Origin of the sequence: Bacillus sp. 22190 (assembly GCF_052045575.1) — a bacterium.
Classification (GTDB): domain Bacteria; phylum Bacillota; class Bacilli; order Bacillales; family Bacillaceae; genus Bacillus; species Bacillus altitudinis.
Map to the genome: position 1 here is coordinate 288,104 of NZ_JBQEPF010000003.1, position 57,671 is coordinate 345,774.

Genomic DNA, 57,671 nt, shown 5'->3' on the forward strand with positions numbered 1-57,671 from the left:
GTGCGAACAAACCAGTTCGTGTACAAGGCGCCTTTTTATCAGATGAAGAAGTGGAACATGTCGTTGATCATGTCATCACGCAGCAAAAAGCACAATATCAAGAAGAAATGATCCCGAGTGAAGAAACGCAAGATCAGCTTGGGGCTGTGGACGACGACTTATATGATGAAGCAGTTGAACTGATCATTGGCATGCAGACGGCCTCTGTTTCTATGCTGCAAAGGAGGTTCCGCATCGGTTATACCCGTGCCGCACGTCTTATTGACGCAATGGAAGAACGCGGGGTTGTCGGACCATATGAAGGCAGTAAACCGAGAGAAGTCCTCCTCTCAAAAGAACAACATGACGAGCTCTCTTCATAATTCGAAGAGAGCTTTCCTAACATGAAGTTAACGATATATTGATTATGTTAACTGGATGTCAGACTATTTATTTATTTGCAAAAACGTGATATAGTTATGTTCATCTTATCTCGGAATAGAGATTTCTCATCTTATCATTTGCATTGATTAGACGGAGGGAAAACATGTCGACCAAAACAGACAATCGCCATTTATATTTGAAAGTGATTGACCGTATTAAAGAAGATATTCAAACAGGTGTATATGCCGAAAAAGAAAAGCTCCCTTCTGAGTTTGAGCTCTCAAAGCTTTTAGGCGTGAGCAGAGCGACCCTTCGTGAAGCCCTTCGTATATTAGAAGAAGAGAAGTATTTAATTAGAAGGCATGGTGTGGGAACTTTCGTCAACTCAAGACCGCTTTTTTCTACTGGCATTGAACAGCTGACAAGTGTCACAAAAATGATTGAACAGGTCAATATGACGCCAGGTACCATCTTTTTGTCCTCACAAGAAGGAGAGCCTACAGAGAATGATGTCATTCGTTTTCAGTGTGATGAATCCGAGAAGGTTTTTTCAATGGAACGCGTTCGAACAGCAGATGGACAGCCAGTCGTCTATTGTTTAGATAAAATTCCGGTCAAACATCTTCCCGCTTCTTTTACTCATGAGGAAGAATCGCTTTTTGAGCTGTTTGGCAGAGAACCGCACAGCGGAATTAAATATGCAGTGGCAGACATCGAACCGATTGGTTATCACGATCAGGTTTCACCGATACTAGAATGTGACCCAGAAACAGCCTTACTATTACTGAAACAAATGCACTATGATCAAGATGATCAGCCGGTCTTATACTCGCTCAATTATTTTCGAGCGGATAAATTCAGCTTCCATGTCATACGTAAACGATTTTAACAAAGCAGTCGCTTCCATAGGCGGTTGCTTTTTGTTTGCCCATACATAAAACCCGTGAAACATGCCACACTAATACGTAACAGTATATAGAATTGGGTGAATGATGTTGGGCGAGAAAACTGTCAGTAAAAAGAATATTATTGCATTATCATCAGTGCCTCTAATCATGACACTTGGGAACTCGATGCTAATACCCGTATTACCAGAGATAGAAAAGAAACTCTCAATCACTTCCTTTCAAGTGTCACTCATTATTACGGTATACTCCGTTGTGGCGATTTTGTGTATTCCGATTGCCGGTTATTTATCTGACCGAATTGGGCGGAAAAAGGTACTTTTGCCGTGTCTTTTAATCGCAGGACTTGGAGGAGCTGTGGCAGCTGTTGCCTCAACCATCATGAAAGAACCCTATATGTGGATTCTATTTGGCAGGGTCCTTCAAGGAGTTGGCTCAGCCGGGGCAGCACCTGTCGTCATGCCGTTTATTGGCGATTTGTTTCACGATGATGAAGAGGTAAGTGCGGGACTTGGAGCCATTGAAACTTCTAATACAGCTGGAAAGGTACTAAGTCCTATTATTGGGGCACTTCTCGCTTCTTGGTTTTGGTTTGTACCGTTTTGGTTCATTCCATTCTTTTCAATCATCAGCTTTGTGATGGTACTGTTTATGGTTGAATCCGCAAAGAAAGAGGAAGATCCGCCTACATTTAAAGAGTTTTTAAAATCAACAAAGACGATTTTTAAGCATGAAGGACGCTGGCTTTATGCCATTTTTGCTATTGGCGGTTTTATTATGTTTCTTCTTTTTGGCGTGCTCTTTTATTTGTCAGATAACCTAGAGGCGGCGTATCAAATAACGGGTGTCAAAAAAGGCTTGCTGCTAAGCATCCCGCTCCTTTTTTTATCAATCAGCTCGTACATTGCGGGGAAAACAATTGGAAAAGAAAAGGGGAAAATGAGGATATTTCTCATCGTTGGTATGGCTCTTTTATCACTTTCGTATATATTTTTATGGTGGAATCACAGTTTTTACGTGTTGTTTGTCTGCTTAAGTATTGGCGGCGTAGGGATCGGCATTGTGCTTCCAGCACTTGATGCGTTGATAACAGAAGGTATTGAAAAAGAGCAGTGCGGAACCATTACGTCATTTTATAGTAGCATGCGGTTTATCGGTGTTGCTTTAGGACCTCCAATTTACGCATTTCTTATGGATAAAGGAGACTCCATCGTTTTTATTCTATCGACCATATGTAGTCTCATTTCATTATTTTTGGTCCTCTTTTTCATCCAGCCAGATGAAAAGGATGAAAGTGAACAATTGAAAACGGTTTAAACATAGAAAAAAGACGGTATTTTGCCATCTTTTTTCTTTTTTATAAATTGACATGTAAAATTTTGATAGTTAAACTAATGTATAGTAATATCTTTTAAATTATCCCAAATAGGAGGTGTTCAAAAACATTCATTTTCTGTCTTTGTTTAAGGCAGAAATTGAGCTCGTGGCTGATGATGGATATGCGTTTCTTCAACACGAAAGGACAATTGAATAGGTCATCCTGCCATTAGCACGTTGATGGAGACGAAGTCAGCACTTCAGACACGCTCAAAAACAGCAAATTGATTGATGAACTAGAAGGAGCTTGAAGCAGCTATGTTGCAAATAATTAAAGCAAGATGGATTGTATTAATGGTGTGGATGATAACAGCTGTGATTCTGTTTATTACTGCGCCCAATTTAGAGGAATTAACAAGAGAAAAAGGGCAGTTAAAGGTTCCAGAGGGGACACCAACAGCTGAGGCACTTCACTTATTGGATAAGCTTTCAGATCATAATGGGAAAAAAGATACTGGTGTGATTGTATTCTCCGAACAACATTTGTTCCCTGCCAAAGAGCAGGAATTAAAAAAGGCTTTAGCTGCACTCATGACACATGCCCCAGAACTCCACATTGACGGAATTACTTCGTATTTTCATGTAGAACGTGACATTCAAAAACAACTTTTATCAAAGGATAAAAGTACACTTCTTGTTCCATTCAAATTCGACCACTACGAAACAAAAGCTGTGAAGGTTAAAGAACGAATTGAGGAAGTTTTAAAGCCCTACAACGTCTCATATGAAATGACAGGTCAAAAATTTGTGGACTCAGATGTCATTAAAAGCTCTCAACAAGGTCTGAAGAAAACTGAACTTATTACGATGATTTTTATTTTCTTTATTTTAATAATTGTATTCAGATCGATACTGGCACCTGTTGTTCCGCTTATTACGATTGGCATTTCTTATGCTGTCAGCCGGTGTATTGTGGCTTTTCTCGTAGAATATACACCATTTCCTCTGTCTAATTTCACTCAGATTTTTATGGTAGCTATTATGTTCGGTATAGGAACGGATTATTGTATATTACTGTTAAGCCGTTTTAAAGAGGAGATTGGTCAGGGGCGTGATGTCAAAGAATCGATTATCATCACGTATCAATGTGCAGGGAAAACAGTCTTTTTCAGCGGCTTAGCTGTGTTAGTCGGCTTCTCAAGTATTGGTTTCGCAAAATTCCAATTGTACCAATCAGCCGTCAGCGTTGCCGTAGGCGTTGGCATTCTGCTCATTGCACTTGTCACAATCGTTCCCTTTTTTATGTCGGTTTTCGGAAAATCCCTTTTTTGGCCGTCTAAAAGAGAAAACATTCGTCATCCACAAAGTAAGATTTGGGAATGGGCTGGGCGCTTTTCATTTAAAAGACCGCTCATCAGCTTAGGGGTAGTTGCACTCATCACTGTTCCTCCAATTCTGATGTATGACGGCACTCTTTCTTATAATAGTTTAAATGAGATTGGGACAAAGTATGAGTCAGTGTCTGCATTTAATACGATATCTGAGCAATTTGGCTTTGGTGAAGCGCTGCCGCTGAATGTGCTTGTCGAAAGTGACAATGAGCTCGATAATCAAGAAAAGATCGTCATGATTGAAAAACTGACCCGTAAGTTAAGTGACATTGAGGAAGTAAAAGCGGTTCGCAGTGTCACTCGCCCAGTTGGAGATGGGTTGAGTCAGCTCTATGTTACCTCTCAAGCGAAAGAGCTAGGAGGAGAGCTTGGGAAAGGTCATGAGGGCATCGGGAAAATTACAGATGGCTTGACCGAAACAAACTTAGCACTTCTCAAACAAAAACCAAAAATTGAAGAATCCGCTAAAGGGATTGATCAATTGATTGATGGGACAAAAGCCATCAAAGGCGGGATCGGAGAAGTGAGGAAATCACTCATTTCTTTAGAGGATGGTGTGAGGCGCAGTAAAGAGGGCGTAGGAACCATTCGCACTGAAATCAAACAAGCGAAAAAAGAATTAGAGCAAGAATACCGCAGAAGTGAAACCATGATTCAAGACCTTGAACGAGTCGTAAGCACACTCGAAGGTCACGCAACATCAAATGAGCAACTGATGACAACGATTAAGAAAGTGAAACAATCCTATGAAAACGTATCATTTGAAGGGCTTGAAAACCGGCTTCCAGAAATCAAAGATATGAATGAATATAAAGAAATCAAAAAAGTATTCAAAGACACAAAAGGAATGCTCGATCAAGCTGGAGAGCAAATGAGCGTCTATGAAGAGGAAGCATCTGCCTTTAAACAAAAGATCAAGAAAGCAGATCAAGTCATTCAAACGTTCTCAAACAAGCAAAAAGAAATCAAACAACAAGTAAAGGCGCTGATGACAGGTCTAGATCAAATTTATGATGGTCTTGATGAAACGAATAAAGGACAAAAACAGCTCATCAAAGAAATGCCTAAAATTGAAGATGGTGCAGATCAACTGACTGATGGCCAAAAAGCCGTGAAAAAAGGGTTTAACCAGCTATCATCTAAACTCTCACTATTAACAGATGGATTAGATGAAAGTATTTCCGGACTTGAGCAAGTAAAAAGCGGCTTTACCGAGGCGGACAGCTACTTAAAACAGCTTCAGGAAGCACCAGATGAAGAAGTAACGGGCTGGTTTATACCAGAAGAAGTACTGAAACGCCATGAATTTAAGAAAATATTTAATACGTATATGTCCCCAGATCGTAAATTAACAACCTTTGAAGTGATTTTAAATGTAAATCCATACAGCAATGAAGCAATGAAAGGTGTAGCAAAAATTGAAGAAACCCTTGATCAATATTTACCTGTAAGTGGTTTGAAAAACGCCAACTACGGTGTATCTGGTATCTCCAGTTTAAATGTTGACTTAAAAGAAACGTCAGACGGTGACTTTATTAGAACGGTTATTTTCATGTTAATTGGTATCTTTATTATTTTAGTTATATTATTAAGGTCAATCGTCATGCCGATATACTTAACACTGTCACTCATATTAACGTATTTTACATCCATTGGCTTAACAGAATGGATTTTCAAAACATTCTTTGGCTACGATGGTGTCAGCTGGGCTGTTCCATTTTTCAGCTTTGTGATCCTTGTGACCCTCGGCATTGATTATTCGATCTTCCTCATGGATCGTTTTAATGAATGGAAGGGAGAGCATGTTCAAGCATCCATGATATCAGCGATGAGAAATATGGGGTCGGTCATTATTTCAGCAGTTGCTATTTTAGCGGGTACTTTTGCTGCGATGCTGCCCTCGGGTGTATTATCATTAGTTGAAATTGCAACGGTCGTACTCATTGGACTTTTATTATATGCTTTTGTTGTTCTACCACTCTTTATCCCGGTCATGGTTCGCATCTTTGGAAAATGGAATTGGTGGCCGTTTAGAATGAAATAACAACCTGCGTCTCTGCTTTTAGCAGAGGCGTTTTTATTTCCTATCCTTTCCTCTGATTGATATAATGACTATTAAATGGCTGTTTCACGTATATATCAGCTATGTTCTAATACATAATAAATAGGATGAACAAAGGAGGTTTCTCATGACGTACTTACAAGAGAAGACATTTGATACACCTGGTCTTCATACTCATATTGTCAAAACAGAAAAATTTAAAACCGTGACGATCCTTTTTAAAATGCTTGCGCCTTTATCCAAAGATGACGTCACCATGCGTTCTCTTTTCCCGCATGTGCTTTTAAGAGGAACAGAAAAAATGCCGAAAACGGGAGAGCTTCGTGCTTATTTCGACGAGCTCTATGGGGCGACCGTTTCCGCAGACATGGCGAAAAAAGGTGAAAATCACATCATTACCTTTCGTCTAGAAATGGCGAATGAAAAATATTTAAAGGATCAAACCCCTTTACTAGAAAAAGGGATTGCCTTACTTTCTGAACTATTATTCCACCCGTACGTGGAAAACGGGGTATTTCATGAATTGTACGTTGAGCAAGAAAAACGAACATTGAAACAGCGCATTCAAGCCGTTTATGATGACAAAATGCGCTATTCAAACTTAAGACTTGTGCAGGAAATGTGTAAAGGTGAGCCATATGCACTGCACGTCAATGGTGAAATGGAAGACGTCGAAGCGATTACGTCAGAAGCGCTCTTTAAAGCATACGAGCATGCACTTCAGTCAAACCAGCTGGATCTCTATGTTGTGGGAGACGTTGATGAACAAGACATCAATCGAATGGTCTCGCAATACTTTAAAACAAGTGAAAGAGAGCCGGTCAAACAAAATACCGAATCATCAAGATTACAAATAGAGCCAAAAGAAGTCATTGATGAAGAGGACGTAAAACAAGGAAAGCTAAACATTGGTTTTCGCACACATACAACGATAGCGGATAAAGATTATCCGGCGCTGCATTTGTTTAATGGCATATTCGGCGGCTTCTCGCATTCAAAGCTATTTATCAATGTGCGCGAAAAGGCAAGTCTTGCGTACTATGCTGTTTCTAGACTTGAGAGCTTTAAAGGTTTGATGATGGTCATGTCAGGAATTGAAGTCGGCAACTATCAGCAGGCAGTAGACATCATCAAAGAACAATTTGATGCCATGCAAAAAGGCGATTTTTCTGATGAAGCAATTGAACAGACAAAGGCTGTCGTCAAAAACCAGTTGCTCGAAACAATTGATACGTCTTATGGAACAGCGGAATACTTATATCAGCATGCCGTCGTGCCAACAGGGGAGAGCCTCGATTCCTTTTTAGATGCGTTAGACAGAGTGACAAAAGAGGACATCATCAAAGTGGGTCAAAAAATCGAATGGGATACGACCTATTTTCTTAAAGGAACGGAGGGTGCTTCATGACAGTGAAAACAATTCAATTCGATCAGCTGCAAGAGACGGTGTATCACGAAAAAATGGACAGCGGACTAGACGTCTATGTGCTGCCAAAGCAAGGGTTTAACAAAACATATGCAACCTTCACAACAAAATATGGCTCTGTCGACAATGAATTTGTTCCGCTTGGCAAAGAAGACATGATCCGAGTGCCTGATGGAATTGCCCATTTCTTAGAGCATAAGCTGTTTGAAAAAGAAGATGGTGATGTGTTTCATACATTTAGTAAACAGGGAGCAGCCGCAAACGCATTTACGACGTTTACGAGAACGGCATACTTATTTTCAAGCACGGCCAATGTCGAACAGAATCTTGAAACACTCATTGATTTTGTGCAAGAGCCTTATTTTACTGAAAAAACGGTCGAAAAAGAAAAAGGCATCATTGGTCAAGAAATCAACATGTATGATGACAATCCAGATTGGCGTTTATTCTTTGGTCTGATCGAAAACCTCTATCAAGAGCACCCAGTGAGAATTGATATTGCTGGAACCGTTGAAAGCATTGCGCCCATTACGAAAGACCATTTATATGAATGCTACGAAACGTTCTATCACCCAAGCAATATGCTTCTTTTTGTAGTGGGTCCTGTTGATCCGGCGCAAATTTTAGACCAAGTAAGAGCGAATCAGGCAAAAAAACCATTTACCGATCAGCCGGATATTCAGCGGAAAGAGATCAATGAACCTGATCGTGTATACCGAAAAGAATACGAACTGAAAATGAATGTACAAGGTTCTAAATGTATGTTTGGTTTGAAAACGAAAAACCCGCATAAAAAAGGAAAACAGCTCCTCAAACATGAGCTTGGCATGAATCTTATTTTAGAGACATTGTTTGGTAAAAGTTCTCTGCAATATGAGCGTATGTATGAAAAAGGCTTAATTGATGAGACCTTCAGCTACGATTATACGGAAGAAGGCGGTTTTGGCTTCACTTCAGTTGGCGGAGACACAAATGACCCTGATCAACTCGCAGATGAATTAAAAGAAACGCTTCTTCAAGCAAAAAGCCTGATCACAGAAGAAAAGATTGAACTTGCTCGCAAGAAAAAAATTGGCAGCTTTTTAAAAGCGATGAACTCCCCAGAGTACATCGCCAATCAATTCACTCGATACGCATTCTTAGAAATGAGCTTATTTGATGTCGTGCCAGTACTGGAGCAAATCCAATTAACAGATATTCAGGCAATCTTAGACGAAGAAATTGATGAAGAAAGAATGTCAGTTTTCAAAGTCGTGCCGAAAGCAAAATAAATGAAAAAAAGACAAACTCAACGTATAAGAGTTTGTCTTTTTTGTGTCCAGATAAAGAAAGCGCTTTATATGCGAAGATATTGATTGACAATTGTTTCGGTAATTAGTTAAACTCTTTAATAGTTAAACAATCAAACTAAAGGAGCAGCATATGGTACAAAATAAAATTGCCCAACTCATCCAGAGATATGCGGACGTCTATCTCATGATGGAGAAAAAAGTATCGAGTATGATCACGGAAAAGCTCGATAAAGAACTGACACTTGATCAATATTACTCGCTTCGATACATCAATTTACACCCAGGATGTACATCAACAGACCTTGCCATCGAATGTAATGTCAACAAAAGTGCTGTGACATCCATGACCAATCGTCTTTTTAATAAAGATTATATTTATCGTGAGCATGATCAAGCTGATCGAAGAAATGTTCATCTCTATGTGACGCCCGAAGGAAAAGACGTGGTCAGCCGAATGGAAAAGCAGCTTCAGGATCTTGTTCGGTCATATTTAGAAAAGTTTGATGAAAAAGAAATCGAATCATTTATTCAAACATATGAAAAGATTTATCAGATTATCATCGAAGAGGAGGCACAACATAGTAATGAGAGCAATCATAAAGGGTAGATGGCTGATCACGATCCTTTGGGTCGTACTAGCGGCTGTATTATTAATCACCGCTCCTAATATGGCGCAATTAACAAAAGAAAAAGGGCAGATTTCTGTTCCAGATGGTTATCCTTCTTCCTACGCCGATCAATTATTAAAGAACATGTCTGAAAATGGTGATACGGAAAAATCGATCGTCATTGTCTTTCAAGGAAAGGATATCGTTAAAGAAAGAGAAGCCTCTTTAAAGAAAGCGATGGAGATTTTAGAAAAGGATCAAGATCTCCATGTTGAAGACATCACTTCTTATTTTGATGCAAACAAAGATATTAAAAAACAGATGCTCTCTAAAGATCAAACAACACTTCTTGTTCCAGTTACATACGACTCGAACAAAATCAAAGCATCCGATTTTAAAGAAAGAGTCAATGAAAAGCTTAAGAGCCTGAACCTGAAATTTGAAATGACAGGGCAGCCGCTAATCGACGATGATGTCATCACAAGCTCACAAGAAGGTCTGAAAAAAACAGAATTCATTACAATTGGGTTTATTTTAATTGTTCTTGTGCTTGTCTTTAGATCCGCAGTGGCACCGTTCGTTCCTTTAGTGGCCGTAGCGCTTTCCTATTTGGTCAGCCAATCCATTGTGGCTTACCTAGTAAAGTATGTTGATTTTCCGCTCTCGACCTTTACCCAAATTTTTATGGTCGCCATCATGTTTGGGATTGGAACCGACTACTGCATCCTGTTGCTAAGCCGATTTAAAGAAGAACTATCTCACGGAAAAGATAAGGTTGAGGCGATTATTACAACATATAAGACGGCAGGTAAAACCGTTTTATTCAGCGGAATTGCTGTCCTCATTGGTTTTACGTGTATCGGTTTAGCCGAATTCCAACTGTATAAATCAGCTGTCGCCGTGGCGGTTGGTGTTGCCGTGTTAATTGTGGCATTGCTCACTGTCGTTCCATTCTTTATGGCGGTTTTAGGAAAAGTGTTATTTTGGCCGATCAAAGGCGATATTGCCCACCCGCAATCGAAAATGTGGGAAACAGCCGGTCGTTTTTCATTTATGAAACCACTTCTCAGCTTGCTAATCGTTGCAATTATTACCCTTCCAGCGATTCTCATGTATAAAGGAACACTTTCATATAACAACCTAGACGAAATCGGCAATAAATACGAATCCGTCAATGCATTTAATACGATCTCTGACAAATTTGGACCAGGTGAAGCCCTTCCAGCAACCGTTGTCGTGAAATCATCCGATCTTTTAGACAATAACGAAGGTCTGATTGCTGTTGAAAAACTAAGCCGCGCTATTGAACAAACAGATGGCGTGAGTAAAGTAAGAAGTGCCACTCGTCCTGTTGGTAAAGGACTGAATGATCTGTACGTGAAATCTCAAGCCAAAGAGCTAAATAGCGGGCTTGATAAAAGTAACGAAGGGTTGAAAAAGATCCAAGATGCTCTTACAACCATGAGTAAATCCATCGAGGATCAAACACCACAAATTAAAGCATCAGGAAAAGGCATTAACAAATTGATTTCTGGAACTGAATCCGTAAAATCAGGTATTCAAAACGTCGAAAAAACGATGAGAGAACTGCAAACCTATATCGATCAAAACAAAAAAGGTGTTTCTGAAATTAAAGAAAGAATAAAGGGTGCGAAAAAGGAATTAACAGATCAAGTCGCACAAGTGAATCAGCAAGTGGCACTGTATAAAAGCATTTCTAAAGAATTAAAAGCAGCATTGGCACAAGTCGATACGTCATCCTCTGCCGCAGCGGATGTGAAAGCTTTGATCAGTCAAGCGAATAAACAATTCAGTACACTTGAGCAGCAAATTCCGCAGGTGAAAGAAAACCAATCATATCAAGCCATCAAAGCTTCATATAAGGAACTTTCTACTACCTTGCAAGAAGGAGCCAAACAGGCTGACAGCTATGCAAAACAAGCAAAAGAAGCAAAAAAACAGCTTGAAGCAGCAGATGCTTTTATCGCAAAAGCTTCAGAGCAGCAAAAAGTGTTTACAAATCAAATTGATGAGCTGATTGCTGGCTTAGAAGCCATTGAAAACGGGCTAGATCAAACGTCTAAAGGCCAAGGGCAGTTAGCTGATAGTATGCCTAAACTTGCAAATGGAGCCGGCGACATCATTAATGGTCAAAAACAAATGAAAGAAAAAATTGGCGGCTTTGGTGACAATCTGACCAAGCTGACAGATGGTCTAAACAAAAGTGTCGACGGCCTTGAGAAAATTTCAAACGGCTTAATGGGTGCAGGAGACTACTTAGATGAACTGAAAAACGCGCCAGATCAAGACATGGCCGGTTGGTTTATTCCAAAAGATGTCCTGAAAAACAAAGCTTTCAAGCAAGTGTTCGATTCCTATATGTCTGATGACCGCAAAATGACAAAGATTGACGTCATTTTAGAAGACAATCCATATGGAAACGACGCCATGAAAACAATTAAACAAGTAGAAGCTTCGGTCAAACGTGCACTTCCTGAAACAAACCTAAAAGATGTTTCATTTGGCGTATCTGGTGTTTCAAGTATGAACGCTGATTTAAAACAGCTGTCAGACCAAGACTTCAATAAGACGGTTCTTTACATGATGATCGGTATTTTCTTAATACTAGTGATTCTCTTCCGTTCTCTCGTGATGCCGCTTTACTTAGTTGGATCGCTGATTTTAACGTACTTTACCGCCATTGGTGTAACAGAATTTATTTTCACCCATTTCTTCGGATATCCGGGCATCAACTGGGCTGTTCCATTCTTTGGCTTTGTCATCTTAATGGCGCTTGGAGTCGATTATTCGATTTTCTTAATGGAACGGTTCAATGAATACAAAACAAAAGACATCCAGTTTGCCATGACTGAATCAATGAAAAATATGGGATCTGTTATTATGTCTGCTGCCGTCATTTTGGCAGGAACATTTGCAGCGATGCTACCTTCAGGTGTATTGTCACTCTTACAAATTGCAACACTTGTTCTAACTGGACTTTTATTGTATGCACTCGTTGTGCTACCATTGTTCGTACCTGTGATGGTCAAATTGTTCGGATCAGCGAATTGGTTCCCATTTAAACGAAAAGAATAAGGATTCCATAAAGAAAGTAGGAACAAAGTATGAGTCGTTGGGCACTAATTACTGGTGCCAGTGGCGGAATTGGGCAGGCGACAGCCAAAAAGCTTGCCCAAGAAGGCTGCCATCTGATGCTCCATTATCATCAAAATGAACAAGCGGCTAATCGTCTTTCCGCCGATCTCAAAGAAACATATCAAGTAGAAACGTACGTCGTTCAAGCTGATTTAGCGAAAACAGGCGGAGCAGCAGAGCTTGTCAGCCGCCTGCCGCTTGATCCAGATATTCTTGTTTTAAATAGCGGAAAGAGTCATGTTGGTTTAGTGACAGATACTGAAAAAGAAGTTCTAGCCAGCATGGTGCAGCTTCATGTGACAAGTCCATATGAGCTTACCCAATCCATTTTGCCTGCCATGATTCAAAAAAAGTCAGGACATATTATTGCGGTTAGCTCAATATGGGGGGAAACGGGTGCCTCGTGTGAAGTACTGTACAGTATGGTCAAGGGTGCTCAAAATGCCTTCATTAAGGGGCTTGCCAAAGAGCTTGCCCCAAGTGGAATTAGAGCAAATGCAGTCGCACCAGGTGCGGTTCAGACTGATATGATGAAAAGCTTCACACAAGAAGACCTTGCGATGATGGAAGAGGAGATTCCACTAGGCCGTCTTGCCGCACCTGAAGAGATAGCCGATGCCATTTGGTTTCTTGCCTCCAAGCAGTCAAGTTATATCACAGGTCAAATTTTATCTGTCAATGGCGGCTGGTACTGTTAAAAAACGTGTATAATTCGTCTCTCCATGACAAAAGCTATGGCTGTAATTCATCTTTTCGAATGGAGGAATCGACATGTCTGTACTTGAGAGCTGGGACCATTGGAAAAACTTTTTAGGTGACCGTTTAAATCATGCACAGGATAAAGGTTTATCAGATGATACCATCAATAACCTTGCGTATGAAATTGGCGGATACCTGGCTAATGAAGTTGAAGCAAAGAATGAGCAAGAAAGAGTACTTTCTGACCTTTGGAGCGTTGCATCAGAAGATGAGCAGCGTGCCATTGCAAACATGATGGTCAAGCTAGTTGAAAATAATAGCTCGCACTAAACAAAAAGAGAGGTCGTTTGTGCCTCTCTTTTTATTTTAACCGTTTAGCAACATTGTGCTTTCTAAAAATGTGAAAATGCTTTATGATAAAGGAAGGTAAAAATTTGCCACAATGAAGGGGGTAATATCATTTGGCAAAGCTCGAATGGTATTTTGAATATGAGATACAGGTGAACCGTCCCGGACTTTTAGGAGACATTTCTTCTTTAATGGGGATGCTTTCAATTAATATTGTGACAATTAATGGTGTTGATGTATCAAGACGCGGCATGCTTCTTCGATGTGACCACACAGACCAAATTAAGCGGCTTGAATCAATTTTAAATACAATGGAAACGATAAAAGTAACGAAACTAAGACAGCCAAAACTTCGTGACCGTTTAGCTGTTCGTCATGGAAGATACATTCAGCGTGATGCGGATGACAAAAAGACGTTCCGTTTTGAAAGGGACGAGCTTGGTCTACTTGTCGATTTTATGGCTGAATTATTTAAAAAAGAAGGACATAAATTGATTGGAATTCGCGGCATGCCGCGGGTTGGAAAAACAGAATCAATTGTTGCTTCAAGTGTATGTGCAAGTAAGAGGTGGCTGTTTGTATCGTCGACTCTTTTGAAACAGACCATTCGCAGTCAGCTGATTGCAGATGAATACAGCCCAGATAACGTCTTTATTATTGATGGGATTGTGTCGACAAGAAGAGGTTCTGAAAAGCACTTGCAGCTTTTAAGAGAAATTATGAGACTGCCTGCTACAAAGGTGGTAGAGCATCCAGATATCTTTATTCAAAATTCAGAATATACAATGGATGATTTCGACTACATCATTGAATTGCGTAATAGTGCAGACGAAGAAATTACATACGAGCACGCTGAAGAACCACAAGTGTTTGATCATTCTGGTTTTTCTGGCTTCGATTTTTAATATGGTAATGGTAGGTGTTTGTTTTGACTGAATTGGGAAAACGGCTCGTTGAGGCCAGAGAGGAAAAAGGGATGTCGCTGGAGGATTTGATGGCGGCTACCAAAATCCAAAAGCGCTATTTGCTAGCAATAGAACAAGGAAACTATGATATCATTCCAGGTAAATTTTACGTCAGAGCGTTTATTAAACAATATGCCGAAGCCGTTGGACTGAATCCTGAACAATTGTTCGAAGAGTTTCGTAAAGATGTACCAAGCACGTATAACGATGAAGTGTCTGATAAATTATCAAATATTAAACCGCAACGAGAGCTGCCAAAGCCTGCCTCAAAGGTACTGGAGCTGCTTCCGACGATTTTAATCATTGGAGGGATCCTTGTGGTGATCGCTATCATTTATGTGATCGTTCAAGCGGTTAATCATGATAGCGGACAAAAAAATAATCAGGCGGCTCCTCAGCAATCAGAATCAAAATACGAAGTGTCTAAGGATTCATCGCTTGCAAAGGATCAAAAGAAAAAGGAAAAAGCTTCGTCAGATGATCAAGAAAAATCATCTGAAAAAGACGATTCCTCAAAGGATTCATCTAAAGACGATGAAGATGTTTCTTTGAAGGCGACGAATACAGAGGGTTCTACGACAACGTATGAAGTATCAGGTGCAGAAGAGATGGAGCTAACCATTTCTGCCTCACAAGCTTCATGGCTTCGTGTGAGAGACGAATCTGGAAAAGTGCTGAAGATGGGTGAATTGAAAGATGGCGAATCGTTTAAAACAGACTTGACTGATCTTTCCCAAGTCGATATTCGCTTAGGAAATGCATCGGGAATCGATATTAAAGTCAATGACGAAACGCTGAAGTACGAATTAGACCCTAAAAACACCATGACACAAAACATTGTGATTGTGAATAAAGGAAAGGAAAAGTCATCTTAAGCAAGTAGATGACTTTTCTTTTGTTCCTACTATTATATACATAAAAAAATGCCTTATTGGAGGATTGGAATTCATGTTTAACTTACCGAATAAAATTACTCTTTCTAGGATCGCCTTGATTCCTGTGTTTATGTTGATTATGCTTGCTCCATTAGATTGGGGTGTTGCGCGCTTTGGTGACGTCAGCATCGAAGTCACTCACCTTGTTGGAGCGATCTTGTTTATTGTCGCTTCGACAACCGACTGGATTGATGGTTACTATGCACGTAAGCTCAATTTAGTCACAAACTTTGGTAAATTTTTAGATCCGCTTGCAGATAAATTGCTTGTTTCAGCGGCTTTAATTATACTTGTTCAATACAATCTCACACCGGCATGGATGGCAATTGTGATCATTAGCCGTGAATTTGCTGTAACAGGCCTAAGGCTTGTCTTAGCTGGAGGCGGTGAAGTGGTCGCAGCCAATATGCTTGGAAAAGTGAAGACGTGGGCGCAAATCATTGCGATTTCGGCACTTCTTTTGCATAACCTGCCGTTTGAACTTGTATCATTCCCATTTGGTGATCTTGCTATGTGGGTAGCGGTGTTCTTCACTGTTGTCTCAGGCTGGGATTACTTTGCGAAAAACTGGGAAGCCTTAAAGAATTCTAACTAAAAAGGACGTGTACGCTTTGAAGTCAGAGAGAAAAGCAGAAATTATTGCAGTCGGTTCCGAACTTTTGCTAGGGCAAATTACGAATACGAATGCACAATTCATCAGCAAACAACTAGCTGAAATTGGTGTGAATGTTTATTACCACACAGCAGTTGGTGACAATCCAGAGCGTTTAAAAAGGGCCATTCAAGTGGCACAGGAAAGATCGAATTTTATTATCTTCTCAGGGGGTCTTGGACCAACGAAAGATGATTTAACAAAAGAAACCATTGCGAGTACGCTCGGTAAAGAGCTTGTGCTAAATGAAGAAGCATTTGAGTCTATTCAAGAATACTTCCGTAAAACCGGACGTGATATGTCACCGAACAACCGTAAACAGGCGCTCGTTCTAGAGGGATCTGATGTGCTCGTAAACCGTTTCGGAATGGCACCTGGTATGTTTATACAAGAGGGAGATACGTTTTACATTCTGCTCCCTGGACCGCCAAGTGAATTGCATCCGATGTTTGAAAACGAAGCGAAGCCGCTTATTTCTGAAAAACTCGGCCTAAAGGAAAAAATCGTGTCTGTTGTCTTGCGTTTCTTTGGCATCGGTGAATCTCAGCTGGAAACAGATCTTGAAGATTTAATTGATGCACAGACCAATCCGACGATTGCACCGCTTGCAGCTGACGGGGAAGTGACGCTAAGGCTGACAGCCAAGCATGAGGATGAAAAAGAAACAGAGCGTCTGTTAAAAGAAACAGAAGCACAAATTTTAGAACGGGTCGGCGAGTACTTCTACGGATATGGTGATACATCTCTTGCCTTTGAAGCTTCAAAGGCCTTGCATGAACACGGGAAAACAGTAGCAGCAGCTGAAAGCCTGACTGGTGGTATGTTTTCAGAGTGGCTGACAGATCTCGAAGGGGCATCATCCATTTTAAACGGTAGTGTGGTTTGTTACACAAATCAAGTCAAGCAGCAAGTGCTGGGCTGCCGTGAAGAAACATTGTCTTCTCATGGTGCTGTCAGCAAAGAGTGTGCGTTAGAGCTCGCAGAAGGCGTTAGAAAACTGACGGGAAGCGATATCGGTATTAGCTTTACAGGTGTGGCAGGTCCTGAACCACACGAAGGACAGCCGGTTGGAAAAGTATTTATCGGGCTATCGACAAAAGATCAGACAGACGTGTTTGAATGGATGTTTACTGGCAGCCGATCAGGCATTCGCAAGCGTGCTGTGAAATATGGTTTGCACCACCTTCTCAAATTATTAAAAGAAAGTTAATTTTGTTTTTTATGAGGTTTACTCCTTTATAAAAGAGCGTTTCTTCTAATAGAAACAGCTCTTTTCTTAAATAATCTGCCAAGAAAAAATCGAATATGTGTTCGTTTTTTTCTTGGCAAATGACGTAAAACAAGGTATAGTATAGATAGTGGAATTGATAAAGGAGGAAACAATAGAATGAGTGATCGTCAAGCAGCCTTAGATATGGCTCTTAAACAAATAGAAAAACAGTTTGGTAAAGGCTCTATTATGAAACTAGGAGAGCAAACAGATACACGTATTTCAACAGTACCTAGTGGTTCGTTAGCACTTGATACTGCGCTTGGAATAGGTGGATACCCTCGCGGCCGTATTATTGAAGTATATGGTCCAGAGAGTTCTGGTAAAACGACAGTAGCACTTCATGCGATTGCTGAGGTTCAGCAGCAGGGAGGACAAGCTGCATTTATCGATGCGGAGCATGCACTAGATCCAGTTTACGCTCAAAAATTAGGTGTCAACATTGATGAGTTATTGCTTTCTCAGCCGGATACAGGAGAACAAGCACTTGAAATTGCAGAAGCACTTGTTCGTAGTGGTGCAGTTGATATTGTTGTTATTGACTCAGTAGCTGCTCTTGTACCAAAAGCAGAGATCGAAGGAGACATGGGAGATTCACACGTTGGTCTTCAAGCACGTTTGATGTCTCAAGCACTTCGTAAACTATCTGGTGCTATCAACAAATCAAAAACAATTGCGATCTTTATTAACCAAATTCGTGAAAAAGTAGGGGTTATGTTTGGTAATCCTGAAACAACGCCTGGTGGACGTGCACTTAAGTTCTATTCATCTGTTCGTTTAGAAGTACGCCGTGCTGAACAGTTGAAACAAGGGAACGACATCATGGGGAACAAAACGAGAATTAAAGTTGTGAAAAACAAAGTGGCACCGCCATTCCGTATTGCCGAAGTAGACATTATGTACGGTGAAGGTATCTCGAAAGAGGGAGAAATCATCGACCTTGGAAGCGAACTAGATATCGTACAAAAGAGCGGGGCTTGGTATTCTTATCAAGAGGAACGTCTTGGACAAGGACGTGAAAATGCGAAGCAATTCCTAAAAGAGAATAAAGACATTCTTCTTATGATTCAAGAGCAGATCAGGGAGCACTACGGTTTGGATACAAACGGAGTGAAATCAACTGACGAAGAAGGACAAGAAGAATTGGAATTGAATGACTAAAAAGACGCTGAAAAGCGTCTTTTTTTTACAATTACATAACAGCTAGCGGGTCAAAAGTTCTGTCTTTGCTTGAAATAACGACTTACGCCTCAGTCTGACTAGCTTGACAAGTATTTCCGACACAATTACAATGGGAATGTATCACTTGTTTTTCTTAACATGATTGATAACTAATTTAAACTTGACAAGGGCAGTGAGGATCTCATTCCCTGTGAAGGCCCTGTATGTTGAGACACAAAACAATGTACATGCCGACACTTTATTTGTAAAACCAAGTTCATAGCAAGAGGAGGTGAAAATATGTCGCCTACGATGTTTACGATCATCTCCATTTTGCTGAGCCTAATCTGTTTAGTTGTTGGCTACTTTGTTCGTAAAACCATTGCAGAAGCAAAAATATCCGGCGCAAGAAACATGGCCGAACAAATTGTTGAGGATGCAAAGCGTGATGCGGAAGCATTGAAGAAAGAAGCGCTCTTAGAAGCGAAAGATGAAATTCATTCGTTTCGTGTAGAGGCGGAGCAAGAAGTTCGTGAAAGACGTAATGAGCTTCAAAGACAAGAAAACCGTTTACTTCAAAAAGAGGAAAACCTTGATCGCAAGGACGAGACTTTAGATAAACGGGAGTCCCTGTTGGAGAAGAGAGATCATTCTCTGAATGAACGACAACAACATATTGAAGAGATGGAAAGCAAAGTGGATGATATGATTCGTTTGCAGAAAGCTGAGTTGGAGCGTATTTCTAGTCTAACTCGAGATGAAGCGAAACAAATCATTCTGGATCAAGTTGAAAATGAGCTTTCCCACGACATTGCAGTCATGACGAAAGAATCTGAAAACCGGGCGAAAGAAGAGGCTGATAAAAAAGCGAAAAACATTCTTTCACTTGCGTTACAGCGTTGTGCAGCTGATCATGTAGCTGAAACAACGGTATCTGTAGTCAATCTTCCAAATGATGAGATGAAAGGTCGTATTATCGGACGTGAAGGACGAAATATCCGTACGTTAGAAACGTTAACAGGTATTGACCTGATCATTGATGATACACCTGAAGCTGTCATCTTATCGGGCTTTGATCCGATAAGACGTGAAACAGCGAGGATAGCTCTGGACAAGCTAGTCCAGGATGGACGTATTCATCCTGCACGAATTGAAGAAATGGTGGAAAAATCACGCCGTGAAGTCGATGATTATATCCGCGAGATGGGTGAGCAAACGACATTTGAAGTCGGAGTTCACGGTTTGCATCCGGATCTCATCAAAATTCTCGGTCGCTTAAAATTCCGTACAAGTTATGGACAAAATGTCCTGAAGCATTCAATTGAGGTTGCACATCTTGCAGGTCTCATGGCTTCAGAGCTTGGAGAAGATGCAAAGCTTGCAAAACGAGCAGGTCTTCTGCATGACATTGGAAAAGCCATTGATCATGAAGTAGAAGGAAGCCACGTGGAAATTGGCGTTGAGCTTGCGACGAAATATAAAGAGCATCCTGTTGTCATCAACAGTATTGCATCTCACCATGGTGACCAAGAACCGACATCTATTATCGCTGTTCTTGTTGCGGCAGCCGATGCATTATCTGCAGCACGCCCTGGTGCAAGAAGTGAGACGCTTGAAAATTACATTCGGAGACTTGAGAAATTAGAAGACATCTCTGAATCTTATGAAGGTGTTGAAAAATCGTTTGCGATACAAGCTGGACGTGAAGTGCGTATTATGGTGAAGCCAGATTCAATTAATGATCTTGAAGCTCACCGTCTAGCAAGGGATATTCGTAAGCGGATTGAGGACGAGCTCGATTACCCTGGTCACATTAAAGTGACAGTTATTCGAGAAACTCGCGCAGTAGAGTATGCAAAATAGAGCGGTGCGCTTAGCGCCGCTTTATTTTTTTGTGTAAATATGCAACACTGATAAGAAGATCATTTTATAAGAGAAAGGGTTCAAAACGTATGAAAATATTATTTGTTGGAGATATCGTTGGTTCACCTGGCAGAGATACACTGAAAGAATACTTGCCAAAGCTAAAGAAAAAATATCAGCCACACTTTACGATTGTCAATGGAGAAAATGCGGCTCATGGGAAAGGTCTTACTGAAAAAATCTATCATGAGCTGCTTCAAGCTGGGGCTGATGTGCTCACGATGGGGAACCATACATGGGATAAAAGAGACATCTTCGATTTCATCGATGATGCACCCCATATTGTTCGTCCGGCAAACTTCCCGCAAGGTACACCAGGGAAAGGGCTCACTTTTATTAAAAAACAAGGTAAAGAACTAGCTGTCATCAACTTGCAAGGCCGCACATTTTTACCTCCGATTGACTGCCCATTTCAAAAAGTAGATGAGCTTATAGCAGAAGCTTCAAAACGTACACCGTTTATTTTTATTGATTTTCATGGCGAAGCCACAAGTGAAAAGCAAGCAATGGGTTGGTATACAGATGGCCGTGCATCATGTGTCGTTGGAACACATACACATGTTCAAACAGCAGATAACCGCGTCTTGCCAAAAGGAACTGCTTATATTTCGGATGTTGGCATGACTGGTCCTTATGACGGCATTTTAGGTGTTGATCGGGAAACGATTATTAAACGATTTAAAACGAGCCTTCCTGTCCGTTTTGAAATTGCAGAAGGCCGCACGACATTAAGTGCAGTGATCGTAGAAATTGACGAACCGTCGAAAAAAGCTGTCAAAATTGATCGAATTTTGATAAATGATGACCATATTTTCTTTGAATAAATATTCACATATTTATTTCAGAAAAATATTAATCAGAAAGAAGGAATATGCGCCCTCTATCGTGAATATAGTAAAAATGGTAGGTAGCCTGCTATTTTTGAAAAACATTTTGGGGATGGATTTTCAAAAAAATAGCAACATCTAACAAAGATTGTTCTAATGAACACTCACTTATCCATTGTAAATTTAAGGGGGAGCAAAAATGGAAATTTTAAAAGTTTCAGCAAAGTCAAATCCAAATTCAGTAGCAGGAGCATTAGCCGGCGTTTTACGTGAACGCGGTGCAGCGGAAATACAGGCTATCGGCGCTGGAGCACTGAATCAGGCGGTCAAGGCTGTCGCCATTGCAAGGGGATTTGTTGCGCCTAGCGGAGTGGATTTGATATGCATTCCAGCCTTTACTGACATTCTTATCGATGGAGAAGAAAGAACAGCAATCAAACTGATTGTTGAACCACGATAATTCTAATTTTATTATTTTCAACCTGCTTACATCATGTAAGCAGGTTGTTTTTGTTTACCGCTATACATTTCTCATATAACATATTTCTTTCACAAAATAGATAGAAAATGACATATTAGAGCTTGCATTTTTTCACCATGATGATAAATTAAGATTAAGTTGAAAATACTTCATCAAAAATAAATATTTAAGTAGGTGAAATAATGGTTGAAGCTTTTTTAAAAAGAGGAAAGCTTGTTTTTATTTTATTTTTTATCGTTCTCATTGCTGGAGGTTATTTGTTTACACAGCTTCCTAAACGAGAACTGCCAGAGTTTCAAGCGAATATTGTAACCATTTCGACTGTTTTCCCTGGTGCAGATGCAAAACAGGTAGAAAGTGATGTCACCAATAAGCTTGAGTCGGCCATTTCTGATATCAATGGTGTAGAGAAGACAAGCTCTGTTTCTGCTATTGGTTTCTCAAATATTGTGCTTGAAATTGATGATCAAGCCGATTTTCAAAAGGTGGCAAGTCAAATCAAGAGTGAAACCACAAATGCCGCCTCTTCTTTTCCAGATGGTGTGATGGAGCCAGATGTAAAGGATGAGTTTGGCAACGTGCCAGTTGGTTCTTATATGATTGTAGCAAGTAACTCATCTGATTTAGCAAAAAGTCAGGAATCGCTGCGTGCGTTAAAAGAAAAAGTGGAGGACATCAAAGGTGTTGATGGAGTCGTCATCAAAGGGTTCAATGACAAACAAGCAATATTGAACTTGGATTCAAGTAAACTGGAGGATAACGGGTTAAACGTGACTGATGTCACAAATGCCATCAATCAAGAATTTGACACATCCCCTCTAGGTGACGTCCAGGCAGCTGGAGAAAAGGTCAAGCTGTCCATTGATGCCTATGATCGTTTAGATCAAATCAAAAAGATTGAGATCTTCTCAAAAATGAGCCGAGAGCCTGTTACAATCGGTCAGCTTGGTCGTTTAAAAGAAGTAGAAAAAGAGAAAAGTGATATCGTTTCATATAACGGAAAGCCAGCCTATTCATTTACAGTCAATATCAAGCCAGGACTGGATATTCCTAAAATGTATGACAAAGTCAGTGCGGTCATTGAAAAAGAGAAAGAGCTGCCAAATGGTGTGGATTGGATAGACTACTATTCACAAAAAAGTGAAGTAGATGCCATTTTTAACGATTTAATCAAAGAAGCGATCGTGGCCGTCATCGCCGTCATTGTCGTCACCACACTTGGTCTAACCATTGGTGGTGCGTTTATCGTTTCACTTGCGATTCCGCTATCCATAACGATCGGAACCATCCCGCTGCCGTTTTTACAAGTGGACCTTAATCAAATTTCAATTATTGGCTTTATCATTGCGCTAGGGATACTTGTAGATGACGCCATTGTCGTCAACGATAATATTTTAAGGCAGATGAAAAAATACGAAAGTCCGCTTAAAGGAACAATTGCAGGTGTAAAAGAAGTGGCTGGATCCATTTTAACGTCAACACTGGCAGTTGTCTTTGCCTTCTTGCCGCTTGTTTTCCTTTCTGGTGCGAACGGTTCATTTATTCGAGCGTTACCGTCTGTTCTAGTCACAACTGTACTTGCGTCAATGGTTATTTCATTGACACTTGTGCCAGTGTATCAATATACAGCAAACCGAAAAAGAAAGAACAAGAAGATTCAAAAGGAACCGGGCTTTTTAGGCAAACCATTAAAAAGATTAGCTGATTTTTATGCAGATCGAGTACTGACAAACATCGTGAAGCGGCCACTTCTCATTGGATTAAGTGGTTTGCTCGTTGCCACACTTGCCTTTTTGCTTATTTTCGCCACACCATTTGAGTTTTTCCCTGCGGCGAATAAGAAAGAAGTTGTTGTCACTGTGACACTTCCAAGTGAAACAACCTTAGATAAAACAAATGACACATTAGAGAAAATAGAACAAGAGATCAAACAGCAAAAAGGCATTGAAGAGACGGCCATTTTTGCAGGCGGCGGTGTGCCGAACTTGTTTAATGAAAGCATTTCAAACGCAAGTGATCATACTGGTCAGATTGTTGTCAGAGTAGACAATAATCAGATGACAAGCAAAGCATTGATCGATCGTATGACAGAGCCATTGCGAAAGAAATATAAAGATGCTGATATCTTTATGAAAACCATTGTTCAAGGTCCGCCAACTGGAGCGCCTGTGACCGTAACCATTGCAGGAGAACAATTTTCAAAGCTCGTAGATGTGAAAGAGAAGCTCACAAAAGAAATGAAAGAAAGCGGAGCAAGTCTGATCACAGACGATGTCAATCAACCGGTGAAAACCATCTCATTTGAATTAAATCGTGACCGAATGGCAGAGGATGGGCTCACTGCTCAGTTTGTCAGCAGACAGCTTGGCCTTGTCACAGAAGGAATTCCATTAGGCACTTTTAAACAAGGAACAGATGACATCGACCTCGTAGTGAAACAGGACATGGGGACACATCAAAACGGACTGAAGCTAAAAGACATCAAGGTGCCTGTGAGTGCAAATGAGGGTGGCATGCCTCAACTTGAGCCGCTTAGCCGATACGTAAAAGAAAAAGAAACAGAGCAATTTGAAAGCATTCCGCATGAAAACGGGATGCCGACGATCACGTTAAAGGCATATCCTGGTACATCAGATACGTTTAAAGAGGATATGACAGAAGTCGTAAATGAAGTTGGGAAAAGCGATGCAGCGAAGAATTTGACCATTTCTCAGGGCGGAGAAAATGAAGATCAAACCCAATTCTTTATTGAAATTAGTCTCTTATTTGGGGTAGTTTTGCTGCTCATTTATGTGACCATCGCTTTCCAGTTCAATTCACTCATGCTTCCGCTTTTAGTTCTTGGAACGGTTTACTTAGCGATATCCGGCGCCATTATTGGACTATTTGTCACTCAAACGCCGTTTAGCTTTATGGCCACAATGGGGATTGTATCATTGGCAGGTATTGTTGTCCGAAATGCGGTCGTTTTGTTTGAATTTATTGAACAGCGGCGCAAGCAAGGTCTCGATCAACAGGCAGCTGTGATTGAAGCGGGGAGAGCAAGGATTAGACCTATTTTGCTGACAGCATTTACAGCACTTGTCGCTCTTATGCCCGTTGCTTTAAGTAATGACCCACTCTTTAAGCCGCTAGCGATCTGCATCGTATCAGGTGTCTTTTTCTCAACGATTCTGACACTACTGATTGTGCCGGCTTTATATGTGGCCGTTTCAAAAAAACGCTGACAACTTAAAAGCAAATCTCCGAATAAAAGGAGATTTGCTTTTTTTTTTAGAAAAATATCTAAAAAAATATGTGGAGTGTTCATTTGTCTTCTCCTGAAAGACATCGGTATTTACGTCTAAAATAAGACATGATAAGATCGGATTGGGAGAAGTTTTTTAACAAAGGGGTTGTACGTCATGTGTGGAACGATGAAAGCGATTGTTAAAAAAGAAAGCGCTTACGGAGCGACGATGATGCAAATGCCAATTCCAGAAATAAGGGATCATGAAGTGCTTATCCAAGTAAAGGCTACATCGATATGCGGAACGGATGTGCATATTTATAATTGGGATGATTGGGCGAAGGGGAGAGTCAAAGCACCGTACATTTTTGGTCATGAATTCACAGGGGAAGTTGTCAAAACGGGGAACCAAGTCTCACGAGCAAAAGTAGGGGATTTTGTATCGGCTGAGACGCATATTGTCTGTAATCAGTGTTATATGTGTTTAACGGGTCAGCAGCATTTGTGCAGCGAAACGAAAATTTTAGGGGTCGACATTGATGGCTGTTTTGCTGAATATGTCAAAGTACCAGAACAAAATGTGTGGCATAATCCAGCTCAAATGCCAGTGGAACTTGCATCTATTCAAGAACCGCTTGGAAATGCTGTTCATACAGTTCTGCATACACCTGTTTCAGGAAAGTCAGTGGCGGTTTTTGGCTGTGGGCCCATTGGTTTAATGGCGATTGCGGTTGCAAAAGCCTCCGGGGCTGTCCAAGTGTTCGCTGTTGATAAAAATGAATACAGACTGGATCTTGCCCGTAAAATGGGTGCAGATCATATCGTGGATATCGGAAAAGATGATCCTGTTGCCATGATCAAGCAGCTCACGCGGATGGAAGGGGCAGACGTGATGTGTGAGATGTCAGGACATCCCGTTGCGATTAATCAAGCACTCGAAGCTTGTGCAAATGGAGGGAAAGTGAATATACTAAGTTTGCCAGAGCGGCCGGTAACCATTGACATTACGAATCAAATTGTTTTTAGGGGATTAACCGTGCAAGGGATCACGGGGAGAAAAATGTTTGAGACGTGGCGTCAAGTATCTGAACTTTTAAGAACGAATACCATTGATGTAAAGCCGGTTATCACCCATACGCTGCCATTTGAAGATTTTGAAAAGGGATTTGAACTCATGAGAAATGGTACGTGCGGGAAGGTCGTACTGATCATGCCATCATATCAAAGGGGGACGAAATGATGAAAGAATTTACGTATTTACAAGATGAATTGGACACAATGAAGCAGCAAGGCACCCATCAAACACTGAAAGAAATCGATTCCAAACAATCTTCCACGGTGACATTAAATGAACAATCCGTCATACAACTCTCTTCAAATAACTACTTAGGTCTCACCTCACATCCAAGGCTGATGAAAGCGGCAAAAGAGGCGATTGATGAATTCGGTGCTGGAACAGGATCTGTACGAACCATTGCTGGAACGATGACAATGCATGAACGGCTTGAAAAAAAGCTCGCTGCTTTTAAAAAGACAGAGGCAGCCCTTGTATTCCAATCAGGCTTTACGACCAACCAAGGGGTCTTATCCAGTATTCTCACAAAAGATGATATTGTCATTTCAGATGAGCTGAACCATGCCTCAATCATCGATGGGATTCGCTTAACAAAGGCAGATAAAAAAGTATATGCTCATTCTAATATGGAAGAGCTTGAGAAAATTTTAAAGAAATCGATGAATTACCGCGTCCGTCTTATCGTGACAGATGGTGTGTTCTCAATGGATGGAGATATTGCACCGCTTCCTGAGATTGTAAGACTTGCAGAAGCATATGATGCCTTTGTGATGGTAGACGATGCCCATGCGTCTGGAGTACTTGGTGAAAATGGCCGCGGAACAGTGAATCATTTTCAACTTGACGGCAGAGTGCATATTCAGGTTGGCACACTTAGTAAGGCAGTTGGTGTGCTAGGCGGTTACGTCGCTGGTTCTGCGGTTTTAATCGACTATTTAAAGCATAAAGCAAGACCGTTTTTATTCAGCACCTCACATCCGCCGGCTGTCACAAGAGCCTGTGAAGAAGCCATTGAAGTGCTGTTAGACGAACCGGAACGCATTGAAACACTTTGGGAGAACGCGGCCTATTTTAAAGAAAAAGTCATCGATCTTGGATTTGAGGTGGCACCAACAGAAACGCCTATTATTCCAATGATGATTGGAGACGAGGCACTCACTTTCCGGTTTTCAAAAGCATTAATCGAGCGCGGCGTTTTCGCTCAAGGCATTGCTTTTCCAACTGTAGCGAAAGGAAAAGCGAGAATTAGAGCCATCATCACAGCAGAGCACACAAAAGAAGAGCTTGACCGTGCACTGACAATCATCGAAGAAGAAGCAAAAAAACTGAATATACTTGATTGAGAGAGCTGAGGCTCTCTTTTCTTTTGATCAAGAGTATTGATGACTGTCCAGATGATAGACATTTTTCATAGAAAAAACACATATGAATTTATTTTCATTTCACGACAAAATAGTCTATACTGTAGGGTGGAGCTTGGTTTGAAAGGAGTACAAATTCATGAATGAAGAGCAGAGAAAAGCGAGCGGACAAGTAAGTTCATCGGACAAAAAATCCGAGAAGGACTACAGCCAGTATTTTGAAGCTGTGTACATTCCGCCTTCCTTAAAAGATGCAAAAAAACGGGGTAAAGAAGAAGTCGAATACAATCAATTTCAAATTGACGAGCGTTTTCAAGGGTTAGGAAACGGCCGCAAGTTTTATATTCGCACATATGGCTGTCAAATGAATGAGCATGACACAGAAGTGATGGCTGGTATTTTTATGGCGCTTGGTTATGAACCAACAAATTCGACTGAAGATGCGAATGTCATCTTATTAAACACTTGTGCCATTCGTGAGAATGCAGAAAACAAAGTGTTTGGAGAGCTTGGTCATTTAAAAGCATTAAAGCGTGAAAAGCCAGATTTAATCTTAGGCGTCTGCGGATGCATGTCGCAAGAAGAATCGGTCGTTAACCGTATTTTAAAGAAACACCCATTTGTTGACTTGATTTTCGGTACCCACAACATTCACCGCCTGCCAGAGCTATTATCTGAATGCTACCTTTCAAAAGAAATGGTCATTGAGGTTTGGTCTAAAGAAGGCGATGTGATTGAAAATCTTCCGAGAGCCCGCCAAGGAAAAATTAAGGGCTGGGTGAATATTATGTACGGCTGTGATAAATTCTGTACATACTGTATCGTCCCTTACACGCGCGGTAAGGAAAGAAGCCGCCGTCCGGATGAAATTATTCAAGAGGTCAGACGCTTAGCAGCAGAAGGATATAAAGAAATTACCCTTCTTGGTCAAAACGTGAATGCGTATGGAAAAGATTTTGAAGACATGGAATATGGTCTTGGTCACCTAATGGATGAGCTGCGTAAAATCGATATTCCACGTATCCGTTTTACAACAAGCCACCCGCGTGACTTTGATGATCACTTAATTGAAGTGCTTGCCAAAGGCGGAAACCTTCTCGATCATATTCATTTGCCGGTTCAATCAGGAAGTTCTTCTGTGCTGAAACTCATGGCAAGAAAATACGACCGTGAACGTTACCTTGACCTAGTGCGCAAAATCAAAGAGGCAATGCCAAATGCTTCATTAACAACGGACATTATCGTTGGGTTCCCAAATGAAACAGATGAGCAGTTTGAAGAGACGCTTTCCCTCTATCGTGAGGTTGAGTTTGATGCGGCTTATACGTTCATTTACTCTCCAAGAGAAGGAACACCAGCAGCCAATATGAAAGACAACGTGCCAATGCGTGTAAAAAAAGAACGTCTGCAGCGCCTGAATGCACTCGTAAATGAAATTTCTGCGAAAAAAATGAAGGAATATGAAGGGCAGACTGTCGAAGTATTAGTAGAGGGTGAAAGTAAAAACAACCCTGAGATCCTAGCCGGATATACAAGTAAAAGCAAGCTTGTGAATTTTAAAGCACCAAAAGAAGCGATTGGCAACATCGTCAAAGTGAAAATCACACAAGCCAAAACTTGGTCTCTTGACGGAGAAATGGTTGGAGAAGCTATCGAGGTGAATTAAAATGACGCTTTATTCAAAGAAAGAGATTGTCGAGCGCGCAAGAGAGCTCGCGAAAATGATTTCTGAAACAGAAGAAGTTGATTTCTTCAAAAAAGCAGAAGCGCAAATCAATGAAAATACAAAAATTGCAGCGATCATTAATCAAATTAAGGCGCTTCAAAAGCAAGCTGTGAATTTAAAGCATTATGGCAAACATGAAGCCTTAAAACAAGTGGAAGAAAAAATTGATGCCCTGCAAGAAGAACTGGATGAGATCCCAGTGATTCAAGAATTCAAAGAATCACAAACAGAGGTTAATTCCCTGCTTCAGCTTGTAGCGCACACGATTTCTAATCAAGTAACGGATGAAATCATTCTTTCAACCGGCGGTGACCTCTTATTAGGAGAAACCGGTTCAAAAGTGAAAAACTCATCCCCAAGTTGCTCCATTAAATGAGAAAACCCCGCAGATGCGGGGTTTTTATATTATATAGAATATATGTAATTTGTATTTTGCTACTGCACCAACAACAAAATGTTGATGCAGTAGCCTCTGTATACCATAAAAATGTCTTAAACTAAAAATGAATTGATTTTACAGATTAGAAGATTTAAATTGAAACTCAATGCTTAATCCAAAAATATTTATTATAATATGAAACTCTTTCACAAAAATCCCTCCCTATATAAAGAAGGGCTACTAACTTTATTACATCAAACTACACCATTTCAGTCAACCCCAATCTCTCATTCTCCAACTTTTCCAATTTTCAAGGCAAGTTTATGGGCGACCATGCATACACTGAAACAGAAATGAATTTAATTGAACATGAGACTCAAAATCGTGACACACTAGACGAATGCCCAGCATAAGATAAAACGATCAAGAACAAGGAGGCATGCCGGAATGTCTGAATACAGAGAAATTATTACAAAAGCGGTGGTCGCAAAAGGGAGGAAATTTACCCAAAGCACACACACCATTTCTCCATCGCAAAAACCAACCAGCATCCTAGGCGGTTGGATCATTAATCATAAGTACGATGCTGAAAAAGTCGGTAAAACAGTTGAGATTGAAGGTACATTTGATATTAACGTGTGGTATTCTTACGCAGACAACACGAAAACCGAAGTGGTCACAGAACGTGTAAAATATGTAGATATCATCAAACTGAGATATAAAGATAAAAACTTCCTTGATGATGAGCACGAAGTGATTGCGAAAGTCTTACAGCAGCCCAATTGCTTAGAAGTCACCATTTCTCCAAATGGCAATAAAATTGTCGTTCAAGCAGAGCGTGAATTCATTGCTGAAGTAGTAGGGGAAACCAAAATTGTTGTAGAAGTCAATTCAAGCTGGAAAGAAAAAGATGATCACGAATGGGAAGAAGAAGTGGATGAGGAATTAGAAGATATTCATCCAGAATTCCTCGCGGGTGATCCAGAAGAGTAATTGATGACTAGGGCGCATATCCCCCTAGTTTTTTTGTGCCTTGATCTAAGGAAAAAAGGTGAATTTTTATGCTATAATGAAAGATGGTATGAATTCGAAAGTAATATAGTGAGGGATTAGAAATATGGCAAGTTATACGCCCATGATACAGCAATATTTAAAGATCAAGGCAGATTACCAAGATGCCTTTTTATTTTTTCGCTTAGGCGATTTTTATGAAATGTTTTTTGATGATGCAAAAGAAGCAGCACAAGAATTAGAAATTACGTTAACGAGCAGGGATGGCGGCACGATTCCAATGTGTGGTGTTCCATATCATTCTGCGTCTGCATACATAGAACAACTGATTGAAAAAGGCTATAAAGTCGCCATTTGTGAGCAGGTGGAAGACCCTAAAACGGCAAAAGGTGTGGTCAAAAGAGAGGTCGTTCAACTGATTACACCAGGTACGGTCATGGATGGCAAAGGACTGAATGAAAACGAAAATAACTTTATCGCGTCTGTTTCCAGCTTTCAAAATGGCTACGGTCTTGCGCTTTCCGATTTATCAACAGGTGAAAACATGGCGGCTTTCATTGAACGGTTAGATGAAGTTGTGTCTGAAATTTATTCTGTCGGTGCAAAAGAGATTGTGGTATCAAAGCAGCTCGATGAAGAAACGGTGAAAACCCTGAAGGAACGCTGCCAAGCGACCATCTCATACGAAGATCGCGCTGAATTAATAGATGAAGCTGAACGACTCGTTGCTCATCTTGACGAACATCTGAAAAGAGCATTTTTAACACTCTATGCATACTTAAGAAGAACGCAAAAAAGGAGTCTTGATCATCTTCAGCAAGTTCAAGTGTTTCAGCTTGAACAAACGATGAAAATTGATCTTTACTCAAAAAGAAACCTTGAATTAACAGAAACCATCCGTTCAAAAAGCAAGAAGGGTTCTTTATTATGGCTCTTAGATGAAACAAAAACGGCAATGGGCGGAAGATTGCTGAAGCAATGGATCGATCGTCCGCTCATCCGCCTTTCACAAATCAAAGAACGCCAGGAAATGGTGCAAATTTTGATGGAACATTTCTTTGAGCGAGAGGATCTGCGAGAACGTTTAAAGCAAGTGTATGATCTTGAACGTCTAGCGGGCCGTGTGGCATTTGGAAATGTGAATGCCCGTGATCTCATTCAATTGAAAGAATCTCTCAAGCAAGTGCCGGCTATTAAAGAGCTTGTCCATTCTCTCCCGGAGGAAATGGCAAAATCTAGAGCAAATGACATTGACCCATGCGGTGATTTACTTAATTTATTAGAAGATGCTCTTTATGAGAATCCGCCGATGACGTTAAAAGAAGGCAATTTGATTAAAGATGGCTACAATGCAAAATTAGATGAATATCGTGATGCGAGCCGAAACGGGAAAGATTGGATCGCTCGTCTTGAACAGCAAGAAAGAGAATATACAGGCATTCGATCGTTGAAAGTCGGCTTTAATAAAGTGTTTGGCTACTATATCGAAGTGACCCGTGCAAATACGCATTTATTAGAAGAAGGCCGTTATGAAAGAAAACAAACCCTTGCCAATGCAGAGCGGTATATTACACCTGAATTGAAAGAAAAAGAAGCCCTTATTCTTGAGGCGGAATCAAATATTAGTGAATTGGAATATGAACTATTTTCTGCGCTTCGGGAACAAGTAAAAGCCTATATTCCTAGATTACAGTTGCTTGCAAAACAAATGAGTGAGCTTGATGCGCTGCAATGCTTTGCCACTGTGAGTGAAAAACGGCGTTATGTTCGCCCTGAATTTTCATCAGATGAAGTGGAAGTCATTGATGGTCGTCATCCTGTTGTTGAAAAAGTGATGGATCATCAAGAGTATGTGCCGAATGACTGCCAAATGGGCAAAGGGAGACAAACCTTGCTCATTACTGGTCCGAATATGTCAGGGAAAAGCACATATATGAGACAAATGGCATTGATATCGATTCTTGCGCAAATTGGCTGTTTTGTGCCAGCATCAAAGGCAACCCTTCCGATTTTTGATCAAATCTTTACACGTATTGGGGCGGCAGATGATTTGATTTCTGGTCAAAGTACTTTTATGGTAGAGATGCTCGAAGCAAAAAATGCGATGGTACATGCGACAAAGAACAGCTTGATTTTATTTGATGAAATTGGACGCGGGACAAGCACTTATGATGGAATGGCTCTTGCACAGGCAATCATTGAATTTGTGCATGATCATATTGGTGCCAAAACCCTTTTCTCCACTCATTATCATGAACTGACGGTACTGGAATCCCAATTAAGCGAACTGAAAAATGTCCACGTGCGAGCTGAAGAGCATGAAGGAACAGTTGTTTTCTTACATCAAATCAAAGAAGGTGCAGCGGATAAAAGCTACGGCATCCATGTAGCGCAGCTTGCTGAACTGCCTGATGCGATCATTGATCGAGCCCAGACCATCTTAACGGAGCTTGAGAGCGGATCACATGAAGTGATTCCGCGCGTCTCTAAAGCCCCGAAAAAAGAAATGGCTGAGGAAAAACAGCAGCTTTCTTTCTTTGAAGTGGAAGAAAAACCGCAAACAAAACCTGTGCTGAAAAACAAAGATCAAGCAGTGATCGAAGAATTGAAGTCATTTAATTTAATGGATATGACACCGCTTGAAGCGATGACAAAGCTATATGAATTGCAAAAGAAATTATAATGTAAGGTGAGGTGAGCAAGAAATGGCAAAGATTATTCAGTTATCCGATGACCTATCAAATAAAATTGCAGCTGGTGAAGTGGTCGAACGCCCGGCTTCTGTTGTGAAGGAGCTCGTGGAAAATGCGATCGATGCTAGTAGTACTGTCATTGAAATCGATGTAGAAGAAGCAGGACTTTCTTCTATTAGAATTATTGATAATGGGGTGGGAATCGATGCTGAAGATTGTAAGCTCGCCTTTCAGCGTCATGCGACGAGTAAAATCAAAGATGAAAATGATCTGTTTCGTGTCAGGACGCTCGGTTTCAGGGGGGAGGCGCTGCCAAGTATTGCCTCTGTCTCTCACTTAGAAATGAAGACAAGTACCGGTGAAGGTGCTGGAACACACTTAGCTCTCCAAGGCGGGAAAATCATTTCGGAGAAAAAAACCTCTGGCCGTCGCGGCACCGAAATTGTGGTCACCAATTTATTTTATAATACGCCAGCCCGTCTAAAATACATGAAAACTGTTCATACGGAGCTTGGCAACATTTCTGATGTTGTGAACCGAATTGCACTTGCTCATCCAGAAGTGTCGATTCGTTTGCGACATCAAGGAAAAGTGCTGCTTCAAACAAATGGAAACGGAGATGTGCGGCATGTGCTTGCGGCCATTTATGGAACGGCAGTGGCCAAAAAAATGCTGCCACTACATTTACAATCACTTGATTTTGAAGTAAAAGGCTATATTTCCTTACCAGAAGTGACAAGGGCATCACGTAATTATATGTCTTCTGTTGTCAATGGCAGATACGTCAAGCATTTCCCGCTGGTAAAAGCCATTCATGAAGGATACCATACACTGCTTCCGATCGGACGCCATCCGATTACATTTATTGAGATGAAGATGGACCCCATTTTAGTCGATGTGAACGTACATCCTTCTAAACTTGAAGTCAGACTAAGTAAAGAGCAGGAACTTCATGAATTGATCAAACAAGGGATTAAGGACGTCTTTCAAAAGCAGCAGCTTATTCCAAGTGCTTCAGTGCCAAAAAAAGCACCAATGCCAGCAGTGAAAAATGAGCAGCAATCTTTATCTTTTGATTCTAAACAAACAATGAAAAGCCGAATGGAAACACCTGTTTCCTATGAGCTGGACTCGCTTGAATCGGCTGTATACGAGACCAGTCAGAACGACACATACGGGATGCGTGAACCGGAAAGTACGGAAGCGACTTTACCAGCATCGTCTGAAGAAAAGTTTGACCATGTATATGTAGAGGAATCTGCAGCTTCGCATGAACAACATGATGAAGTGATACTGGAAGACAGTGCAGCCCAGCATCAGGCTGAAAGTGAACGTGTCCCTGTGATGTATCCGATTGGACAAATGCACGGAACGTATATTTTGGCTCAAAATGAACGCGGTCTTTACATCATCGATCAGCACGCTGCCCAAGAGCGAATCAAGTATGAGTACTTTCGTGAAAAGGTAGGAGACATTGAACAGGAAGTGCAAGAAATGCTTGTTCCATTAACCTTTCACTACTCAAAAAACGATATGTTGATTATTGAAGAGCATATCGATATTTTAGCAAAAGTAGGGGTCTTCTTAGAGCCATTCGGATCAGGCAGCTATATCGTTCGATCGCATCCGCAGTGGTTTCCTAAAGGAGAAGAGGCTGAACTCATCGAAGAAATCATTCAGCAAGTACTTGATGAAAAGCGTGTGGATATCAAGAAACTGAGAGAAGAAGCGGCGATCATGATGAGCTGTAAAGGCTCGATTAAAGCAAATCGTCATTTGCGTCACGATGAAATCAAAGCCTTATTAGATGAACTCCGCCAAACACAAGACCCATTTACATGTCCGCATGGCCGGCCGATTATGATTCATCATTCCACTTATGAAATGGAAAAGATGTTTAAACGGGTGATGTAGCAGGATTTTAGCTGGTGGGTGAATCGGTTTGCCCACCAATTAATTTTTCAATCCGATAGTCTGTTTCGTGTTGTTGTGATGTGAAGATAAACATCCGCTGTCATGTTGTAAGGATAACCCCTTTCCTCAAATGGATAGGGGTTTTTGTTATTTGGTTATACGATTAGGTGAAGCGTGATATGATTGTAAAAAGGAGGGAATATGATGACATTCAAAAAAGCGTTCAATATAGGTTACTTTGTTTTGCTTTTATCTTTTTTTGTCGTATATTTTTTGCTTCCAGTCGATCAACTATTTACCGCAATGATGATCCTAACCTTACTATTTGGCGTATATCAATTTGTGATTTTTAAAAAACTAAAAGAGCAAAAATAACAATAAAAAACGCCATATATGGGTTTGCCAACTAAATGATGACAGTCCATCATGAGATATGGTGTAACAATTATATAAAGTGCAGTAAGCACAGCGGCAATAGTTGTGATAAATGAGAAAAAGCGCTCTAAGAGCGCTTTTTTGTTTAGCATCCGCAAGGATTTGGCGGTGTGACGACAACTGGCCGTTTATTAATATCAATCGTATCCTCTGCATAAAATGTGGAACCGATGCTGATCGCACGATTTTCTGCGCGGAACGTATATGTACCTGCAGCAGGAAGTACTTTATGAGAAAGTTGTAATGTATATTGGGAACTTCCGAATAAATCGAAACGAGCTGGAATGCGAACAGTTTTTCCATTGTTCAAAATGTAACTGTCTTTTAAAGCTTTTCCGTTGATAATATCCTTTGTTGTGGCTTGAAAACCTGCTGGTAAAGTAAATTCAACTGCACCAATACTTAGAACAGAATTTGGACGGTAAGTCAGGTCAATGTCAGAAAAAGACCATTCCTGTTTACTTGCTCCTGTGATTTTTGCATAAAGTGCAGCTGGCCTTGCATTCGTTGAAGCTTTGCTTTCCTCTGTTTTAGCCCCTTCAGCTGATGCGGCTAGCGGTACTGAGAGTGCCATGACCAATGTCAGCATCCCCATCATAATGATTGTCCATGTTTTCTTCATTTCTTCCTTCCCCCTTGGTTGATTATAGGTAAATAATAGATGATTACATCCATTATTTACCTATAAGGTTACCATATTCCTATATGTCATTAAATGGTATTTTATACCCTTATTTTTCTTGTTTTTTAGTAATAACGGGGTAGGAATGCATTTGGTTGGTTCATTCCGTAAGCATTTCCTGTCATATGATGATTTGCCGGCATCATCATCTGCATATCATGATAGCCATATGGCTGGTAGGGAGCCATACCATAATTGCCGTAGTGACCGAAGTGATGGTGATCGTTCATCTGTACATTTGAATAGGGTTCATACTGCTTCATAAAAGGGGAATAGGCTGAATGATGATGCGGATGGTGTCCGCTATAAGCATCTTTTTTACCGGTATGATAATGATTTGGCATATTCATAGGGTCATGCATGTTTGGTGCGATCATATGCTCATGATTGGCTGTATACACATTTTCAAACGTGTGATAGGGATTTCCTTGATGGTAATGGTTGGTTTGGTTATTCATATTGTTCATTTTGTATCTCATCCTTTTTTTCAGGTTGCCATATCTTATGAACTGCACCTGTTTCATGAGCCTATCCATATGAAAGAAAAGAACAACATGCAACAAAAAAACCGGCTTTTCAGCCGGGAAAACAAAAGCAGGTGCAGCGTCAAGCACTAAAATGAGAAGCTATGTCTTTTTCTGCGACGCTTCTTACATCTGCTACAGACACTTTTAGGAAAATAATGGGGATCGTAGCTTCTTGACGTATCCCAAAAATCGCTCTCAAACCAATCATCTTTTTTATGATAATACTTCTTTTTTTCACACGGCTCAATATGGTGATGATCGTCATGCTTTTTACAGCATTTTGAGTGGGAATGTTTGCTCTTGCATTTGCACATTGTCATCCCTCCTAAATGTGACTCAATGCTAGTATATGCAAGAAAGGTGTACGAGGACTGGATGGTGGCGCTCCTTTTGTAAAAAAAGGCTAATTCTTTAAAAACTCAAATAAAAAGAATTGACTAGTGCTAAATTAACATGATAAAATATAAATTTTTATCCTCTGATGAAATGTGTTATAATGATATTGTGAATACTTTCGGAGGTGGCGGATTTGTTTCAAATAGGTGATAAAATTGTTTATCCAATGCATGGAGCCGGTGTGATTGAAGGAATGGAAGAAAAAGAGATTTTAGGTAAGACGCAGGAATATTTTCTGATTCAAATGCCGAATATGCAGATGATGGTCCCAAAAGGCAGAATCAATCAACTAGGTATACGTCCGGTAGCTGATCAAGCTACGCTGAAAGTTGTGATGAACAATTTTGCAGAAGAAACAAACGACGACACGCTTACTTGGAAGCAAAGATATGATGAAAATCTGAAAAAGCTAAAAACAGGTTCGATTGAAGATGGCGCAGACGTTGTCAAAGATCTGATGAGACGTAATCAGAAAAAAGCCTTAAATTCTAGTGAAAAGAAGATGCTTGAAGATGCACGGGGCATGTTAGTGAGCGAAATTTCACTTGCACAAGGCATGTCGCAAGATGAAGTGCTGACAGCATTAGAGAATGAATTAAGAGTTTAATGCTGGATATACAGAGACTGGCTGTAAACAGAAGGAGATATTCCTTTTGTTTACAGCTTTTTTATTTGAAAAAAAGATGAAAATTCCCAATTTTGTAGGTGTTTTTGACTAAAACTAAAATGAGGTCATAGGATTTAGTTTTTACTTGCACATGAACCGTTTGAAAGAAGCCGAAAATACCTAGGGCAACATAAAAAAACAGGTAAGTTCTCCTGATTCATGAAAAGGAGCCGGACATTCTTTGAATTCTTTTAGCGATTGATAGTAAAATAATGCGATAAGATGACATCGAAGAGAATGAAAAGGAGCGGTGAAATGAAAAGACTACTCATAAGTGGATTCATCTTTCTCATCCTGTGTGCTCTTTTAATGGTGAAATGCAGCCATTCTATCCAAGAAAATAAAGAGCAAAAACAACATTATGAAGAAGTAGAAAAGTATAAGAAAGAGCGAAAAAAAGGGGATCAATATGAAAGTTTTAAACAGCTTATACGGCATGAAAGAGACGGCTATGAGATAGAGTTTCATGAAAAAGGAGGAAGTGACTTACTTGTCTTTTCTCCTCACGGCGGTGAAATTGAGCCAGGAACAAGTGAAATTGTAGAAGCATTTGAAAAGAAGTACTCTACGTATTTATTTGAAGGGACAAAACAAGACAACAATCGTGATTTGCATATCACTAGTACAAAATTCGATGAACCGATTTTGGTTCAAATGATTAAAACATATCCCTTTTCTATATCTATCCACGGCTATAAAAGTGATAGAAGACATACACTTGTGGGCGGGACAAACGAAAAAATGCAAGAAGCGGTTGTGCGAGAACTAAAAGACAGGGGCTTCTCCGCAGAGCTCGTGCAAAAAGGCGAGCGCCTCTCTGGAACGGATCCAAACAACATTAATAATCAAAATGCAAGTGGCGAAAGTGTCCAATTAGAAATTAGTACGGCGCAGAGAAAAGCCTTTTTTGACAACTTTGATACAAGAAAAGGAAAGAAAAAAGCATTTAGTCGCTATGTCAGTGGTTTAAAAGAAGTGCTTAGAGAATTCGACCCTTCTTCGTAGAAAAAAGGTTTTGATGGGCAAAAGTACTCTCTTTAAACTTGGTAAAAAAGATAGAAATGTGCAAAATCAACATAAAATATGAAATAAATGACAATTTGCCTTAAAATCATAAATTATGTAAAATAATAGTTATCAGTTTGATATGATAGAATGGGGCTGAAGTGGATGGCACACAAAATACCATCTTCCGAAGTAGGTGTAAAAATCAATCAATGGTACACACATATTTGCAAATTTGAAGTTGATCAGGCAAACGATATGAAGCGCCTTGTTGAAGAAGACATTCATGAGATGGAAGAAGATCAAGATTTATTACTCTATTATTCTCTCATGGATTTTCGCCATCAAATGATGCTTCAGCACTTAACGCCAGTCCATGCAGGGAATGAATCGCTTCAAGCGGTTTCTTTTCCAAAAGATATTGAAGAGGCAGAAGATGAGATGACGGGTTTATTGGGCTATTACTTTCATTTTTTCCATGGAATGTATGCATTTACCCAGCACCGGTATATCGAAGCCATTTCCTATTATAAGCATGCGGAACATCAGCTGATCTTAGTGACAGATGAGATCGAAAAAGCGGAATTTTATTATAAAATTGCTGAAGTATACTATCATATGAAACAAACCTATTTTTCTATGCATTATGCGAAAAAAGCGAGAGACATCTATAAGAAACATCAGCTTTATGGAAAAAGAAGCATTCAATGCGATTTTGTGATGGCAGGTAATTGGATTGATGTAAGTCAGCATCAAAAAGCGCTCCCGTATTTAGAAAAAGCTTTAAAAGTGTGTGAAGCAATGGAAAGAAAAGAATGCACATCTTATTTTAAGGCGATGGCCCTCAATAACTTAGGAACTTGTCATTATAGTATGGGAACCTATCATACAGCGACGGTCTTCTTTGAACAAGCCATTTCACTTTATCAAAAAGATCAAGCTGCAACGATGATCAAATCATTGTTTTCACTGGCTCTTACTTGTTTTAAACTCGAAGATATGGAGCGAGCGAGTGAGGCTATAAAGGAAGGCATGAATCAGGCATCTATATTGGGAGATGAAATTTATCAATTGAAATTCCAATTTTTACAGGCACTCTATATAGAAACAGACAGCTCTGAACAATTGAGATCAGCCCTTTTGGGACTACGAAACAAAAAAATGTTTGCTGATTTAGAGGAATTGGCACTTGATGCGGCTAATTATTATAAGGAACGCGACATGTACAAGGAATCTTCCACTTTTTTTGAAATTGTGATCGAAGCGCGTACGCACATTCAAAAAGGAGATGAGATGTATGAGAACGAAGCATAACATGTCAGCTGCTCAAGTAGAAGAAAGACTTCACACATAAAAACAGACAAAACAACACCCTTTACGAAAAACGTAAAGGGCTTTTTTATTTATTCTTGGATGGCTTTTTCTGCGTCGATGGCACCTGCTCCGTAAATCATTGGGTCCTCTCCAGACCACTTGCTTGTATTTTCTTTTAATAAGGCTTTGACTTCATCAGGTGTTAAATCTGGTGAATGCTCTAATAATAGTGCGCAGATACCGGCACAAATGGGTGTCGCCATCGAAGTGCCAGATAACGTCGTATAATCATCATCGACTCTACTTGATTTATCTAGTTTATCTAGGAATGATCTTGGTGATCTAAGAGAGACGATATTGACTCCTGGTGCGAGGAGGTCGGGCTTTGTTTCACCGTAGACCGTTGGACCTCTGCTCGAAAATGGTGCCACGACATCGTCACTTGATTCTGGCGTATTTCGATCATCATAGGCTCCGACCGTAATGACTTTTTGACTCACGGCAGGGCTTGCGATTGTTTGACTGTTAGGACCGGAGTTCCCAGCAGCAACGCATACAACAATCCCTTGATCCCAAGCTGCATTGACAGCGCGCACCATCGGATCGTCTTGTTCGTCATCATAACGCTGCGCATCGCCGCCTAGCGACATACTGATAATGTGAATTGGATCATCAGGATGGTCTTCGTTGAACTGTATGCACCATTCAACACCTTCTATAATAGTAGAAAGTGATCCAGCGCCTTGTTTATTTAACACTTTTACCCCAATGATATTGGCTTTTGGAGCGGGTCCTTTGTATAAGCCGTCTGAGGCAGCTCCGTCTCCAGCCACATCCCCAGCGCAATGCGTTCCATGACCGTTATCATCGTAAGGTTTCGTTTTTTGTTTGACTAAATCTACAAAGTCGCGAATTCTTCCATCTAAGTCCTCATGTGGGTATATGCCTGTGTCAACGACCGCTACCGTAATGCCTTCACCGGTTAAGGTTGTGCCATTTCGAACGACTTCATCCGCATGACTTGATTGTGTCGCCACATCCAGCAGTGCATGTACCTGTCTGTCTAAATATATTTTGCGAATATGCTCCCCATTTGCTAAGAGTTCCTCTAAAGCAGCAGGGGTAAGATCAGCTGCGCAGCAGTTAATATGTGAAAAATGTTTTTTGATGTTTGTTTTTCTGCTTTTTTTCATTAGCTGCTTTGTGCTTTGAATACCTGCTTCGACTGCATCTTCTTTAAATTCAATGATGACCCGAAGCTTCTTGCTCTTCTTTAACCTTCCTTCAAAAAAACGATGAAGAAAACAAGGCGTCCACTTAAAAGGCTTATAGAGGTGAAGGACGGTCTCTCTTAAAGGCTGATCCAATTTACTAGCATGTGTTCTGACCATTTGTACCATGGAAAATCCAAACATGTGATGCCCTCCATTCTAGCTATCCATTCTCGTACACTCTTACGTTATGAACATGACAGCATCTTTGTTCGGATTCTTGTCCCTTCTTTTGTTCATATTGGCGGCTGACTCATTCCCTTTAAAAAGAAAAGCGCTTACATTTTGTAAAATAATAGAAAAAGGTGGAAATCATATTAAAACTGCCGATGATAGGTGGGAGAGTTCTTCTTAGAGAACCAGTAAAACAGAGGATTCTGCAGAAAAAAGGGGGGTTCTAGACAGGGTCAATGCTCATACAAATGTGATTCATTCCAGATGAAAAAAATCAAATTCGCATAAAAAAAAGACGAATTAAAGAAAACAGACTGGGTAGGACTAGGTCATTTTAAACATAACTTCATTTGTTTGTCATACTATTCTAACTCTGTTTTCAATCAGGAAAGGCGTTTCTGTGTATATAAATGCAATTATCTTATTTTTGAGGAATCTCATGATCTAGAGTGTTATGATCAAATTTGAAGAGAAAATGTGGAAAAAATGAAAAGAAATGATGATTCAATATTAATCATAGAAACGGCTTAGAAATCTGTTAAAGGAGAACGGGAATGAAGAAGTTTTTTGCTTTGCTTCTCCTGCTTGTCATCGGATGGGGCGTCTATTATACCATGCAAGCACAGGAACATGATGAGCCAGTGTCATCAGGTGGAGAAGACGAAAGCGGTTCAAATGATATGTATCGCAATTTTAAAGAACTGGAAGAGAATGAATCAACAGATCATTATCAAATCACATCCAATCCAGTGCCCGGCAGCCGTCTTCTAGTGATGTCGCCTCATGGCGGGAGAATCGAAGGCGGCGTTAGTGAGATTGTCCATTTTTTTGATAACGATTTTTCTACGTACTTATTTGAAGGTTTTAGAGAAAATGCATCAGAACTTCATATTACAAGTACAAACTTCGATGAACCAATCGGAGTCGCACAGGCAAAAGCACATGATTATGTATTAGCTGTTCATGGATATAAAGGGAAGCCGGGAATTGACCACACCCTTGTTGGCGGAACAGACTATGACCGTGCTGAAAAAATTGTGAACTCATTAGAGCGCAACGGTTTTTCTGCTGAACTTGCAGTTGCACACGCAACCCTAAGCGGAACGAGCAATCATAATATTAATAATCTTACAAAAACAGGGCAAAGTGTACAGCTTGAGATTAGTAGAAGTCAACGGGAAGCGTTATTTGACAGTTTCGATTTTCGGTATCGATCGAGTACAAAAAACGAGACGTTCTACCGGTATGTCAGGGCGATTCGCACGGTGCTGGATGAAGAATATACGTAAGGATGGTGCACATCTTAAGACAGCAAGGTGAATTCTTGTTACACTATAAAAAGTGATAACAAAAGGAGAGACAGATATGGCGCGTCATCATTTTCATCTTCAGGCAAGCTGGCCTGGTCTGCGTAACGATGTGGGGACAATCGAATGTGCACAGTTAAAGACGGAGATTTCCATTCCAAAAGAAATGGATGGACCGGGTATTGGAACAAATCCAGATGAGATGCTCCTAGGTGCAGCGGCCACATGTTATATCATTACACTTGCAGCCATGATGGAGCGGAGTCAATTAGAGAAAGAGGATCTATCGATGAGCTCTGAGGCAGTTGTCGATGTGACAAACGGTGTGTTTACATATGAGAAAATCATTCACCGTCCTGTCATCATTCTCAAAGAGTCTGCTACTGCACAGGACATAGAACGAGCTCGTAAGCTTGCACATAAAGCTGAAAGCTCATGTATGATCTCTAGAGCTGTGCAAGGGAATGTCCATATTTCCTTAGAAGAAACCATCAAAGCTGGTTATTAAGATAAAAAAGTCATTTTCTCTTGATTAATGGAGAAAATGACTTTTTTTATGACGTCCATTCGGTTTGATCGAATGGTTCTTTCTTTTGTTTTTTGGATTGATTTAAGACAATGACGCCGCATATGACAAGTGCAAGACCAATAAATCCTTTCATATGAATGGTTTCGTTAAATAGCACGAGGCCCACTAGAGCAGTAAGTGCTGTACCGACCCCAGACCAAGTGGCATATGCAGATGACAGCTCAATTGTTTTGAGTGCCAAACTGAGAAAGGTAAAGGCGCACCCAAATCCGATCAGGACCCCCATACTCGGCAGCGCCTGTGTAAAACCTTGCGAAAGCTTCAGCATCGTACTGCCAAAAACCTCTGTCAAAATGGCTCCTGTTAAATAAAGCATTCCTTTCATATCACTTCACATCCTTTAAGACATATTTAATAGTACGACCCCTGAAACAAGCATTGCCATTCCAATAAGTGCTTGACGGTTCAAGGTTTCTTTGAAAAAGAGCACGCCAAAAAAAGCCGTGAGGACGGTACCTACCCCAGACCATGTGGCGTAAGACATGCTAAGTGGAATGATATTAAGGGTCAATGACAGCATGTAAAAAGCAAGTGTATAGCCAGCGACAACGACAGCGCTAGGTTTAAAGCGTGTGAAACCATTTGATAGTTTCAGCATCGCTGCCCCAATCGCTTCTGAAAAAATGGCGATAGCCAAAAAAAGATATCCGAGGATCATCATCATCCCTCCTCTAAAATGTGTAAAATCCGATGAAGTAAAAGGGTTTTTTCCTCTCGATTCAATGGTTCAAGCTGAAACATTTCTGAAAACCATATGCCATCACAGGCAAGACGGATCAATTGGCTAAGTGCAGGGTCATTGATTTCCTCGGCTGCTTTTTCTTTAAATTCCGCATAAAAATGACGCCAAGGATTTAATAACGCTTCATCAAATGACATGGTTGCCAGCATACTTGTACATAGCTGTGTGGTGTTTTGTCTATCAAGATCATTTAATGTGGCCAATATATAGGCACGTACATAGGGCGCCTTTTCGTTTTTGTATGTTTCCTGATACGTGTCAAGCTGCTGACGAAAAGAGGCAACCGCATGCTCATTCATTTGCTGGATCAGGTCTTCCTTGCTTGAAAAATGATACAGTAGCCCAGCTTTGGTCATATTTGCATGTTCTGCCACCTGCTGAAGGGTGAGCTGACTCAATCCTTCTTTTAGAATGGTGTGAGCTGCTGCCTCAAAAATTTGTTCTTTTTTCGTTTTAGACATAAAAAAAACACCTACTTTACTGAACGGTCGGTAAAGTAAATGTTAACCTATGAAAAACAAACGTGTCAATCGATTCATTTTATAAGAGGATGTTTTCACTAAATCGTCATATTTAATAATAAGGGTATGGTCCATATGGCGGGTATGGGGGTGGATAAGGATAACCATAGCCATATCCTGGAGCAAGAAGCGACCCAGCTAGAAGCCCACCAGCAAAACCACCTAAAAATGGCGGTCCAAAAAATCCAGGTCTCCCATAGCCAAAACCAGGGCGCCCAAACCCAGGTCTTCCAAAACCAAATCCAGGGCGTCCAAATCCAAAAGGTCTTCTCATCTCATCTTGAACAAACGGTGCGTCAAAATAATTCATAAAAAAAGACTCCTTTCACATAAAATCACTGTAACTGACATCAGTGTATTCGAGTGGCCCACTTGTGTTTGGGTGAATGCCTAAAATAAGGAGGAATGTAAAAAATGGGCCTGTATCCGTCTGATTGGGCTAAATGTCCACCTCATGCACATGCTTATAAAGCGCGAACGGATGTAACCGAAGAACATTATCATTTAATAGAAGGTATTTCTCAGCCTGTGAATGGAAGCAGTACCGACAGACATACTCATTATTACCGGGGGATCACGTCATTTGAAAGAGGGCATTTCCATAGATATTATGGCGTCACTGGACCTGCTATCCCAAGAGTGGACGGGACGCACTATCATGAAATTGAGGAAGTCACGTTTTCTGCCTATACCGATTCTGTCCCGATTCCATACGGGGGAGTCGTTTACAGTCCAGATGAAGAAAGGCCAACGCATAAGCACCGTTTAAAAGGGAAGACATATGAAGTGGTCGGGAATGAACCACTTGGGTGGTGACGGGAGGATATAGGAGAGAAAGAGAAGTTATGCTATACTGTAGGCAGTTTGTAAAAGAGAGTGATGTTATGAAAAAACAACCAGTGATTGTATTAGTAGGTCCGACGGCTGTCGGAAAAACAAAGCTGAGCATTGATATAGCGAAAGCATTTAATGGAGAAATTATCAGCGGGGATTCCATGCAGATCTATAAAGGGATGGATATTGGCACAGCGAAAATCACCCCTGAAGAAATGAATGGCGTACCGCACCATTTAATCGATATTAAACAACCGGATGAATCGTTTTCTACAGCTGAATTTCAGCAGCTTGTCCGCTTAAAAATCAAAGAGATAGCTGCGAGAGGGAAAACGCCCATGATTGTTGGTGGAACTGGGCTATATATTCAGTCTGTTTTATATGATTACACGTTTACTGATGAGAAAAGTGATCCTGCTTTTAGAGAAGAGATGACGCTGTTTAAGCAGCAGCATGGACCGATCAAGCTGTATGAAAAGCTAAAAGAAGCCGATCCTGACGCTGCAAAAGCGATTCATCCGAATAACGTCCGCCGTGTGATCAGGGCGCTTGAAATCATCCATACAACAGGTCAGAAAATGTCTGATATGCAAAACGGGCATCAAGAAGTTCCTCTTTATGACACTGCCTTCATTGGGCTGAAAATGGACCGAGAGCTTTTGTACGAGCGCATTCATCAAAGAATTGATATGATGTTAGATGAAGGCTTAATTGAAGAAGTGAGCGCACTTTATCAATCTGGTTTGAAAGATTGTCAGTCTGTTCAAGCGATTGGTTATAAAGAGTTGTATGCCTATTTTCAAGGCGACTGCTCACTTGATGAAGCCATCCAGCAATTAAAACAAAATTCCCGCAGATATGCGAAGCGTCAGTTTACGTGGTTCCGTAATAAAATGGATGTCACCTGGTTTGATATGACACCACCTTGCCACTTTTCGGACAAAAAAGAGGAAATTTTCGCATATATAGCAGGAAAGCTTGGACTTAAAGCGAAACTGTAGTTATCAGAATCAAGGAGGACGAAACATGAAACCGATTAATATTCAGGACCAATTTTTGAATCAGATCCGCAAAGACAATACATTTGTCACAGTATTTTTACTGAATGGCTTTCAGCTTCGCGGTCAAGTAAAGGGATTTGACAATTTCACGGTGCTGCTTGAGACAGAAGGGAAGCAGCAGCTTATTTATAAACATGCGATTTCAACATTTGCACCTCAAAAAAATGTAAATCTTGAATTAGAATAAACACCCGTTTTCACCAATAGCCCCATGCAGCTGCGAATAAACCGGCCGAAACCCGCTACGTTTTTTGTCAGTGCAGAGGGGCTATTTTGCAATGCCATGAAACTTTTCTGTCCAAGTTGCGTATAAATCCTTATTGGACATTTAAAAGGGTGAGGGGATTTATATGGAAAATGCAGAGCTTGAATTAAGAAGGATTCGAGTGATCCTTCTTTTGATTGGAATCGTTGTCTTATTTGGATCATGCGCCATCTCGAACATCGAAACGAGACAAGAAAGTTGGCATAACCATTCTGGTGAGCATGATGGGAGCCATGTTGATGGTCTTTTACCATCATCTGTTGCGCTAAAAAATAATCACATTGCTGTTGTAAAAGATGATGAAGTACATGTATACCGGTTTGATGAAAAAGAAGGAGAGCTGACGCTCATTACGACAAAATACATAGATGAATGGGATGAAGATGATGGTGATAGTGAAGACTTTGATGAAGAGTAAGCACGTAAATTTACAAATGAATGTGAAGTCGCTACACTATAAACATGCATCAGACATCTAGACAGAAAAGGATGAGTTCATGACACACAAAATTAAAATTAATCATTGGGAACAAACTTGTGAAGATGACTCCTGTTTCGAATATGGAACAAGCGTTTCTGTAAACGGGAAAGAGTTAGTAAGAGAAGCCTCGATCGTCTCTGCGCTTGAAGCGGTGCTGAAAGAATTAGGTGTTGAAGTGGAAATAACAGAAGTGTCAGAAGATTTACAGTGCGATGCCTACAAAAAATAAAACAAAAAGTCTAGTCTACTAAGCGATTTTTTTTCGTGTTATGATAGATTTCGGTTTCAGTTGAATAGGGAGTAGGGCAGTCTATTTTTAGAACCTGCTCTGCTCTATTTATTTGAACGTACGAGTTCGGCTATGAATGTTCGGCCGGGTTGGTTGATTTTTTTCGTTTCGAGCATCTATATGTTGTGTTTTGAAAAAACATAGTATACTATATATAGTGAATAGCGGAATGATCAACAATACTAAAAACTAGGTCGTGATGGAATTGATTCAAATCGTATTTGATTCAAAAACAGGAAATGTTCAACGCTTTTTGGACAAGACCCCTTTTACAGACAAACGAAAATTGACTGGAGAAGAGTTTTTGGATACGCCGTTTATTCTCGTCACCTTTACGACAGGATTTGGACAAGTCCCTGGTACCACTCAGTCATTTTTAGAGAAAAATGCGCACCTTTTACTAGGTGTAGCGGTGAGTGGGAACAAAGTGTGGGGAGATAACTTTGCCAAAAGCGCCGATACGATTTCTAAACAATATCAAGTTCCTATTTTGCACACCTTTGAACTAAGCGGAACAAAAAGGGATGTTGAATTGTTTACACAGGAGGTAGAAAGAATTGTCACAAAATCAGGTTCCAAAGTGGATACAATTAAATAACGAGATTATGATTCAAAAAGAAGGAAAGTTTCAGTTCGACAAGGACAAAGAAGCTGTACATAGTTATTTCGTAGATTATATTAATCAAAACACGGTCTTCTTTCATAATCTAGAAGAGAAGATTGATTACTTAATAGAAAACGACTACTATGAGGAAGAATTTTTAAGACAATACAGCATGTCAGATATTAAAGAAGTATTTGAAGCTGCATATGCCAAGAAATTTAGATTCCCATCATTTATGAGTGCGTTTAAGTTTTACAATGACTATGCACTGAAAACAAATGACAAAAAGAAAATCCTTGAACGCTATGAAGACCGCATTTCAGTTGTGGCTCTTTTCTTTGCGGGCGGAGACAAAAAGAAAGCACTTGAGTTTGTGGAACTGATGATCAACCAAGAGTATCAGCCAAGTACACCAACATTCTTAAACGCAGGCCGTAAAAGACGTGGTGAGCTGGTGAGCTGCTTCTTGCTTGAAGTGAATGACTCATTAAACGATATCTCAAGAGCCATTGATATTTCCATGCAGCTGTCTAAATTAGGCGGCGGCGTCAGCTTGAACCTTTCAAAGCTTCGTGCGAAAGGTGAAGCGATCAAAGATGTTGAAAATGCGACCAAAGGTGTCGTAGGCGTCATGAAACTTCTTGATAATGCATTCCGATATGCAGATCAAATGGGACAAAGACAAGGTTCAGGAAGTGCGTACTTGAATATTTTCCACAGAGATATTAATGATTTCTTAGATACGAAAAAGATCTCTGCGGATGAAGATGTTCGTGTGAAAACACTTTCGATCGGTGTCGTCATTCCAGATAAATTTATCGAGCTTGCTAGAGAAGATAAAACAGCTTACACATTCTATCCTCATACAGTTTATAAAGCTTATGGACAGCATCTTGATGAGATGGATATGGAAGAAATGTATGACGAGCTTGTAGAAAACCCGAAAGTCAAAAAAGAAAAAGTCAATCCGAGAAAACTTCTTGAAAAATTAGCTGTTCTGCGCTCAGAATCAGGCTATCCATATATCATGTTCCAAGATAATGTGAATAGAGAGCACGCTCTGAACCATATTTCACGTGTGAAATTCTCAAACCTTTGCTCAGAAGTACTTCAAGCTTCAGAAGTCTCTTCTTACACGGACTATGATCAAGATGATGAGATCGGACTTGATATTTCTTGTAACCTTGGTTCTTTAAATATCATGAACGTGATGAAAAACAAATCCATTGAAAAAACAGTTAAGCTTGCAACGGACTCACTCACACTTGTGTCTGAAACAACAGATATCCGCAATGCACCAGCTGTTAGAAAAGCGAACAAAGCGATGAAGTCAATTGGACTTGGTGCGATGAACCTTCATGGGTATTTAGCTCAAAACCAAATCGCTTATGAAAGTGAAGAAGCAAGAGATTTCGCTAATACGTTCTTTATGATGGTGAACTATTACTCCATTAAGCGTTCAAGTGAACTTGCAAAAGAAAAAGGGGAAACATTCCACCGTTATGAGGGCTCTGGTTATGCAACAGGTGAGTACTTCAATAAATACGTAGAAAATGATTTCACTCCAAAAACAGAAAAAGCAGCTGCGCTATTTGAAGGCATGCACATTCCAACAAAAGAAGATTGGGCAGCACTCAAAGATTTTGTAGCGGAAAATGGCATGTACCATAGCTATCGATTATGTATTGCGCCAACAGGTTCTATTTCGTATGTTCAATCGGCAACAGCTTCTGTAATGCCAATTATGGAACGTATCGAAGAAAGAACATACGGAAACAGCAAAACGTATTATCCAATGCCAGGACTTTCAGCACAAAACTGGTTCTTCTATAAAGAAGCATACGATATGGACATGTTTAAAGTAGTCGATATGATCGCAACCATTCAGCAGCACGTCGATCAAGGAATTAGCTTTACATTATTCCTAAAAGATACGATGACAACGCGTGACTTAAACCGCATCGATCTTTATGCACACCATAAAGGCATTAAGACACTTTATTATGCAAGAACGAAGGATACAGGGCAGGAAGGCTGTCTTTCTTGTGTTGTTTGATTAAAGGAGAGTTTAACGTGACAAAAATTTATGATGCAGCCAACTGGTCAAAACACGAAGATGATTTTACACAAATGTTTTACAACCAAAACGTCAAGCAATTCTGGCTTCCAGAAGAGATTTCCTTAAACGGGGATCTCTTAACATGGAAATATTTAGGTGAAGAAGAGCGAGATACGTACATGAAGGTACTGGCTGGACTGACGTTACTTGATACAGAACAAGGAAATACAGGAATGCCGATAGTGGCTGAACATGTGGACGGTCATCAGCGTAAAGCCGTGTTAAACTTTATGGCAATGATGGAAAATGCCGTGCATGCAAAATCATACTCAAATATCTTCATGACGCTTGCACCGACTGAAACGATTAGTGAAGTATTTGAATGGGTCAAGAAAAATAAATTCTTGCAAAAGAAAGCAGATATGATTGTAGGTCTGTACCGTTCCATTCAAAAGGATGACCCGATTTCCTTATTTAAAGCAATGGTTGCTTCAGTGTATTTAGAAAGCTTCCTATTCTATAGCGGCTTTTACTACCCGCTATATTTCTACGGTCAAGGAAAGCTCATGCAAAGTGGTGAAATCATTAACTTGATTTTGCGCGATGAAGCGATTCACGGTGTGTATGTTGGATTGTTAGCACAAGAAATTTACAACAAACAAACACCTGACGTGCAAAAAGAGCTTTATGATTTCTCTATCGATCTGCTTAATGAGCTTTATGAAAATGAACTTCATTACACTGAGGATATTTATGACCAAGTCAATTTATCGCATGATGTGAAAAAGTTCATTCGTTACAATGCCAATAAAGCGTTAATGAACCTTGGATTTGCCCCTTACTTTGAAGAAGAAGAGATCAACCCAATTGTATTGAACGGACTCAATACAAAAACAAAGTCACATGACTTCTTCTCAATGAAAGGGAACGGCTACAAAAAGGCAACAGTTGAGCCGTTAAAAGATGATGATTTCTTCTTTGGAGATGAATCATAAGGAAAGCGTAAAAGTCAAAACGCATCACTCGTTTTGGCTTTTTGCCATTTCTAACAATGTGTTACATACTGGAGGTTACCGAACATGGGAAAAATGGACGAAATCATTTTAGTTGCACCTCGCGCACGCGTGTTCCAAAACGAAACACTTGCGTTTAATGGTGTGAATAGTGAAGAGAAAACAATCAACACCATTATGAAAGAAATTGAAGAGCACTTCGAGCAAATGCGAAGAGGCGATGCAGAAGAAAATCCTGACTTTAAGCAGCCAATTCCATATGTTGTCATTAAGCGTGAGGACGAAGTGTATGTATATGAAAGACTTCAAGGTGGGGGAGAGACTCGCTTACATCATAAGTTATCTCTTGGCTTTGGCGGTCATATGAATTTCATTGAAGGAAAAAAATTTGCTGAAATTCTAAAAGAAAATACCGATCGTGAACTGGACGAGGAACTTTCGATTCAAGAAGAAGACAAACTTGAGATGAAAACCCTTGGACTCATTAATGATGATGACAATAGTGTCGGCCGTGTGCACATCGGACTGTTATCAGCCCTTGAATTATCGCCGGGTGCTCATGTAGAAGTAAAAGAAACAGATCAAATCTCAGGCAAATGGATGAAAGTAACAGATTTGAAAAAGCCTGAGTACTTCGATCGTCTTGAAACATGGTCTCAATTTGTCGTGAACATTTTAGCATAATTGGATAGACAACAAACCGGCTCTAAAGATGACTTGAGCCGGTTTGTTTTTTAGATTATTGAAAAACGAATGCGTCGTGACCGGCCTGCTTTAATCGAGTGACGAGGTCATCTGCATTTTGCTTTGAACGGAAAGCGCCAGCTTGGACTCGGTACATGCCGCTATCCAGTACGACCAGCGCTTCAAATCCTTTGGATCTGAGTGTAGCTGCTAGTTCATCCGCATTGGCTTTGACCTTGAAAGCCCCTGCTTGCACTTTATATAGGTTACTTGCTTTTTTTTTCAATTGAAGGGCTTTTTCTAATCCAGTGGCATGAGCACGAGCGATCCCTTGAAGGAAAGTAGCGTTACGGAGCTTATTTGCATCAGCTACCGTATCGATGAAACCGTTTTCAGTTAAAATGGCAGACATAGAAGTTTCCCGCAGAACGTGGAAGTTCGCCGTTTTCTTGCCGCGGTCGGCAAAATCAACGGAGCGGACAATCTCATCATGAAGGGCATTGCGATACGTGGTGGTTGGTGCTGAAACGCCAGGGTACACATAACTTTCAAAACCTGTGCCTCCGCCAGCATTAATATGAATAGACACGAAATAGTCAGCTCCCCAGCTGTTTGCCGCATTCGTACGCTGGGATAACGTGACGGATTGGTCAATTGAACGACTTAAGCGGACGGAAACCCCATCATATTCACTAATCAACATATCCCTCAGAAAAAGCGCAATTTGCAGTGTGATATTTTTCTCCAAAAGTCCATTAGCAGCAGCTCCAGAATCTGTTCCTCCGTGGCCAGGATCAATAAAAATTTTCACCATCTATTCATCACCTCGTCTTTATTTTATGAGGAAATAGAAAAATTGCCTGTACAAAATGCGGAAATCATCGAGACTCTTTTCTGCACAATTTGGGAAGAAAAGGCGCTATTTTTCTAAGAAAAAACAAATTGTTGGTTTGTCCGCCCGAAATGGATGAATACAATGGAAATAGCACATCATTTCCTGGGAAACCGCACAATCCCCTACAATAACCGGTATCTCGGGTCATTTTGACAGTAAACCGATGGTAGTGCGGGCGATTGTCACGATTACAGCTCCACCCGAATAGATTAAAGAGAGAAGAGCGAGAGGTGAATACGTTGGAGCGAGCTGTCACATATAAAAATAACGGCCAAATCAACATTATACTTAATGGACAGAAGCAAGTATTGGTTGATGCAGATTCAGAGGCAGAATACCTAGAGGCCTTGCAAAAAAATGAGGCCAAACACAGCATCTTACGAGAAATAGAACGAGAAATGAACAGCCTTGTCGGGATGGATGAAATGAAACGAAACATAAAAGAAATTTATGCTTGGATTTTTGTCAATCAAAAAAGACAAGAACAAGGATTAAAGGTAGGAAAACAAGCGCTTCATATGATGTTTAAAGGAAATCCTGGCACAGGGAAAACAACGGTTGCACGGCTTGTCGGGAAGCTTTTCTTTGAAATGAATGTTCTTTCAAAGGGGCACTTAATTGAAGCAGAACGAGGAGATCTGGTTGGAGAGTACATTGGACATACAGCTCAAAAAACAAGAGATTTGATTAAAAAATCACTAGGCGGCATTTTGTTCATCGATGAAGCCTATTCTCTTGCCCGCGGAGGAGAGAAGGATTTCGGGAAAGAAGCCATTGATACCCTTGTAAAACATATGGAGGATAAGCAGCATGAATTCATCCTCATCTTAGCTGGATACTCCAAGGAAATGGATCATTTTCTTTCTCTAAATCCTGGTCTGCAATCGAGATTTCCGATCAATATCAACTTCCCTGATTATACGGTCGATCAGCTGATGGATATTGCAAAACGAATGATGGCCGATCGGGAATATGTCTTTACCCAAGAGGCAGAATGGAAACTGCGAGACTATTTAATGCATATCAAGAGCACAACGAGTCCTGCCAAATTCAGCAACGGCCGTTTTGTGCGAAACACCATTGAAAAAGCGATCCGAACTCAGGCGATGAGGCTGCTTCTTGTGGATCATTATGATAAAAAAGATTTACTTACGATTAAAAGCCATGATCTGCAAATGAAAGAGGATACGCCTTCTTGAAATGGCGTATCCTTTTTGTAAAGAGACAAGAAATTAAACCTTCCGAATGGTGGTATACGTGTGATGTGTTTGGTATGATGGTACTACTGAAACTTAAGTACAGAAAGGAAACAACTGACGTTGAATGAACATGAAATGATCGAAAAAGCGATCCTTGTCGGCTGTCAACTGCCACATATAACGGATGAACGCTTTCAATATTCTATGGAAGAATTAGCTTCCTTAACCAAAACAGCTGGCGGTGAAGCTGTCAGCATCATGACGCAAAAAAGAAATAGACAGGACAGCGCGACTTACATCGGAAAAGGGAAAGTGGAAGAGCTTGAAGTGCTTTGCGAGGAGTTAGACTGTGACGTTATTATTTTTAACGACGAGCTTTCGCCTAGCCAGTTAAAAGCTTTAGCGACTGCCTTAGATGTGAAAATCATTGACCGTACGCAATTGATTCTAGACATCTTTGCCAAAAGAGCCCGTACAAGAGAGGGGAAGCTGCAAATAGAGCTTGCCCAGCTTCAGTATGCCTTGCCGAGACTGAGTGGACAAGGGATCAGCCTTTCAAGACAAGGCGGCGGAATTGGCGCAAGAGGTCCAGGTGAAACAAAACTTGAAACAGATAGACGTCATATTCGAAACCGCATACACGAGATTCACGGACAACTATCTGCAGTCAAAGAACACCGCACGAGATACCGGGAACGACGGAAGAAAAATGGCGTATTCCAAATCGCTATTGTCGGGTACACAAATGCCGGGAAATCTACATTGTTTAACCAGTTAACAGAAGCGGATAGCCATGAAGAAGATTTGCTGTTTGCCACACTTGACCCAATGACGCGTAAAATGACACTTGAATCTGGCTACAGTGTGCTGATTTCCGATACAGTTGGTTTTATTCAAGACCTTCCAACCACACTGATTGCAGCATTTCGTTCCACTCTTGAAGAAGTAAAAGAAGCAGACTATTTGCTTCATGTGATCGATTCTTCGAATGAGGATTATGAAGGGCATGAACGAACGGTTCATAAGCTTTTAGAAGAATTAGAAGCTGATCGTATTCCGATGCTGACAGTCTATAACAAAAAAGACCAAATCAGGCCGGATTTTATCCCTTCCTCAAAGCAGCGCCACATTTTAATCAGTGCTAGGCGCGAGGAAGATGTGAAGCGGTTAAAAGCGGATATCATGGCTGAACTGAAAAAAGATTTTTTAAAGCCATATCATGTAAGAATTCCGGCATATGAAGGAAAACTCATATCTGCCTTAAAGTCAGAAACCTTGGTGGAATCACTGGAATTCCAAAAGGAAGCAGAGCTTTATGACATCACTGGATTTAGTGGTGAGGAGCAAACCATATTAGGACAAATCAAGAAGTATATGTTGTAGGAAAGGAATTAAATCACGATGTTTCACACTTTAAAACATGGCACCATTTTAGAAAAAATAGCAGCAGAAGCAGAACAAGACATTTCACAAATACATCAGCAAATTGATCGAAAGAGTGAACAAAATGAGTGGCGGGTTCTTGAAAGCTACCGGAAACATAAAGTCAGTGACTCTCATTTTAACCCGACAACTGGTTATGGCTACGATGATATGGGAAGAGACACGTTAGAAAAGATCTATGCGGATGTATTTGGAGGGGAAAGCGGTCTTGTACGCCCGCAGATCATTTCTGGAACACATGCCATTTCCATCGCCTTATTCGGTGTGCTAAGACCTGGTGATGAATTGATCTACATGACGGGGAAACCTTACGATACCCTAGAAGAGATTGTCGGGATTCGCGGCAAAGAAGGGACAGGCTCATTAAAAGATTTTCAGATCGATTACAAAGCCATTGATTTGCGTCAATATGGATCTGTCGATTTCGACAAAGTCAAAGAATCTATTTCCCCAAAAACAAAAGTCATCGGGATTCAGCGTTCTAAAGGCTATGCGTCAAGACCATCCTTTACAATAGAAGAAATTGAACAAATGATTTCATTTGTGAAAGACATCAATGAGGACATCATTGTGTTTGTTGACAACTGTTATGGTGAATTTACTGAATTACAAGAGCCGTGTCATGTGGGTGCAGACCTTATGGCAGGTTCTCTCATTAAAAACCCAGGCGGCGGCCTTGCCAAAACTGGCGGCTACATCGTCGGAAAAGAAAAATGGGTAGAAGCTTGCTCTTATCGAATGACATCTCCAGGCATCGGCAGTGAAGCGGGTGCATCGCTGTATGCGCTTCAGGAAATGTATCAAGGATTTTTCTTAGCACCGCATGTTGTTGCACAAAGTTTAAAAGGCGCCGTGTTTACAGCGCGTTTTCTTGAAAAACTCGGGTTCCAAACAAACCCGGCGTGGAATGCGAAAAGAACCGACTTGATTCAATCTGTAGAATTTGGAGACCCTAAAAAAATGATTGCATTTTGTCAGGCGATTCAATATGCATCACCGATTAACAGTCATGTCACACCGCATGCAAGCTATATGCCGGGATACGAGGACGATGTGATTATGGCAGCGGGCACATTTGTCCAAGGAGCCAGCATTGAATTATCAGCTGATGGTCCGATTAGACCGCCTTACACAGCCTATGTTCAGGGCGGTCTCACGTATGCCCATGTGAAAAATGCCATTTGCAGTGCTGTAGATGCCTTACTAGAGCAAGGTTTTATTGAAGTGCCTGCTCGATAAAAAAATCCATGTTAATATTCCTAACATTTCGTTGACACATAATATAACATGACATATAATAAATTTAAGCAAAGAGGAGGAGACAGTTGAGATGAGTGATAACATTCGCCGCTCAATGCCTTTATTCCCAATTGGGATTGTCATGCAGCTAACAGAATTATCTGCAAGACAAATTCGCTATTATGAGGAAAATGGTTTAGTATTTCCAGCTAGAAGTGATGGGAATCGCCGATTGTTTTCTTTCCATGATGTTGATAAATTACTAGAAATCAAAAACCTCATCGAACAAGGTGTAAACATGGCAGGCATCAAAAAACTTTTTGCCAAAGCTGAGGCAGAAAATCCATCGTCTGAAACAAAGACAGAGGAGAAAACCACAGCGAAGCACAACTTGACAGATGATGAACTCAGGAAGCTACTGAAGAAGGAACTCATTCAGGCTGGACGTTTCCAACAAGGAACGACCTTTAGGCAGGGGGATATGTCAAGGTTCTTCCGTTAACCAATTAGCAAAAGCATTGCTATACACATTTTACCTTTTGTAGGGGAGGAGTTTTACGAAATGGCAAAGTACACAAGAGAAGATATCGTAAAATTAGTAAATGAGGAAAACGTAAAGTACATCCGTCTGCAATTTACAGACATTCTCGGAACAATTAAAAATGTTGAGATTCCTGTGAGCCAGTTAGAAAAAGCTCTCGATAACAAATGTATGTTTGATGGTTCATCTATTGAAGGGTTTGTACGTATCGAAGAATCAGATATGTACCTATATCCAGATCTAAACACGTTTGTTATTTTCCCTT

The 57,671-nt window shown here is 40.5% G+C and carries 54 protein-coding genes (2 of these 54 running past the window's edge); 46 read left to right on the plus strand and 8 right to left on the minus strand.

Annotation, left to right across the window (positions count from 1 at the left end):
* The 27 genes from ACTJKA_RS06175 to ACTJKA_RS06305 form a co-directional block, all read left to right on the plus strand.
* On the plus strand, window positions 1-362 hold the final stretch of the coding sequence (locus tag ACTJKA_RS06175) for an FtsK/SpoIIIE family DNA translocase (RefSeq protein WP_241511905.1). It extends 2,014 nt beyond the left edge of the window; 362 of the gene's 2,376 nt are visible here — the last part of the coding sequence; its start codon lies beyond the left edge, outside the window; it ends in the stop codon at window positions 360-362.
* A gap of 164 nt (window positions 363-526) precedes the next feature.
* Window positions 527-1,252 (plus strand): GntR family transcriptional regulator, encoded by a 726-nt coding sequence (locus tag ACTJKA_RS06180; RefSeq protein WP_008344706.1) that lies wholly within the window; start codon window positions 527-529, stop codon window positions 1,250-1,252.
* 103 nt (window positions 1,253-1,355) lie between these two features.
* Window positions 1,356-2,585 (plus strand): MFS transporter, encoded by a 1,230-nt coding sequence (locus tag ACTJKA_RS06185; protein ID WP_172793306.1) that lies wholly within the window; start codon window positions 1,356-1,358, stop codon window positions 2,583-2,585.
* A 318-nt stretch (window positions 2,586-2,903) separates the two neighbouring features.
* Window positions 2,904-6,020, plus strand: coding sequence for an MMPL family transporter (locus ACTJKA_RS06190; protein ID WP_125588853.1), 3,117 nt, complete (start codon window positions 2,904-2,906; stop codon window positions 6,018-6,020).
* 145 nt (window positions 6,021-6,165) lie between these two features.
* Entirely contained in the window at window positions 6,166-7,446 is a 1,281-nt protein-coding gene (gene yfmF, locus ACTJKA_RS06195) for an EF-P 5-aminopentanol modification-associated protein YfmF (RefSeq protein ID WP_048002210.1), read from the plus strand.
* Window positions 7,443-8,735: an EF-P 5-aminopentanol modification-associated protein YfmH gene (gene yfmH, locus ACTJKA_RS06200; protein WP_007499495.1), complete on the plus strand. Its 1,293-nt coding sequence runs from the start codon at window positions 7,443-7,445 to the stop codon at window positions 8,733-8,735. Before yfmF ends, yfmH begins: the two co-directional genes overlap by 4 nt.
* Window positions 8,736-8,886: 151 nt before the next feature.
* Complete coding sequence (locus ACTJKA_RS06205; protein WP_007499493.1) at window positions 8,887-9,363, plus strand: MarR family winged helix-turn-helix transcriptional regulator; 477 nt, start codon at window positions 8,887-8,889, stop codon at window positions 9,361-9,363.
* Window positions 9,341-12,460 (plus strand): MMPL family transporter, encoded by a 3,120-nt coding sequence (locus ACTJKA_RS06210; protein WP_171465339.1) that lies wholly within the window; start codon window positions 9,341-9,343, stop codon window positions 12,458-12,460. The genes ACTJKA_RS06205 and ACTJKA_RS06210 overlap by 23 nt, the downstream gene beginning before the upstream one ends.
* Window positions 12,461-12,489: 29 nt before the next feature.
* Window positions 12,490-13,218, plus strand: coding sequence for an elongation factor P 5-aminopentanone reductase (gene ymfI / locus ACTJKA_RS06215; RefSeq protein ID WP_440607655.1), 729 nt, complete (start codon window positions 12,490-12,492; stop codon window positions 13,216-13,218).
* A 73-nt stretch (window positions 13,219-13,291) separates the two neighbouring features.
* A complete protein-coding gene (locus ACTJKA_RS06220; RefSeq protein WP_008344693.1) occupies window positions 13,292-13,549 on the plus strand; it encodes a DUF3243 domain-containing protein in 258 nt (85 codons plus the stop codon).
* A 131-nt stretch (window positions 13,550-13,680) separates the two neighbouring features.
* A complete protein-coding gene (locus ACTJKA_RS06225) occupies window positions 13,681-14,472 on the plus strand; it encodes a DUF3388 domain-containing protein (RefSeq protein WP_003211480.1) in 792 nt (263 codons plus the stop codon).
* A gap of 23 nt (window positions 14,473-14,495) precedes the next feature.
* Window positions 14,496-15,407: a helix-turn-helix domain-containing protein gene (locus tag ACTJKA_RS06230; RefSeq protein ID WP_008344690.1), complete on the plus strand. Its 912-nt coding sequence runs from the start codon at window positions 14,496-14,498 to the stop codon at window positions 15,405-15,407.
* A gap of 73 nt (window positions 15,408-15,480) precedes the next feature.
* Window positions 15,481-16,062: a CDP-diacylglycerol--glycerol-3-phosphate 3-phosphatidyltransferase gene (gene pgsA, locus ACTJKA_RS06235; RefSeq protein ID WP_008344688.1), complete on the plus strand. Its 582-nt coding sequence runs from the start codon at window positions 15,481-15,483 to the stop codon at window positions 16,060-16,062.
* A gap of 16 nt (window positions 16,063-16,078) precedes the next feature.
* A complete protein-coding gene (locus tag ACTJKA_RS06240; RefSeq protein ID WP_007499480.1) occupies window positions 16,079-17,329 on the plus strand; it encodes a competence/damage-inducible protein A in 1,251 nt (416 codons plus the stop codon).
* Between the two features lie 177 nt (window positions 17,330-17,506).
* Window positions 17,507-18,550, plus strand: coding sequence for a recombinase RecA (gene recA / locus ACTJKA_RS06245; RefSeq protein WP_007499478.1), 1,044 nt, complete (start codon window positions 17,507-17,509; stop codon window positions 18,548-18,550).
* A 300-nt stretch (window positions 18,551-18,850) separates the two neighbouring features.
* Complete coding sequence (gene rny, locus ACTJKA_RS06250; RefSeq protein WP_007499477.1) at window positions 18,851-20,413, plus strand: ribonuclease Y; 1,563 nt, start codon at window positions 18,851-18,853, stop codon at window positions 20,411-20,413.
* Between the two features lie 89 nt (window positions 20,414-20,502).
* Window positions 20,503-21,297 carry a TIGR00282 family metallophosphoesterase gene (locus ACTJKA_RS06255; protein ID WP_019744184.1) on the plus strand — a complete coding sequence of 265 codons (795 nt, stop codon included), beginning with the start codon at window positions 20,503-20,505 and terminating at the stop codon, window positions 21,295-21,297.
* Between the two features lie 202 nt (window positions 21,298-21,499).
* The gene (gene spoVS, locus ACTJKA_RS06260; protein ID WP_003211281.1) at window positions 21,500-21,760 is read left to right on the plus strand and encodes a stage V sporulation protein SpoVS; all 261 of its coding nucleotides are present in this window, start codon (window positions 21,500-21,502) and stop codon (window positions 21,758-21,760) included.
* Window positions 21,761-21,963: 203 nt separating this feature from the next.
* Window positions 21,964-25,008: an efflux RND transporter permease subunit gene (locus tag ACTJKA_RS06265; protein WP_048002213.1), complete on the plus strand. Its 3,045-nt coding sequence runs from the start codon at window positions 21,964-21,966 to the stop codon at window positions 25,006-25,008.
* 177 nt (window positions 25,009-25,185) lie between these two features.
* Entirely contained in the window at window positions 25,186-26,250 is a 1,065-nt protein-coding gene (gene tdh, locus ACTJKA_RS06270) for an L-threonine 3-dehydrogenase (protein ID WP_212338877.1), read from the plus strand.
* Window positions 26,247-27,428: a glycine C-acetyltransferase gene (locus ACTJKA_RS06275; protein ID WP_125588843.1), complete on the plus strand. Its 1,182-nt coding sequence runs from the start codon at window positions 26,247-26,249 to the stop codon at window positions 27,426-27,428. Before tdh ends, ACTJKA_RS06275 begins: the two co-directional genes overlap by 4 nt.
* Window positions 27,429-27,585: 157 nt before the next feature.
* A complete protein-coding gene (gene miaB / locus ACTJKA_RS06280; protein ID WP_007499471.1) occupies window positions 27,586-29,112 on the plus strand; it encodes a tRNA (N6-isopentenyl adenosine(37)-C2)-methylthiotransferase MiaB in 1,527 nt (508 codons plus the stop codon).
* A 1-nt stretch (window position 29,113) separates the two neighbouring features.
* The gene (locus ACTJKA_RS06285) at window positions 29,114-29,548 is read left to right on the plus strand and encodes a RicAFT regulatory complex protein RicA family protein (protein WP_008344661.1); all 435 of its coding nucleotides are present in this window, start codon (window positions 29,114-29,116) and stop codon (window positions 29,546-29,548) included.
* Window positions 29,549-29,998: 450 nt separating this feature from the next.
* On the plus strand, window positions 29,999-30,544 hold the full coding sequence (cotE, locus tag ACTJKA_RS06290) for an outer spore coat protein CotE (RefSeq protein WP_007499466.1): 546 nt from the start codon (window positions 29,999-30,001) through the stop codon (window positions 30,542-30,544).
* A gap of 124 nt (window positions 30,545-30,668) precedes the next feature.
* Window positions 30,669-33,245, plus strand: a complete 2,577-nt coding sequence (mutS, locus tag ACTJKA_RS06295) for a DNA mismatch repair protein MutS (RefSeq protein ID WP_076821692.1) — start codon at window positions 30,669-30,671, stop codon at window positions 33,243-33,245.
* 22 nt (window positions 33,246-33,267) lie between these two features.
* On the plus strand, window positions 33,268-35,169 hold the full coding sequence (gene mutL / locus ACTJKA_RS06300) for a DNA mismatch repair endonuclease MutL (RefSeq protein ID WP_336749831.1): 1,902 nt from the start codon (window positions 33,268-33,270) through the stop codon (window positions 35,167-35,169).
* A gap of 204 nt (window positions 35,170-35,373) precedes the next feature.
* A complete protein-coding gene (locus ACTJKA_RS06305) occupies window positions 35,374-35,544 on the plus strand; it encodes a hypothetical protein (RefSeq protein WP_017359046.1) in 171 nt (56 codons plus the stop codon).
* Between the two features lie 145 nt (window positions 35,545-35,689).
* Here ACTJKA_RS06305 and bslA read toward each other — a convergent pair whose 3' ends face one another.
* Together bslA and ACTJKA_RS06315 are read right to left on the minus strand one after the other, a co-directional pair.
* Entirely contained in the window at window positions 35,690-36,226 is a 537-nt protein-coding gene (bslA, locus tag ACTJKA_RS06310; protein WP_017367279.1) for a biofilm surface layer hydrophobin BslA, read from the minus strand.
* 125 nt (window positions 36,227-36,351) lie between these two features.
* Complete coding sequence (locus ACTJKA_RS06315) at window positions 36,352-36,753, minus strand: hypothetical protein (RefSeq protein ID WP_029575494.1); 402 nt, start codon at window positions 36,751-36,753, stop codon at window positions 36,352-36,354.
* A gap of 589 nt (window positions 36,754-37,342) precedes the next feature.
* Here ACTJKA_RS06315 and ACTJKA_RS06320 point away from each other — a divergent pair.
* The 3 genes from ACTJKA_RS06320 to ACTJKA_RS06330 all read left to right on the plus strand — a co-directional run bounded on the left by ACTJKA_RS06320 (window position 37,343) and on the right by ACTJKA_RS06330 (window position 40,195).
* Window positions 37,343-37,816, plus strand: a complete 474-nt coding sequence (locus ACTJKA_RS06320; RefSeq protein WP_007499456.1) for a CarD family transcriptional regulator — start codon at window positions 37,343-37,345, stop codon at window positions 37,814-37,816.
* 315 nt (window positions 37,817-38,131) lie between these two features.
* Entirely contained in the window at window positions 38,132-38,881 is a 750-nt protein-coding gene (locus tag ACTJKA_RS06325; protein ID WP_017367282.1) for a poly-gamma-glutamate hydrolase family protein, read from the plus strand.
* Window positions 38,882-39,046: 165 nt separating this feature from the next.
* A complete protein-coding gene (locus tag ACTJKA_RS06330) occupies window positions 39,047-40,195 on the plus strand; it encodes a Rap family tetratricopeptide repeat protein (protein ID WP_008344020.1) in 1,149 nt (382 codons plus the stop codon).
* 89 nt (window positions 40,196-40,284) lie between these two features.
* On the opposite strand, the gene ACTJKA_RS06335 is transcribed toward ACTJKA_RS06330, so the two are convergent.
* Window positions 40,285-41,610 carry a S8 family peptidase gene (locus ACTJKA_RS06335; protein WP_017367283.1) on the minus strand — a complete coding sequence of 442 codons (1,326 nt, stop codon included), beginning with the start codon at window positions 41,608-41,610 and terminating at the stop codon, window positions 40,285-40,287.
* Between the two features lie 584 nt (window positions 41,611-42,194).
* On the opposite strand from ACTJKA_RS06335, the gene ACTJKA_RS06340 reads away from it, so the two are divergent.
* The gene (locus ACTJKA_RS06340; protein WP_336749836.1) at window positions 42,195-42,929 is read left to right on the plus strand and encodes a poly-gamma-glutamate hydrolase family protein; all 735 of its coding nucleotides are present in this window, start codon (window positions 42,195-42,197) and stop codon (window positions 42,927-42,929) included.
* A 76-nt stretch (window positions 42,930-43,005) separates the two neighbouring features.
* Complete coding sequence (locus ACTJKA_RS06345) at window positions 43,006-43,455, plus strand: OsmC family protein (RefSeq protein ID WP_017359038.1); 450 nt, start codon at window positions 43,006-43,008, stop codon at window positions 43,453-43,455.
* Between the two features lie 46 nt (window positions 43,456-43,501).
* Here ACTJKA_RS06345 and erbB read toward each other — a convergent pair whose 3' ends face one another.
* The 4 genes from erbB to ACTJKA_RS06365 form a co-directional block, all read right to left on the minus strand.
* Window positions 43,502-43,861, minus strand: coding sequence for an SMR family multidrug efflux transporter EbrB (gene erbB, locus ACTJKA_RS06350; protein WP_017367285.1), 360 nt, complete (start codon window positions 43,859-43,861; stop codon window positions 43,502-43,504).
* A gap of 15 nt (window positions 43,862-43,876) precedes the next feature.
* Entirely contained in the window at window positions 43,877-44,194 is a 318-nt protein-coding gene (erbA, locus tag ACTJKA_RS06355) for an SMR family multidrug efflux transporter EbrA (protein WP_017367286.1), read from the minus strand.
* 2 nt (window positions 44,195-44,196) lie between these two features.
* Window positions 44,197-44,739, minus strand: a complete 543-nt coding sequence (locus ACTJKA_RS06360; protein ID WP_008344015.1) for a TetR/AcrR family transcriptional regulator — start codon at window positions 44,737-44,739, stop codon at window positions 44,197-44,199.
* A gap of 112 nt (window positions 44,740-44,851) precedes the next feature.
* Complete coding sequence (locus ACTJKA_RS06365; RefSeq protein WP_047945888.1) at window positions 44,852-45,109, minus strand: hypothetical protein; 258 nt, start codon at window positions 45,107-45,109, stop codon at window positions 44,852-44,854.
* Between the two features lie 104 nt (window positions 45,110-45,213).
* Between ACTJKA_RS06365 and ACTJKA_RS06370 the strand changes: the two genes are divergently transcribed.
* From ACTJKA_RS06370 to ACTJKA_RS06410, 9 genes are all read left to right on the plus strand, one after another.
* Window positions 45,214-45,615, plus strand: a complete 402-nt coding sequence (locus ACTJKA_RS06370; protein ID WP_007499437.1) for a YmaF family protein — start codon at window positions 45,214-45,216, stop codon at window positions 45,613-45,615.
* Between the two features lie 68 nt (window positions 45,616-45,683).
* A complete protein-coding gene (miaA, locus tag ACTJKA_RS06375) occupies window positions 45,684-46,634 on the plus strand; it encodes a tRNA (adenosine(37)-N6)-dimethylallyltransferase MiaA (RefSeq protein WP_039166571.1) in 951 nt (316 codons plus the stop codon).
* Between the two features lie 25 nt (window positions 46,635-46,659).
* Complete coding sequence (gene hfq, locus ACTJKA_RS06380) at window positions 46,660-46,881, plus strand: RNA chaperone Hfq (RefSeq protein WP_003211269.1); 222 nt, start codon at window positions 46,660-46,662, stop codon at window positions 46,879-46,881.
* A gap of 163 nt (window positions 46,882-47,044) precedes the next feature.
* Window positions 47,045-47,377: a YmzC family protein gene (locus tag ACTJKA_RS06385; RefSeq protein ID WP_025207367.1), complete on the plus strand. Its 333-nt coding sequence runs from the start codon at window positions 47,045-47,047 to the stop codon at window positions 47,375-47,377.
* A 79-nt stretch (window positions 47,378-47,456) separates the two neighbouring features.
* Complete coding sequence (locus ACTJKA_RS06390) at window positions 47,457-47,669, plus strand: hypothetical protein (RefSeq protein ID WP_003212415.1); 213 nt, start codon at window positions 47,457-47,459, stop codon at window positions 47,667-47,669.
* A 265-nt stretch (window positions 47,670-47,934) separates the two neighbouring features.
* Window positions 47,935-48,327 carry a class Ib ribonucleoside-diphosphate reductase assembly flavoprotein NrdI gene (gene nrdI, locus ACTJKA_RS06395; protein ID WP_017359034.1) on the plus strand — a complete coding sequence of 131 codons (393 nt, stop codon included), beginning with the start codon at window positions 47,935-47,937 and terminating at the stop codon, window positions 48,325-48,327.
* Window positions 48,287-50,389 (plus strand): class 1b ribonucleoside-diphosphate reductase subunit alpha, encoded by a 2,103-nt coding sequence (gene nrdE, locus ACTJKA_RS06400; protein WP_017359033.1) that lies wholly within the window; start codon window positions 48,287-48,289, stop codon window positions 50,387-50,389. The genes nrdI and nrdE overlap by 41 nt, the downstream gene beginning before the upstream one ends.
* 17 nt (window positions 50,390-50,406) lie before the next feature.
* A complete protein-coding gene (nrdF, locus tag ACTJKA_RS06405; RefSeq protein WP_008344010.1) occupies window positions 50,407-51,387 on the plus strand; it encodes a class 1b ribonucleoside-diphosphate reductase subunit beta in 981 nt (326 codons plus the stop codon).
* An 84-nt stretch (window positions 51,388-51,471) separates the two neighbouring features.
* Window positions 51,472-52,089, plus strand: a complete 618-nt coding sequence (locus ACTJKA_RS06410; protein WP_065460390.1) for a hypothetical protein — start codon at window positions 51,472-51,474, stop codon at window positions 52,087-52,089.
* A 55-nt stretch (window positions 52,090-52,144) separates the two neighbouring features.
* On the opposite strand, the gene ACTJKA_RS06415 is transcribed toward ACTJKA_RS06410, so the two are convergent.
* Window positions 52,145-52,903, minus strand: coding sequence for an N-acetylmuramoyl-L-alanine amidase (locus ACTJKA_RS06415; RefSeq protein WP_212356339.1), 759 nt, complete (start codon window positions 52,901-52,903; stop codon window positions 52,145-52,147).
* Window positions 52,904-53,223: 320 nt separating this feature from the next.
* On the opposite strand from ACTJKA_RS06415, the gene spoVK reads away from it, so the two are divergent.
* The 5 genes from spoVK to glnA form a co-directional block, all read left to right on the plus strand.
* Window positions 53,224-54,183 (plus strand): stage V sporulation protein K, encoded by a 960-nt coding sequence (gene spoVK, locus ACTJKA_RS06420; protein ID WP_008344008.1) that lies wholly within the window; start codon window positions 53,224-53,226, stop codon window positions 54,181-54,183.
* 120 nt (window positions 54,184-54,303) lie between these two features.
* Window positions 54,304-55,566: a GTPase HflX gene (hflX, locus tag ACTJKA_RS06425; RefSeq protein WP_017367291.1), complete on the plus strand. Its 1,263-nt coding sequence runs from the start codon at window positions 54,304-54,306 to the stop codon at window positions 55,564-55,566.
* 18 nt (window positions 55,567-55,584) lie between these two features.
* A complete protein-coding gene (locus ACTJKA_RS06430; protein WP_440607656.1) occupies window positions 55,585-56,865 on the plus strand; it encodes an aminotransferase class I/II-fold pyridoxal phosphate-dependent enzyme in 1,281 nt (426 codons plus the stop codon).
* A gap of 91 nt (window positions 56,866-56,956) precedes the next feature.
* Entirely contained in the window at window positions 56,957-57,367 is a 411-nt protein-coding gene (locus ACTJKA_RS06435; RefSeq protein WP_007499423.1) for a MerR family transcriptional regulator, read from the plus strand.
* Between the two features lie 60 nt (window positions 57,368-57,427).
* Window positions 57,428-57,671, plus strand: the start of a protein-coding gene (glnA, locus tag ACTJKA_RS06440) for a type I glutamate--ammonia ligase (protein WP_007499421.1). It continues 1,091 nt past the right edge of the window; only the first 244 of its 1,335 coding nucleotides appear in the window; the start codon lies at window positions 57,428-57,430; the stop codon falls past the right edge of the window.

Excerpts from the sequence above, each read along its gene's own strand:
- ACTJKA_RS06180 (WP_008344706.1), top strand. The coding sequence starts at position 527 with ATGTCGACCAAAACAGACAATCGCCATTTATATTTGAAAGTGATTGAC.
- ACTJKA_RS06185 (WP_172793306.1), top strand. The coding sequence starts at position 1,356 with ATGTTGGGCGAGAAAACTGTCAGTAAAAAGAATATTATTGCATTATCA.
- ACTJKA_RS06190 (WP_125588853.1), top strand. The coding sequence starts at position 2,904 with ATGTTGCAAATAATTAAAGCAAGATGGATTGTATTAATGGTGTGGATG.
- yfmF (WP_048002210.1), top strand. The coding sequence starts at position 6,166 with ATGACGTACTTACAAGAGAAGACATTTGATACACCTGGTCTTCATACT.
- yfmH (WP_007499495.1), top strand. The coding sequence starts at position 7,443 with ATGACAGTGAAAACAATTCAATTCGATCAGCTGCAAGAGACGGTGTAT.
- ACTJKA_RS06205 (WP_007499493.1), top strand. The coding sequence starts at position 8,887 with ATGGTACAAAATAAAATTGCCCAACTCATCCAGAGATATGCGGACGTC.
- ACTJKA_RS06210 (WP_171465339.1), top strand. The coding sequence starts at position 9,341 with ATGAGAGCAATCATAAAGGGTAGATGGCTGATCACGATCCTTTGGGTC.
- ymfI (WP_440607655.1), top strand. The coding sequence starts at position 12,490 with ATGAGTCGTTGGGCACTAATTACTGGTGCCAGTGGCGGAATTGGGCAG.
- ACTJKA_RS06220 (WP_008344693.1), top strand. The coding sequence starts at position 13,292 with ATGTCTGTACTTGAGAGCTGGGACCATTGGAAAAACTTTTTAGGTGAC.
- pgsA (WP_008344688.1), top strand. The coding sequence starts at position 15,481 with ATGTTTAACTTACCGAATAAAATTACTCTTTCTAGGATCGCCTTGATT.
- recA (WP_007499478.1), top strand. The coding sequence starts at position 17,507 with ATGAGTGATCGTCAAGCAGCCTTAGATATGGCTCTTAAACAAATAGAA.
- rny (WP_007499477.1), top strand. The coding sequence starts at position 18,851 with ATGTCGCCTACGATGTTTACGATCATCTCCATTTTGCTGAGCCTAATC.
- ACTJKA_RS06255 (WP_019744184.1), top strand. The coding sequence starts at position 20,503 with ATGAAAATATTATTTGTTGGAGATATCGTTGGTTCACCTGGCAGAGAT.
- spoVS (WP_003211281.1), top strand. The coding sequence starts at position 21,500 with ATGGAAATTTTAAAAGTTTCAGCAAAGTCAAATCCAAATTCAGTAGCA.
- ACTJKA_RS06265 (WP_048002213.1), top strand. The coding sequence starts at position 21,964 with ATGGTTGAAGCTTTTTTAAAAAGAGGAAAGCTTGTTTTTATTTTATTT.
- tdh (WP_212338877.1), top strand. The coding sequence starts at position 25,186 with ATGTGTGGAACGATGAAAGCGATTGTTAAAAAAGAAAGCGCTTACGGA.
- ACTJKA_RS06275 (WP_125588843.1), top strand. The coding sequence starts at position 26,247 with ATGATGAAAGAATTTACGTATTTACAAGATGAATTGGACACAATGAAG.
- miaB (WP_007499471.1), top strand. The coding sequence starts at position 27,586 with ATGAATGAAGAGCAGAGAAAAGCGAGCGGACAAGTAAGTTCATCGGAC.
- ACTJKA_RS06285 (WP_008344661.1), top strand. The coding sequence starts at position 29,114 with ATGACGCTTTATTCAAAGAAAGAGATTGTCGAGCGCGCAAGAGAGCTC.
- cotE (WP_007499466.1), top strand. The coding sequence starts at position 29,999 with ATGTCTGAATACAGAGAAATTATTACAAAAGCGGTGGTCGCAAAAGGG.
- mutS (WP_076821692.1), top strand. The coding sequence starts at position 30,669 with ATGGCAAGTTATACGCCCATGATACAGCAATATTTAAAGATCAAGGCA.
- mutL (WP_336749831.1), top strand. The coding sequence starts at position 33,268 with ATGGCAAAGATTATTCAGTTATCCGATGACCTATCAAATAAAATTGCA.
- ACTJKA_RS06305 (WP_017359046.1), top strand. The coding sequence starts at position 35,374 with ATGACATTCAAAAAAGCGTTCAATATAGGTTACTTTGTTTTGCTTTTA.
- bslA (WP_017367279.1), bottom strand. The coding sequence starts at position 36,226 with ATGAAGAAAACATGGACAATCATTATGATGGGGATGCTGACATTGGTC.
- ACTJKA_RS06315 (WP_029575494.1), bottom strand. The coding sequence starts at position 36,753 with ATGAACAATATGAATAACCAAACCAACCATTACCATCAAGGAAATCCC.
- ACTJKA_RS06325 (WP_017367282.1), top strand. The coding sequence starts at position 38,132 with ATGAAAAGACTACTCATAAGTGGATTCATCTTTCTCATCCTGTGTGCT.
- ACTJKA_RS06330 (WP_008344020.1), top strand. The coding sequence starts at position 39,047 with ATGGCACACAAAATACCATCTTCCGAAGTAGGTGTAAAAATCAATCAA.
- ACTJKA_RS06335 (WP_017367283.1), bottom strand. The coding sequence starts at position 41,610 with ATGTTTGGATTTTCCATGGTACAAATGGTCAGAACACATGCTAGTAAA.
- ACTJKA_RS06340 (WP_336749836.1), top strand. The coding sequence starts at position 42,195 with ATGAAGAAGTTTTTTGCTTTGCTTCTCCTGCTTGTCATCGGATGGGGC.
- ACTJKA_RS06345 (WP_017359038.1), top strand. The coding sequence starts at position 43,006 with ATGGCGCGTCATCATTTTCATCTTCAGGCAAGCTGGCCTGGTCTGCGT.
- erbB (WP_017367285.1), bottom strand. The coding sequence starts at position 43,861 with ATGAAAGGAATGCTTTATTTAACAGGAGCCATTTTGACAGAGGTTTTT.
- erbA (WP_017367286.1), bottom strand. The coding sequence starts at position 44,194 with ATGATCCTCGGATATCTTTTTTTGGCTATCGCCATTTTTTCAGAAGCG.
- ACTJKA_RS06360 (WP_008344015.1), bottom strand. The coding sequence starts at position 44,739 with ATGTCTAAAACGAAAAAAGAACAAATTTTTGAGGCAGCAGCTCACACC.
- ACTJKA_RS06365 (WP_047945888.1), bottom strand. The coding sequence starts at position 45,109 with ATGAATTATTTTGACGCACCGTTTGTTCAAGATGAGATGAGAAGACCT.
- ACTJKA_RS06370 (WP_007499437.1), top strand. The coding sequence starts at position 45,214 with ATGGGCCTGTATCCGTCTGATTGGGCTAAATGTCCACCTCATGCACAT.
- miaA (WP_039166571.1), top strand. The coding sequence starts at position 45,684 with ATGAAAAAACAACCAGTGATTGTATTAGTAGGTCCGACGGCTGTCGGA.
- hfq (WP_003211269.1), top strand. The coding sequence starts at position 46,660 with ATGAAACCGATTAATATTCAGGACCAATTTTTGAATCAGATCCGCAAA.
- ACTJKA_RS06385 (WP_025207367.1), top strand. The coding sequence starts at position 47,045 with ATGGAAAATGCAGAGCTTGAATTAAGAAGGATTCGAGTGATCCTTCTT.
- ACTJKA_RS06390 (WP_003212415.1), top strand. The coding sequence starts at position 47,457 with ATGACACACAAAATTAAAATTAATCATTGGGAACAAACTTGTGAAGAT.
- ACTJKA_RS06410 (WP_065460390.1), top strand. The coding sequence starts at position 51,472 with ATGGGAAAAATGGACGAAATCATTTTAGTTGCACCTCGCGCACGCGTG.
- ACTJKA_RS06415 (WP_212356339.1), bottom strand. The coding sequence starts at position 52,903 with ATGGTGAAAATTTTTATTGATCCTGGCCACGGAGGAACAGATTCTGGA.
- ACTJKA_RS06430 (WP_440607656.1), top strand. The coding sequence starts at position 55,585 with ATGTTTCACACTTTAAAACATGGCACCATTTTAGAAAAAATAGCAGCA.
- ACTJKA_RS06435 (WP_007499423.1), top strand. The coding sequence starts at position 56,957 with ATGAGTGATAACATTCGCCGCTCAATGCCTTTATTCCCAATTGGGATT.